57 protein-coding genes, 2 tRNA genes and 2 pseudogenes (1 of these 61 only partly in view) are annotated in these 57,671 nt (G+C 37.5%); 13 read left to right on the top strand and 48 right to left on the bottom strand.

What is annotated here, in order from left to right; translation table 11 throughout:
* Positions 1-247 precede the first annotated feature (247 nt).
* Positions 248-760 carry a hypothetical protein gene (locus AC1M9F_RS10720; protein ID WP_481597758.1) on the top strand — a complete coding sequence of 171 codons (513 nt, stop codon included), beginning with the start codon at positions 248-250 and terminating at the stop codon, positions 758-760.
* A 170-nt stretch (positions 761-930) separates the two neighbouring features.
* On the opposite strand, the gene AC1M9F_RS10715 is transcribed toward AC1M9F_RS10720, so the two are convergent.
* The 10 genes from AC1M9F_RS10715 to AC1M9F_RS10670 all read right to left on the bottom strand — a co-directional run bounded on the left by AC1M9F_RS10715 (position 931) and on the right by AC1M9F_RS10670 (position 9,132).
* A complete protein-coding gene (locus tag AC1M9F_RS10715; protein ID WP_035268205.1) occupies positions 931-1,350 on the bottom strand; it encodes a F0F1 ATP synthase subunit epsilon in 420 nt (139 codons plus the stop codon).
* Positions 1,351-1,376: 26 nt separating this feature from the next.
* Positions 1,377-2,771, bottom strand: a complete 1,395-nt coding sequence (gene atpD / locus AC1M9F_RS10710) for a F0F1 ATP synthase subunit beta (RefSeq protein WP_035268203.1) — start codon at positions 2,769-2,771, stop codon at positions 1,377-1,379.
* A gap of 26 nt (positions 2,772-2,797) precedes the next feature.
* Positions 2,798-3,667, bottom strand: coding sequence for a F0F1 ATP synthase subunit gamma (gene atpG, locus AC1M9F_RS10705; protein ID WP_481597757.1), 870 nt, complete (start codon positions 3,665-3,667; stop codon positions 2,798-2,800).
* Positions 3,668-3,756: 89 nt separating this feature from the next.
* Complete coding sequence (atpA, locus tag AC1M9F_RS10700) at positions 3,757-5,301, bottom strand: F0F1 ATP synthase subunit alpha (RefSeq protein ID WP_035268197.1); 1,545 nt, start codon at positions 5,299-5,301, stop codon at positions 3,757-3,759.
* Between the two features lie 47 nt (positions 5,302-5,348).
* The gene (locus tag AC1M9F_RS10695) at positions 5,349-5,885 is read right to left on the bottom strand and encodes a F0F1 ATP synthase subunit delta (protein ID WP_481597756.1); all 537 of its coding nucleotides are present in this window, start codon (positions 5,883-5,885) and stop codon (positions 5,349-5,351) included.
* A gap of 11 nt (positions 5,886-5,896) precedes the next feature.
* Positions 5,897-6,367: a F0F1 ATP synthase subunit B gene (locus AC1M9F_RS10690; RefSeq protein ID WP_035268191.1), complete on the bottom strand. Its 471-nt coding sequence runs from the start codon at positions 6,365-6,367 to the stop codon at positions 5,897-5,899.
* A 38-nt stretch (positions 6,368-6,405) separates the two neighbouring features.
* On the bottom strand, positions 6,406-6,660 hold the full coding sequence (gene atpE / locus AC1M9F_RS10685; RefSeq protein WP_035268188.1) for a F0F1 ATP synthase subunit C: 255 nt from the start codon (positions 6,658-6,660) through the stop codon (positions 6,406-6,408).
* Positions 6,661-6,740: 80 nt separating this feature from the next.
* Positions 6,741-7,616: a F0F1 ATP synthase subunit A gene (gene atpB / locus AC1M9F_RS10680; protein ID WP_035268181.1), complete on the bottom strand. Its 876-nt coding sequence runs from the start codon at positions 7,614-7,616 to the stop codon at positions 6,741-6,743.
* Between the two features lie 111 nt (positions 7,617-7,727).
* Positions 7,728-8,120 (bottom strand): ATP synthase subunit I, encoded by a 393-nt coding sequence (locus tag AC1M9F_RS10675; protein ID WP_035268179.1) that lies wholly within the window; start codon positions 8,118-8,120, stop codon positions 7,728-7,730.
* A 169-nt stretch (positions 8,121-8,289) separates the two neighbouring features.
* Positions 8,290-9,132, bottom strand: a complete 843-nt coding sequence (locus tag AC1M9F_RS10670; RefSeq protein ID WP_035268175.1) for a metal ABC transporter solute-binding protein, Zn/Mn family — start codon at positions 9,130-9,132, stop codon at positions 8,290-8,292.
* 139 nt (positions 9,133-9,271) lie between these two features.
* On the opposite strand from AC1M9F_RS10670, the gene AC1M9F_RS10665 reads away from it, so the two are divergent.
* The 3 genes from AC1M9F_RS10665 to znuB are packed head-to-tail and all read left to right on the top strand — an operon-like array spanning position 9,272 to position 11,334.
* The gene (locus tag AC1M9F_RS10665) at positions 9,272-9,763 is read left to right on the top strand and encodes a transcriptional repressor (RefSeq protein WP_035268172.1); all 492 of its coding nucleotides are present in this window, start codon (positions 9,272-9,274) and stop codon (positions 9,761-9,763) included.
* Positions 9,742-10,530: a zinc ABC transporter ATP-binding protein ZnuC gene (znuC, locus tag AC1M9F_RS10660; RefSeq protein WP_035268168.1), complete on the top strand. Its 789-nt coding sequence runs from the start codon at positions 9,742-9,744 to the stop codon at positions 10,528-10,530. Before AC1M9F_RS10665 ends, znuC begins: the two co-directional genes overlap by 22 nt.
* A 3-nt stretch (positions 10,531-10,533) precedes the next feature.
* Positions 10,534-11,334 (top strand): zinc ABC transporter permease subunit ZnuB, encoded by an 801-nt coding sequence (znuB, locus tag AC1M9F_RS10655; RefSeq protein WP_481597755.1) that lies wholly within the window; start codon positions 10,534-10,536, stop codon positions 11,332-11,334.
* Between the two features lie 17 nt (positions 11,335-11,351).
* On the opposite strand, the gene AC1M9F_RS10650 is transcribed toward znuB, so the two are convergent.
* Together AC1M9F_RS10650 and AC1M9F_RS10645 are read right to left on the bottom strand one after the other, a co-directional pair.
* Entirely contained in the window at positions 11,352-11,834 is a 483-nt protein-coding gene (locus AC1M9F_RS10650; protein WP_481597754.1) for a hypothetical protein, read from the bottom strand.
* A gap of 33 nt (positions 11,835-11,867) precedes the next feature.
* A complete protein-coding gene (locus tag AC1M9F_RS10645) occupies positions 11,868-12,488 on the bottom strand; it encodes a LysE family transporter (protein WP_481596429.1) in 621 nt (206 codons plus the stop codon).
* A gap of 160 nt (positions 12,489-12,648) precedes the next feature.
* Here AC1M9F_RS10645 and AC1M9F_RS10640 point away from each other — a divergent pair, with 160 nt between their 5' ends.
* Positions 12,649-13,569 carry a Dyp-type peroxidase gene (locus tag AC1M9F_RS10640; protein WP_092767896.1) on the top strand — a complete coding sequence of 307 codons (921 nt, stop codon included), beginning with the start codon at positions 12,649-12,651 and terminating at the stop codon, positions 13,567-13,569.
* 75 nt (positions 13,570-13,644) lie between these two features.
* On the opposite strand, the gene AC1M9F_RS10635 is transcribed toward AC1M9F_RS10640, so the two are convergent.
* Positions 13,645-14,535, bottom strand: a complete 891-nt coding sequence (locus AC1M9F_RS10635; RefSeq protein WP_481597753.1) for a hypothetical protein — start codon at positions 14,533-14,535, stop codon at positions 13,645-13,647.
* Positions 14,532-14,759, bottom strand: a pseudogene (locus tag AC1M9F_RS10630) (LysM peptidoglycan-binding domain-containing protein); the annotation flags it as partial. The pseudogene AC1M9F_RS10630 and the gene AC1M9F_RS10635, both read right to left, overlap by 4 nt.
* On the opposite strand from AC1M9F_RS10630, the pseudogene AC1M9F_RS10625 reads away from it, so the two are divergent.
* Positions 14,750-15,211 (top strand): annotated as a pseudogene (locus tag AC1M9F_RS10625) (Dyp-type peroxidase); the annotation flags it as partial. The pseudogenes AC1M9F_RS10630 and AC1M9F_RS10625 overlap by 10 nt on opposite strands.
* A gap of 111 nt (positions 15,212-15,322) precedes the next feature.
* Here AC1M9F_RS10625 and AC1M9F_RS10620 read toward each other — a convergent pair.
* From AC1M9F_RS10620 to AC1M9F_RS10600, 5 genes are all read right to left on the bottom strand, one after another.
* Positions 15,323-15,859 carry a hypothetical protein gene (locus AC1M9F_RS10620; protein ID WP_481597752.1) on the bottom strand — a complete coding sequence of 179 codons (537 nt, stop codon included), beginning with the start codon at positions 15,857-15,859 and terminating at the stop codon, positions 15,323-15,325.
* 3 nt (positions 15,860-15,862) lie between these two features.
* Positions 15,863-18,280 carry a hypothetical protein gene (locus tag AC1M9F_RS10615; protein WP_481597751.1) on the bottom strand — a complete coding sequence of 806 codons (2,418 nt, stop codon included), beginning with the start codon at positions 18,278-18,280 and terminating at the stop codon, positions 15,863-15,865.
* A 5-nt stretch (positions 18,281-18,285) separates the two neighbouring features.
* Positions 18,286-18,798: a hypothetical protein gene (locus AC1M9F_RS10610; RefSeq protein WP_481593730.1), complete on the bottom strand. Its 513-nt coding sequence runs from the start codon at positions 18,796-18,798 to the stop codon at positions 18,286-18,288.
* Between the two features lie 9 nt (positions 18,799-18,807).
* Complete coding sequence (locus AC1M9F_RS10605; RefSeq protein WP_481597750.1) at positions 18,808-22,197, bottom strand: type VI secretion system Vgr family protein; 3,390 nt, start codon at positions 22,195-22,197, stop codon at positions 18,808-18,810.
* Between the two features lie 157 nt (positions 22,198-22,354).
* The gene (locus AC1M9F_RS10600) at positions 22,355-24,055 is read right to left on the bottom strand and encodes an NAD-dependent malic enzyme (RefSeq protein WP_481597772.1); all 1,701 of its coding nucleotides are present in this window, start codon (positions 24,053-24,055) and stop codon (positions 22,355-22,357) included.
* A gap of 297 nt (positions 24,056-24,352) precedes the next feature.
* On the opposite strand from AC1M9F_RS10600, the gene AC1M9F_RS10595 reads away from it, so the two are divergent.
* From AC1M9F_RS10595 to AC1M9F_RS10585, 3 genes are all read left to right on the top strand, one after another.
* Complete coding sequence (locus AC1M9F_RS10595) at positions 24,353-24,955, top strand: hypothetical protein (protein WP_180028962.1); 603 nt, start codon at positions 24,353-24,355, stop codon at positions 24,953-24,955.
* Between the two features lie 269 nt (positions 24,956-25,224).
* Positions 25,225-27,015, top strand: a complete 1,791-nt coding sequence (gene argS, locus AC1M9F_RS10590; RefSeq protein WP_481597749.1) for an arginine--tRNA ligase — start codon at positions 25,225-25,227, stop codon at positions 27,013-27,015.
* A 132-nt stretch (positions 27,016-27,147) separates the two neighbouring features.
* Positions 27,148-27,756 (top strand): SPOR domain-containing protein, encoded by a 609-nt coding sequence (locus AC1M9F_RS10585; protein WP_179999966.1) that lies wholly within the window; start codon positions 27,148-27,150, stop codon positions 27,754-27,756.
* A 47-nt stretch (positions 27,757-27,803) separates the two neighbouring features.
* Here AC1M9F_RS10585 and AC1M9F_RS10580 read toward each other — a convergent pair whose 3' ends face one another.
* From AC1M9F_RS10580 to AC1M9F_RS10550, 7 genes are all read right to left on the bottom strand, one after another.
* A complete protein-coding gene (locus AC1M9F_RS10580) occupies positions 27,804-28,415 on the bottom strand; it encodes an alpha/beta fold hydrolase (protein WP_481597748.1) in 612 nt (203 codons plus the stop codon).
* Position 28,416: 1 nt separating this feature from the next.
* On the bottom strand, positions 28,417-29,058 hold the full coding sequence (locus AC1M9F_RS10575) for a glutathione S-transferase family protein (protein WP_481597747.1): 642 nt from the start codon (positions 29,056-29,058) through the stop codon (positions 28,417-28,419).
* Positions 29,059-29,194: 136 nt separating this feature from the next.
* Complete coding sequence (locus AC1M9F_RS10570; protein WP_179999970.1) at positions 29,195-29,593, bottom strand: OsmC family protein; 399 nt, start codon at positions 29,591-29,593, stop codon at positions 29,195-29,197.
* 22 nt (positions 29,594-29,615) lie between these two features.
* Positions 29,616-30,566 carry a pirin family protein gene (locus tag AC1M9F_RS10565; RefSeq protein ID WP_481597746.1) on the bottom strand — a complete coding sequence of 317 codons (951 nt, stop codon included), beginning with the start codon at positions 30,564-30,566 and terminating at the stop codon, positions 29,616-29,618.
* A 161-nt stretch (positions 30,567-30,727) separates the two neighbouring features.
* On the bottom strand, positions 30,728-31,645 hold the full coding sequence (locus tag AC1M9F_RS10560; RefSeq protein WP_481597745.1) for a restriction endonuclease: 918 nt from the start codon (positions 31,643-31,645) through the stop codon (positions 30,728-30,730).
* A gap of 142 nt (positions 31,646-31,787) precedes the next feature.
* Positions 31,788-33,356 carry a glutamine-hydrolyzing GMP synthase gene (gene guaA / locus AC1M9F_RS10555; RefSeq protein WP_481589363.1) on the bottom strand — a complete coding sequence of 523 codons (1,569 nt, stop codon included), beginning with the start codon at positions 33,354-33,356 and terminating at the stop codon, positions 31,788-31,790.
* A 233-nt stretch (positions 33,357-33,589) separates the two neighbouring features.
* Positions 33,590-34,006: a DoxX family protein gene (locus AC1M9F_RS10550; protein ID WP_481597744.1), complete on the bottom strand. Its 417-nt coding sequence runs from the start codon at positions 34,004-34,006 to the stop codon at positions 33,590-33,592.
* A 197-nt stretch (positions 34,007-34,203) separates the two neighbouring features.
* Between AC1M9F_RS10550 and AC1M9F_RS10545 the strand changes: the two genes are divergently transcribed.
* Complete coding sequence (locus tag AC1M9F_RS10545) at positions 34,204-34,851, top strand: DedA family protein (RefSeq protein ID WP_180028967.1); 648 nt, start codon at positions 34,204-34,206, stop codon at positions 34,849-34,851.
* Between the two features lie 76 nt (positions 34,852-34,927).
* Here AC1M9F_RS10545 and AC1M9F_RS10540 read toward each other — a convergent pair whose 3' ends face one another.
* The 5 genes from AC1M9F_RS10540 to AC1M9F_RS10520 form a co-directional block, all read right to left on the bottom strand.
* Positions 34,928-35,518: a LysE family translocator gene (locus AC1M9F_RS10540; protein ID WP_092767920.1), complete on the bottom strand. Its 591-nt coding sequence runs from the start codon at positions 35,516-35,518 to the stop codon at positions 34,928-34,930.
* 199 nt (positions 35,519-35,717) lie between these two features.
* Positions 35,718-36,107 (bottom strand): hypothetical protein, encoded by a 390-nt coding sequence (locus tag AC1M9F_RS10535; RefSeq protein WP_416224328.1) that lies wholly within the window; start codon positions 36,105-36,107, stop codon positions 35,718-35,720.
* Between the two features lie 35 nt (positions 36,108-36,142).
* Complete coding sequence (locus AC1M9F_RS10530) at positions 36,143-36,979, bottom strand: ParA family protein (protein WP_035268990.1); 837 nt, start codon at positions 36,977-36,979, stop codon at positions 36,143-36,145.
* Positions 36,980-37,058: 79 nt separating this feature from the next.
* Positions 37,059-37,451 carry a SirB2 family protein gene (locus AC1M9F_RS10525; protein WP_481597743.1) on the bottom strand — a complete coding sequence of 131 codons (393 nt, stop codon included), beginning with the start codon at positions 37,449-37,451 and terminating at the stop codon, positions 37,059-37,061.
* Positions 37,452-37,477: 26 nt separating this feature from the next.
* Positions 37,478-37,786 carry a BolA family protein gene (locus tag AC1M9F_RS10520; RefSeq protein WP_035268950.1) on the bottom strand — a complete coding sequence of 103 codons (309 nt, stop codon included), beginning with the start codon at positions 37,784-37,786 and terminating at the stop codon, positions 37,478-37,480.
* A gap of 226 nt (positions 37,787-38,012) precedes the next feature.
* Between AC1M9F_RS10520 and AC1M9F_RS10515 the strand changes: the two genes are divergently transcribed.
* The 3 genes from AC1M9F_RS10515 to AC1M9F_RS10505 all read left to right on the top strand — a co-directional run bounded on the left by AC1M9F_RS10515 (position 38,013) and on the right by AC1M9F_RS10505 (position 39,850).
* Positions 38,013-38,085: transfer RNA gene (locus tag AC1M9F_RS10515), tRNA-Gly, on the top strand.
* Between the two features lie 47 nt (positions 38,086-38,132).
* A tRNA-Gly gene (locus AC1M9F_RS10510) sits at positions 38,133-38,208 on the top strand.
* Between the two features lie 271 nt (positions 38,209-38,479).
* Positions 38,480-39,850, top strand: coding sequence for a phosphohexomutase domain-containing protein (locus tag AC1M9F_RS10505; RefSeq protein WP_481597742.1), 1,371 nt, complete (start codon positions 38,480-38,482; stop codon positions 39,848-39,850).
* A 39-nt stretch (positions 39,851-39,889) separates the two neighbouring features.
* Here the strand turns inward: AC1M9F_RS10505 and galE are convergent, their stop codons facing one another.
* The 17 genes from galE to AC1M9F_RS10420 form a co-directional block, all read right to left on the bottom strand.
* The gene (gene galE, locus AC1M9F_RS10500; RefSeq protein ID WP_481596442.1) at positions 39,890-40,909 is read right to left on the bottom strand and encodes a UDP-glucose 4-epimerase GalE; all 1,020 of its coding nucleotides are present in this window, start codon (positions 40,907-40,909) and stop codon (positions 39,890-39,892) included.
* Positions 40,902-42,575, bottom strand: a complete 1,674-nt coding sequence (gene pgi / locus AC1M9F_RS10495) for a glucose-6-phosphate isomerase (protein WP_481597741.1) — start codon at positions 42,573-42,575, stop codon at positions 40,902-40,904. Before pgi ends, galE begins: the two co-directional genes overlap by 8 nt.
* Entirely contained in the window at positions 42,575-43,831 is a 1,257-nt protein-coding gene (locus tag AC1M9F_RS10490) for a nucleotide sugar dehydrogenase (RefSeq protein WP_481597740.1), read from the bottom strand. Before AC1M9F_RS10490 ends, pgi begins: the two co-directional genes overlap by 1 nt.
* 12 nt (positions 43,832-43,843) lie before the next feature.
* Entirely contained in the window at positions 43,844-44,719 is an 876-nt protein-coding gene (gene galU / locus AC1M9F_RS10485) for a UTP--glucose-1-phosphate uridylyltransferase GalU (RefSeq protein ID WP_481597739.1), read from the bottom strand.
* 24 nt (positions 44,720-44,743) lie between these two features.
* Positions 44,744-45,367, bottom strand: a complete 624-nt coding sequence (locus AC1M9F_RS10480) for a sugar transferase (RefSeq protein ID WP_481597738.1) — start codon at positions 45,365-45,367, stop codon at positions 44,744-44,746.
* Between the two features lie 11 nt (positions 45,368-45,378).
* Positions 45,379-46,194 (bottom strand): glycosyltransferase, encoded by an 816-nt coding sequence (locus AC1M9F_RS10475; protein ID WP_481597737.1) that lies wholly within the window; start codon positions 46,192-46,194, stop codon positions 45,379-45,381.
* Between the two features lie 7 nt (positions 46,195-46,201).
* Positions 46,202-47,293 (bottom strand): EpsG family protein, encoded by a 1,092-nt coding sequence (locus AC1M9F_RS10470; protein ID WP_481597736.1) that lies wholly within the window; start codon positions 47,291-47,293, stop codon positions 46,202-46,204.
* Positions 47,294-47,302: 9 nt separating this feature from the next.
* A complete protein-coding gene (locus AC1M9F_RS10465) occupies positions 47,303-48,127 on the bottom strand; it encodes a glycosyltransferase family 2 protein (protein WP_481597735.1) in 825 nt (274 codons plus the stop codon).
* Positions 48,128-48,141: 14 nt separating this feature from the next.
* Complete coding sequence (gene rfbC, locus AC1M9F_RS10460; RefSeq protein WP_481597734.1) at positions 48,142-48,705, bottom strand: dTDP-4-dehydrorhamnose 3,5-epimerase; 564 nt, start codon at positions 48,703-48,705, stop codon at positions 48,142-48,144.
* Positions 48,706-48,766: 61 nt separating this feature from the next.
* Positions 48,767-49,669 carry a glucose-1-phosphate thymidylyltransferase RfbA gene (gene rfbA / locus AC1M9F_RS10455; RefSeq protein ID WP_481597733.1) on the bottom strand — a complete coding sequence of 301 codons (903 nt, stop codon included), beginning with the start codon at positions 49,667-49,669 and terminating at the stop codon, positions 48,767-48,769.
* Positions 49,666-50,577 carry a dTDP-4-dehydrorhamnose reductase gene (gene rfbD / locus AC1M9F_RS10450; RefSeq protein ID WP_481597732.1) on the bottom strand — a complete coding sequence of 304 codons (912 nt, stop codon included), beginning with the start codon at positions 50,575-50,577 and terminating at the stop codon, positions 49,666-49,668. The genes rfbA and rfbD overlap by 4 nt, the downstream gene beginning before the upstream one ends.
* Positions 50,578-50,585: 8 nt before the next feature.
* Entirely contained in the window at positions 50,586-51,662 is a 1,077-nt protein-coding gene (rfbB, locus tag AC1M9F_RS10445) for a dTDP-glucose 4,6-dehydratase (protein WP_481597731.1), read from the bottom strand.
* Positions 51,663-51,671: 9 nt separating this feature from the next.
* Complete coding sequence (locus tag AC1M9F_RS10440) at positions 51,672-52,838, bottom strand: nucleotide sugar dehydrogenase (RefSeq protein ID WP_481597730.1); 1,167 nt, start codon at positions 52,836-52,838, stop codon at positions 51,672-51,674.
* A gap of 5 nt (positions 52,839-52,843) precedes the next feature.
* Complete coding sequence (locus AC1M9F_RS10435; protein ID WP_481597729.1) at positions 52,844-53,911, bottom strand: NAD/NADP octopine/nopaline dehydrogenase family protein; 1,068 nt, start codon at positions 53,909-53,911, stop codon at positions 52,844-52,846.
* A gap of 10 nt (positions 53,912-53,921) precedes the next feature.
* On the bottom strand, positions 53,922-54,782 hold the full coding sequence (locus AC1M9F_RS10430; protein WP_481597728.1) for an ATP-grasp fold amidoligase family protein: 861 nt from the start codon (positions 54,780-54,782) through the stop codon (positions 53,922-53,924).
* On the bottom strand, positions 54,779-56,041 hold the full coding sequence (locus AC1M9F_RS10425; protein ID WP_481597727.1) for an oligosaccharide flippase family protein: 1,263 nt from the start codon (positions 56,039-56,041) through the stop codon (positions 54,779-54,781). The genes AC1M9F_RS10430 and AC1M9F_RS10425 overlap by 4 nt, the downstream gene beginning before the upstream one ends.
* A gap of 149 nt (positions 56,042-56,190) precedes the next feature.
* Positions 56,191-57,671, bottom strand: partial view of a polysaccharide biosynthesis protein gene (locus tag AC1M9F_RS10420; protein ID WP_481597726.1) — the 3' portion only. It continues 367 nt past the right edge of the window; the window shows 1,481 of its 1,848 coding nt (coding positions 368-1,848); the start codon falls outside the window, past its right edge; it ends in the stop codon at positions 56,191-56,193.

Raw genomic sequence — 57,671 nt, 5'->3', positions numbered from 1 at the left:
AACTTGCTTAAAAAAAAGCAGTTTTGAAGTAATTTCTTATTATTTTGAAACGGATTTAAACTCTACTTTACAGCGAAATAGCCATCGTATTGGTAAAGCCAATATTCTTAAAATAGGCGTTCGAGTAACTTATAAGAAGCTTGAAGTGCTAACTTTAGATGAATGTTTTGATGAGATCCTCAAGATAAAGATTTTCGGGGAATCGCGAGTTTTCTATTTATCAAGATTAATAATAAGGAATAATTACATGGATAAAATAAAAACTTTAGCTGAAACAGCGGAAAATTATTTTGATAATACAGTTCTAAAAACAACTGATACTATTTTTCAAGAAATTCTCAAAGCATTCCCTTTAGCTTCATCAGGCATGGCGATTTACCGACTTTTTAGAAGTTATAACGAGGAGCAAAAAATAAAGAATATCTTGGAGTTCATAAAAGAAGGTGAAAACCTAGAAACTGGAAGTTTATTAAAAATATTCAAAGATCAAAATAATTTAGAAATTGGTGGTGAGTTACTTAATGCTTTGGATAAAACATATTTAGTCCATCAATCTAAGATGCTTGCTCGCTTAGCTCTTCTATATGATGTCAAAGAAATAAATCGTGAGAATTTTTTAAGGTATGCTCATATCATCCCTCAATTAACATCTTTTTTATTAAAAGGGTTAGATCAAGCTTACACATTGACTGAAAAAATAAGAATAATAAAAATTATCATCTTAAAAATGAAGAATGTAATTTTTCATTATCTGAATTAGAAAGGTTTGGGTTTTTATATGTAGTTGCGACTTATGGATCTGGTAATCACTATGGAAGATCAAAAGACCTAGTTTTTTTCTTCGAAAATTTTTATCAAAACAGATATGGGAAAAATTAAACCAATAAAAAAACCACCCTTTCGGGTGGTTTTTCAATCTCAAACCGTCTCTTATTGAGCGCGGTTTTTGATTTTGCGGATGGTTTCCAACTGTGCAGCTGTTTCTGCAAGCGCAGCCAAAGCAGCAGCAGCGTCCAAATCGCTCTTTTGATTTGCTAACAAAGTTTCAGCATTTTTACGTGCTTCAACGATTGCAGCTTCATCTAAGTTTTCTGCACGGACTGCAGTATCTGCAAGAACCGTAACAACATGCGGTTGAACTTCAAGAACACCACCAGATACATAGATTAATTCTTCTGTACCATTCTCCAACTGAACGCGAATCGCGCCCGGTTGAAGTAAAGTTACTAGTGGAGCATGGCCAGGCATAATACCTAACTCACCACCAGCACCTTTAGCAATTAGCATAGTTACAGTGCCTGAGTACAAAGACTCTTTAACACTTACAACGTCACATTGCATAGTCGCCATGAGAACCTCCTAAATTAGGTAGCTAATTAAAGTTTCTCGGCTTTAGCAATAACTTCGTCAATACCACCAACCATATAGAACGCTTGTTCTGGGATGTGATCGTATTCACCAGCTAGAAGACCTTTAAAGCCACGAATAGTTTCTTTAAGCGGTACAAGTTTACCAGGAGCACCAGTAAACACTTCTGCTACGTGGAACGGTTGAGAGAAGAAACGTTGAATCTTACGTGCACGGTATACAGTAAGTTTGTCTTCTTCTGACAATTCGTCCATACCAAGAATTGCGATAATGTCTTTCAATTCTTTATAACGTTGAAGAACGTTTTGAACTGAACGAGCGATTTCGTAATGCTCAGTACCAACAACTAATGGATCTAATTGACGTGAAGTAGAGTCAAGTGGATCGATCGCAGGGTAAATACCTTGTGAAGCGATGTCACGGCTCAATACAACTGTCGCATCCAAGTGAGCGAACGTAGTCGCTGGAGATGGATCCGTTAAGTCATCGGCAGGTACGTATACAGCTTGGATAGATGTAATCGAACCAGACTTAGTAGAAGTAATACGTTCTTGAAGAACACCCATCTCTTCTGCAAGTGTCGGTTGGTAACCTACTGCAGATGGCATACGACCTAGAAGTGCTGATACTTCAGTACCTGCTAGTGTATAACGGTAGATGTTGTCTACGAACAATAATACGTCACGGCCTTTACCGTTTTCGTCTTTTTGATCACGGAAATACTCAGCCATAGTAAGACCAGTTAACGCTACGCGTAAACGGTTACCTGGTGGCTCGTTCATCTGACCGTAAACCATTGCTACTTTGTCAAGAACGTTAGAGTCTTTCATCTCGTGATAGAAGTCGTTACCTTCACGAGTACGCTCACCAACACCAGCGAATACAGATAAACCTGAGTGCGCTTTAGCGATGTTGTTGATCAACTCCATCATGTTTACAGTTTTACCAACACCGGCACCACCGAACAGACCAACTTTACCACCTTTCGCGAACGGGCAAAGTAAGTCAATGACTTTAATACCAGTTTCTAAAAGGTCAGTAGAAGCAGCTTGTTCTGCATAAGAAGGCGCTTGACGGTGAATCGGTAAACGCTCTTCAGTTGCAACAGGACCAGCTTCATCGATCGGACGACCAAGAACGTCCATGATACGACCAAGCGTCGCTGGACCAACTGGTACAGAGATCGGAGCGTTAGTGTTAGTTACGTTCAAACCACGCTTAAGACCTTCTGTAGATCCCATCGCAATTGTACGTACAACGCCGTCACCAAGTTGTTGCTGAACTTCTAATGTAGTTTCAGTGCCATCAACCTGAAGAGCGTCATAGATCTTAGGAACACTGTTGCGTTCAAACTCGACGTCGATAACCGCGCCGATGATCTGAATGATACGACCGCTACTCATTGCTGTCTCCTCAATTCAAAATAATGTTAAACGGCAGCGGCACCACCAACGATCTCAGAAATTTCCTGAGTAATCGCGGCTTGACGCAGCTTGTTATAAATAAGTTGTAGGTTCTTGATCAATTCACCCGCGTTATCCGTTGCAGCTTTCATTGCAACCATACGAGCAGATTGCTCACACGCGATGTTTTCGATCACACCTTGGTATACCACAGACTCGATATAACGAACCAATAAACCATTGAAAAGCTCTTCAGCTTCTGGTTCATAGATATAATCCCAACCGTATTGGCGGTTAAGAGTCTTGTCATCTTCAGCAGCTGCTAAAGGAACAAGTTGTTCGATTTTTTGATTTTGAGTCATGGCATTCACAAAGCCGTTAGACACTAAATAAATGCGATCTAATTCGCCTTTATCGTATGCATCCAACATGACTTGTACAGAACCAGACAACTGTTCAAGACTTGGAGTGTCACCCACTTGAGTGGTTGCACCAAGTACTTTACCGCCGTAGTTTTTAAAAAACGAAACCGCTTTTTGACCAATCAAAGCAAATTGAACTTCAATTGACTGCTCTTGTTGCTGTTGAACGTGTTTTACCACTTTCTTGAACAAGTTAATGTTCAAACCACCAGCAAGACCGCGATCTGATGACACTATGATATAGCCAACGCGCTTAACTGGGCGTTCAACCATATAACGATGTTTATATTCAGGGTTCGCTTGTACTAAATGAGCAATTACACGGTGCATATTTTCGGCATACGGACGGCCCTGAGCCATGCGCTCTTGCGCACGACGCATCTTAGAAGCTGCTACCATCTGCATCGCGCGAGTAATTTTCTGCGTGCTTTTGATACTAGCTACTTTGGCGCGAATTTCTTTTAAATTTGCCATACGCTTAACCTAGTATTCGAAGGCCCTTTCGAGCCCTCGAAGGTTGATTCCGTGAACCAAACCGACACTAAATTTCAACAGTTTGAAAATTAGTAAGTTTGAGTCGCTTTAAAGCTTTCAATACCAGCTTTGAATGCTGCTTCGATGTCTTTGTTCCAATCACCAGTTTCATCGATCTGTTGCATTAACGCAGCATGTTCAGAACGGAAGTAAGAAATTAATGCAGCATCAAAGTCTACAATTTTCTTCACTTCTACGTCAGCCATGTAGCCTTCGTTAGATGCATATACAGAAACAGCTTGGTCAGCAATTGAATATGGAGCATACTGTTTTTGCTTCATTAATTCAGTTACACGTTGACCATGCTCAAGTTGCTTACGAGTTGCTTCATCAAGGTCAGAAGCGAACTGAGCAAACGCAGCCAATTCACGATATTGTGCTAAAGCAGTACGAATACCACCAGACAATTTTTTGATGATCTTAGTTTGAGCAGAACCACCAACACGAGATACAGAGATACCCGCGTTCACAGCAGGACGAATACCTGCGTTGAATAATGATGTTTCTAAGAAGATCTGACCATCAGTAATCGAAATTACGTTCGTTGGTACGAATGCAGATACGTCACCCGCTTGAGTTTCAATAATCGGTAATGCAGTTAATGAACCAGTTTGGCCTTTAACTTCACCGTTAGTGAATTTCTCAACATAGTCAGCAGATACACGAGAAGCACGTTCAAGTAGACGACTATGAAGATAGAATACGTCACCTGGGTAAGCTTCACGACCTGGTGGACGGCGTAAAAGCAATGAAATTTGACGATACGCAACTGCTTGTTTAGATAAGTCATCATAAATGATTAACGCATCTTCACCGCGGTCACGGAAGTATTCGCCCATTGTACAGCCAGAGTACGGAGCAAGGAAAAGCATTGCTGCTGGATCCGCTGCCGCTGCTGCTACAACAGTCGTATACGCCATAGCGCCAGTTTCTTCTAACTTACGTACAACGTTTGCGATAGTTGATTGTTTTTGACCAACTGCAACGTAGATACATTTAATGCCAGAATTCTTCTGTGCGATGATCGCATCGATCGCCATTGCTGTTTTACCAGTTTGACGGTCACCGATGATTAATTCACGTTGGCCACGACCAACTGGAATCATTGTATCAACTGATTTATAACCAGTTTGTACAGGCTCATCTACCGATTGACGCCAAATTACGCCTGGTGCAACTTTTTCAACTGCATCAGATAATTTTGCATCAATTGGGCCTTTACCATCAATTGGGTTACCCAAAGCATCTACTACACGGCCTAAAAGTTCTGGACCAACCGGAACTTCTAATACACGACCTGTGCAACGCGCTTTTTGACCTTCTTGAAGGCTTAAGTAGTTACCTAAAACAACGACGCCCACTGAATCCTGTTCTAGGTTCAGTGCCATACCGTATAAGCCGCCGTCGAATTCGATCATTTCACCGTACATTGCATCAGCAAGGCCGTGAATACGCACAATACCGTCGGAAACCATAACAATGGTTCCTTCGTTCTTAGCGGTCGCGCTGGTGTCCAGATCGCCGATACGCTGTTTAATGAGCGCACTGATCTCGGATGGATTCAGTTGTTGCATTGCGCTATACCTCAATCTTTATTAAGTTCAGTCTTCTTTTTACGCAATTATGCAAGAAGACGAGTCCGCATTTTTTCAAGCTTATTAAGCGCAGAATCATCTATCACTTGGTCGCCTGCACGAATAACAACACCCGCGATTAACGCTGGGTTAACTTCTACTGAAACATTTACAGCTGCGTTGAAACGTTTCTCTAACGCAGATGCAAGTAATTGCTCTTGTTCAGCAGAAAGTGGTAATGCAGATTCAATCACAACATCTACCACATTGTTATTTTGTGATTTAAGAAGTTCGTACTCTGCTTCAATCTCAGGTAACAAAGTTAATCGATCATTTTCAGCCAAAAGTGTCAAAAAGTTAGACACTTCAGTAGTTTGATCTGCACCTAAAACCTTAGCAAATAAACTTACTTGCTCCACAGGAGTAAGCTCAGGGCGACTCAAGTAAGCGGAAAATGCTTCATCTTGCACCGCAGCACTAAGCACTTGTAACACATTTGACCAATTGTCAGTTGCACCTTGCTCAGAAGCGAAAGCAAATGCTGCTTTAGCGTACGGGCGTGCTAACGTCAAGAGTTCAGCCATAATCGCCTCGCTTAAAGTTTAGCAGCCAGCTGAGTAAGCATGGCATTGTGAGCTGCTTCATCAACTTGTTGGTTCAGAATTTTCTCTGCACCAGCAACAGCAAGAGCTGCAACTTGTTGACGTAATTCTTCACGAGCAGCATTGATCTCTGTGTCAACAGCTTCTTTCGCTTGTTGACGAATACGCTCACCTTCAGCAGATGCTTGAGTACGAGCTTCTTCAACCAATTGAGCCGCACGACGGTTCGCTTGTTCGATCAATTGAGCCGCTTGTGCTTTCGCTGCATCTAATTCAGCTTTAACTTGAGCTTGCGCATCTGCAAGATCAGCTTTCGCCTTTTCAGCTGCATTTAAGCCATCAGCAATTTTACGCTGACGCTCACTAATCGCATTGATTAGTGGAGGCCAAACGAATTTCATACAGAATGCGACAAAGATCGCAAACGCAATCGCTTGACCAAACAGAGTATAGTTAATATTCATTGCTATTCCTCAAATAGTTGATTTCGGAATTTAGCTAATTAACCTACTAGGCCGATGAACGGATTTGCAAAGATAATGAACAAACCAATACCAACACCGATCATAGGCACAGCATCAAGAAGACCCGCGATTAAGAACATACGAGTTTGAAGTTGTGGAGCCAATTCTGGTTGACGAGCAACAGCTTCAAGGAAGCGACCACCTAAAAGACCAAAACCGATCGCAGTACCTAAAGCACCGAACGCGATTAAAAGAGCAGCTGCAACAGCAGATAAGCCAACTACTAAATCCATGAAAAAATCCTCAGAGGTTGAGTTTAAATCAAACAAAAAAACTTTAGCCCAACTACATAGTGTAGTCGAGCAAATATTAATTAATGCTTCTCGCTAGCCATACTCATATACACGATCGTTAACATCATGAAGATGAATGCTTGTAACGTGATAACAAGAATATGGAAGATTGCCCAAGGCACAGACAACGCCCATTGAATCCAGAACGGTAATAATGCGATCAAAATGAAGATCAATTCACCCGCATACATGTTACCGAACAAACGGAGAGCCAATGAAATTGGACGCGCGATAAAAGTTACTAATTCAAGAAGAATATTTACTGGAATTAATAATGCTTTTAAAAATGGGTTACTTGGATTGAATGGGTTAAGCGCAAATTCTGCACCGAAACCGACAAGACCTTTTTCACGGATACTATAGAAAATAGTTAACGCAAATACTGATAACGCCATACCAAGGGTTACGTTAGGGTCAGTAGATGGAACGATCTTGAAGTAAACATGATGCGGGTCGATACCGAATAGCCCACCAATTATGTGTTGAGCTGTATAAGGAATCCAGTCAACAGGGATAAGGTCCATCAAGTTCATGAGGAAAATCCACACGAAGATGGTAAGAGCTAGAGGCGCGATTAAACGTGATTTACCATGAAAGGTATCACGAACACTTGAGTCAACAAACTCAACGATCATTTCAATTGCAGCCTGGAACTTGGTCGGAACACCAGAGTTTGCAGCTTTCGCTACTAACCAGAACAACAAACAGAAAATGACGCCAAGGCCGATTGACCAACCCATAGAATCCAAGTGAATAGCAGTGAACCCCATCTCTTTCGCTTCTTCAGCAGTCTCAGCTAACTTCCACGTACCATCTGGTGCTTTACCATAGGTCATGTTCGTTAAGTGATGCTGAATATACTCAGACGAGGTAAGGGTATGTTCTTCAGCAGCCATAAATCACACCTGGTTAATGTCAAATACAAATTAGAGTTAACGAATATCGCGTGCTGCTTGATATCTCGTTAAACATCTAAAAAACTTTTCAATTTTTCGTTGCAATTCAACTCATTTTGATAGACGCGACGCCCAAAAAGGTGCGACCCACGACATGGTCTGAACGAGTATGAAACCACAAAACAATGCGACCGCTGACAACGGTTTCACATTGATTAAAATCAAAATGAAGCCAACAATCACAATTCCAAACTTACCGAGCAACCCCCGATACATATTCGATAGAACCTGTTTCGAAGCTCTTGCACCTGCAGCTCTGAACGACTGCCATGAAAAATAACAACTGGCTAGCCAACATACGAATGCACCTAATGCTGCACTCAAAGCCGCAGTCGAGTCTTTCAAGACCCACGCTATCAAGGCTGAAACAGGTATCATACATGCTTGCAAGATGACTAAAGCTTTCGCTAATCGTCGGTCAATCAAGCGACTAGTTCGGCTCATTTATTATCCACTCACAGCAATAATGCTTGACAAGTTTAGCTGATGATTATTTTTAATCGCAGGCATTATAGAGTTACACCCCTGAACATGCAATCTTTTCCCGACCTAAGTCTGGTATTTTTAGATCGTTTATTGCTGAGCACTTATACAATTATCGGCTGTTTTTACATCACTTTTGTGCTTTTTCTACACATGCACGTACTTGTATCGCTAGAGTCTGCCATGCTGTTATAAAATTCTGGTGTTTAGCAAAACTCTCATCAACTGCGAGAAAATTCACATGACCTAGAGACTTATATTGATTCTTATTAGCTACAGTTTCAGCCAAAAGACACATCTTTTGCTGAGGGCGATGGTCTTTTAAATATTTGATTTGAGCAATTGTAGGTGCCATATGTGGGTCTTCTGTCATCGCACCAGCGAATTTTAGCAACAGCGCACGCTCCAAGTATTGGTATGCATCATGTAATGACCAATACGGCTGAACACCATGATTGAGTTTTACACTTTGTGAGGTTTTCAGCATCTCATGTGCAAAAAGTTTAGCATTACTCCAATACTTGTCTTTAAACTCAGGTTGTTGTTGTGAGCGTAATGCCGCTATAAAAAAGCCAATACGAACTGCATTATTTGGTTCTAACCATACATGAGTATCGACAGTTCCTTTTACTACGTCCCCTCGACTATTTCTAAGCGGCAATGTTTGCAATATTCCTGTATTCAATAAGGCAACTGCTTTAGAGTTTTTCGCCAAAATACTCTCTAATGGCGCTTCATGCGCTTTACCAAGCCAAATAACCAATCCTGCATCTTGAATTAATTTGCGGTGCGCAGGGGTCAGATGAACATCATGCCCTGTTTGATTTTCTAGCAACAATTTTGGTTCTTCAATACCTTGAGTGATTTCTTTTGCAATCAAATACACTGGGTGTGTCGAAACCACCAAGGGTGCTTGTGCCCAAGCCAAGGTTGTGAATAATGCTGTAAAGCATAGTGCTAGCAGACGCAACATGAAATTAATTACCACTCGAATTTTGACGTTATAATATAACAAACAGTTAAAAATGCCTATGCTGTTCGTAAGTTGCAAGGTCTCATGATACTATTTATGAGATATCCCCCTTCCCTTTTCGAAGTCTTGAGGTCAGTCCATGAGCGCATGTTCACACGAACATCATGATACTTTACACGGTGTGCATGATCACCCGAATGTTGAAGCTCGTTTATTAGAAGCTGAAGCAAGCTGCGCTGCTTCAGGCGCTAAATTGACTCCGCTTCGCAAAGAGGTTTTAGAGTTAATTTTAACGGCCTCAGGGCCTATGGGCGCTTATGACTTGTTGGCGAAATTAAAAGGTAATGCTGAACGTCCAGCAGCACCTCCAACTGTTTACCGCACCCTCGATTTTTTGCTCGAAAAAGGTTTTATTCATCGTTTAACTTCAATTAATGCCTATATTCCATGTTGCCATCCTCGTGCTGGACATCAAGCCGCTTTTCTCATTTGCTCTAAATGCAATACAGTGAAAGAGGCTTCAGCTCTTGGTTTGATTCAACAACTTGATCAATTGGCTTCCTCTGATCATTTTCAGGCTCAACATAGCATTATTGAGATTTCAGGATTATGTCAGCAGTGCTCTCAGTAAGTTCTGCATTGCCATTAATTGAACTGCAGCAAATTAATGTGCGAATTGATGAAAGAGACATTTTAAAGAATGTTGACTTTCAGATTCATGACAAAGAAATTATTACCCTCATTGGTCCCAATGGGGCGGGTAAATCTACGCTTATCAAAGTGATTCTCGGAATTGTGAAGGCCAATTCTGGTCAAATTAAACATCATAAAGCCTTAAAGCTTGCTTACGTCCCTCAAAAGTTCAATCCATCCCACAGCTTGCCACTTCGAGTGAAAGATTTACTTGATTTAGAAAAGTGTGATCTTGCGATTAAACAAGAAATTATTCGAGATACTGGGATCATAAAATTACAAGATTCGAAAGTCCAACAGCTGTCTGGTGGGGAACGCCAGCGTGTACTTTTAGCACGCGCTCTACTGCGTCAACCCAACTTATTGGTACTCGATGAACCGATGCAAGGTTTAGATATTCAATCTGAAGCTGAACTTTATGATTATGTTCGAAGTCTACCTGAGCGCTACGGTTGCTCGATCTTAATCGTCTCTCATGATTTGCAGTGGGTGATGCAAGGTACACAGCGTGTGGTATGCCTCAATAAACATATATGTTGTAGCGGTTTGCCTGAAAATATTCAACAAGACCCTGAGTATCAAGCTATTTTCGGCACTAATCGAGTGTTCTATCAACATCATCACGATCATTGTGCACATGGTGATACAGCAACGCCATGTCAACACGATCCTCGTCCCCATATTCATCCAGAACCGGAAGCTTAGATCATGATGGAATGGTTACAACTTCTATTACCCGCATGGATTATGGGAACATTATTAGTGTTTCTAACTGCACCGCTCGGTTGTCTTATGTTATGGCGCCGTATGTCATTCTTTGCAGACACAATGGCGCATGGAACTCTCTTGGGTGTGGCGATTGCTGGCTTACTCACCCTCCCCTTATGGATGGGGGTTACGTTTACCGCGTTACTCTTGGTCGCAGTCCTTTGGGTATTGCATGATCCTCGCCTGCCCAACGATGCATTACTTGCGTTATGTTCAGCAACGCTGCTTTGCTCAGGACTATTGGTCATCCAACACCTCCCTGCGCTAAGACCAGAGTTGCTCAGTTATTTATTTGGCGATCTTTTAACAATATCTTGGTCCGACTTACCGACATTTGCACTGGTGATTGTCATTGCACTCTCTGTGCTCTATAAAAGTTGGCAATATCAAATTCAAATTGCGATTGATCCTGATATTGCGGTAAGTGAAGGTGTGAATGCGAAATGGCAGCGCCTTATTTTTATGCTGCTTCTTGCCTTATTTACAGTACTAGCTTTACGTGCAGTAGGTTCATTACTCATGGGTGCTTTATTGGTTATACCTGCATTAACCGCAAGACTTTTAGCACACTCACCTAAACATATGGTGCTATGGTCTTTTATTGTGGCTCAAATTGGTGTGACTGTGGGTTTATGGTCGAGTGCGGGTTTAAATATTGCGACAGGTTTAAGCATTGTATTAACCATGGCAATCGTATTTGCTGTGATTTTTATCATTCAAAAATTTAAAAAAATAGCCTGATTTATTTGGGCTATTCATTAATCTTGCTTCTTTATAAAATATTTATGAAGACAGATAAAGATATAACAAGAGAATAAAAAAACCACCATAACCAATAAATTAATGATGCCTTTTATCCATATCACATGCCAAAAGCCAAAAAAGGTCTCAGGCATAAACCAATATTCAACAATATAGAAAGGCAACCATTCGAATAGTAAACCGATTGCAGCCGTGATAAATAAGACCACATTGATCCACATCAAATAAACCATTTGTTTGAAAAACATCTTATATTGCGAAGTATCATCCACAATCATTTTTTTTATAAGGGTGGTGATCAAAGTTAAAATCACTGTAAGACCAAATGTGGCGCATATGCCAACACCCGCGCCCCACATCACAAACTTGATCCATTCCCACACACTTTCAGGCTGTAAATAAAAATACGCCCAGATATAGGGAGTTGAAATTAAGCCGAGCCCCAATAGAATAGTCAAAATTAATATTATAATTTTCAATAAAATAACCCTCATTCGTTATTTTATTGTGTCTTATTGATGCACTAAACTCAATAAAAAAGCCGCACCTGCAAATAAACCTGCAAAGGTACGATTCATCACTTTTTGTTGACGAGGTGATTTAAGTAAACGCAATACCTTCGCTGCAAGACTTGTATATCCAGCCATAACGATAAGATCAATAGCAATCATTGTACAAGCCATGATGAGGTATTGTGGCCATTGAGGCTTTGAAAGATCCAGAAACTGTGGCAATACTGCCAATAAGAATACAATTGCTTTTGGATTACTCATATTGACAAAGAAACCGCTGATTACTAGCTTCATCGCTGACTTTTGCTTTAAATCAGACTGAATTTCTATGGACTGCACTGGGGCTTTCCACTGTAAATATGCCAAATATAATAAATACCCAACCCCAAACCATTTGACGATCAAAAATGCCAAAGGAGTCGTAGCAAAAAGTACGCCTGCTCCCGCAGCGACAACTCCAATTTGAACCAAAAGTGCAAGCTGCAGACCAATTGCATTCCAATAACCTCGTTTGAACCCATAATTCAAACCACTAGACATAGATGCAATAGCACCTGCACCAGGCGAAATACTAATAACCCAACATGCAAGCATGTAGGCAAACCACATTTGATAAGACATAACGATTTGGGAGATTTATTTTGATGAGATTATATGACAATTCGACTTTTTTAAGATTTAAAATTTGAATGTTTTTTTAAACGTCTGTCTGTTCAGCACTATGATGATCAGGCACAATGTGATCAGCAAAATTAGGATATTATAATTTCAGGAGCCATGAATGACTTCCCAATCCGTAATCTTACCATTACCCTCAGATCATGCTCGCTTTATCACTTTGCGTTTAAAAGATTTATCAATAGATCAACTAAAAGAAAAACTTGAAGATCTCTTTACGACTCGTGATCGCTTAATTACTCAACATCCTCATGCTCAAATTAAAACTGCGGTGGCTTTTGGACCAGAACTTTGGTCACAACTTTACCCTCACCAACCAGAAGGTTTTAAACAGCTTGAACCAATTCAAGGCTCTTTCACCATGCCTGTGGTCCCTGCTGATGTTTTAATCCATATCGCAGCACAGCGTACTGATATTTGCTTTGCCTTAAGCCAAGCTTTTTTTGAAGGAATTCAGGATTTGGTTGAGGTTTTAGATGAGCGCGTGTGCTTCCGAAATTTTGATGGTCGAGATTTAACTGGTTTTATTGATGGCACCGAAAACCCTCAATTTCCAGATGATCGTGCTGAAACAGCTTTACTAGGTGAAGATGCAGGAATTTTCACTGATGGCTCATTCGTTTTTGCTCAACGTTATCGTCATGATCTAGATAAATGGAAAAAACTTAAAGTTGATGCACAAGAGCAAGTGATTGGGCGCACCAAACTCGAAAGCATTGAGCTTGATGACGATGTTAAACCTGACAATGCACATGTGGCTCGAACCGTTGTTGAAGATGATGAAGGTGAGGAGCTTGAAATTCTTCGCCACTCTTTGCCATATGGGGATGGCCGCGGCGATCAAGGTTTATATTTTATCGCTTATACGAAAGATTTAACCCGTATTGATCGCATGCTGACACGTATGTTTGGAACTAGTGGCGATGGTATTCATGATCGTTTATTGCACTTTGTTGCGCCTTTAGATGGAGCTTATTATTTTGCCCCAAGTGAAGAGTTGCTAGAAAAGGTATTGGAAGATTAAACAATAGAAAGCCGACGAGAGTCGGCTTTTATAGGGGAGGTAGTAGTTACATACAAATATATGTTAACAATTCCCCTAACCACATCGCCCTCTATAAGTAGAGAAAAAAACCTTTGAATTAGACATGCAGTTTATTTTTTTAGGCTTTTTATTGTCCTTTCCATTTAATTCATTAACTAAATAATTATCTTGAATTACAACTGGTTCATTTTTAGAGTCGACTCTAAATGTTGTATATCTATGACCTAACATAGAGTTATCTGCACAAGTATTATACTCTAATGTAAAATTATTTTCACTGATTGCTATATTCTTAAACTCACTATATTGACAATTATTAAAACCATCATCAAATAAAATATTATTTTTCCATAATGTTTTATTATTAAGACCATCCCTAATAACAATTGATTTCAACGAATACTTTCCGCCTAAAACCTCAATATAGTCACCAACCCCATCTTTATTAACATCCATTTTTCTTTTTAAAAAGGCACCGCTATAAGATAAAACCCTATTTCCAACAAAATCATTCATTTGATCTAATTTAGAAACTTGACTATTCTCAACCCAACCTTTCCCAGAGTTTAAAAAAACTTTAAATTTATAGTTTGCTTTAGGTATATAATTCGAATCGGAATTATTTGTCTTAACTAAATTATCTTTTGGAATTAAAAAAATAATTTTTTCCTTAACTGCTTTTATACTCTTGTAATTTAGATCTTTTTTTTGATCAACACTTGGAATCAAAAAAACAAATGCATTCCCAAGCTTATTAGTCTTACCATTATATATACAGCCATAATCTGGCAAATAATAATAACCATCCAAATTTGTATATTCAGTATTCTCACCATAACAAGTCAATAGACTATCTAACTGAACATTATTTAAGTCTTTTTTATCAGCATTAGCAGTACAAGCTGCTAATACCATGATAGAAATAACTACTGTACTTTTTTTCATATTCTCTTTCCACTTATATTGGGTCTAAAATATCCCACCCGTCCAGCATGAGATGCCAAAGCTTTACCCGAAATCGTATAAACAGCTGTTCTACTGCACCCCTTCTACACACAACCACCATTTTCTGTATTGAATCTTTCTTCAGCACTACCAACAAAGCCTATAGCCGCTAAAATTGTTACAGTTTTATTTTCAGTATCGACTGTATAAATAATTTCCAGATGATCATACTAAAACAGCTTTATTAGTCAAAGATGCAGGAATTTTCACTGATGGCTCATTCGTTTTTGCTCAACGTTATCGTCATGATTTAGATAAATGGAAAAAACTTAAAGTTGATGCACAAGAGCAAGTGATTGGGCGCACCAAACTCGAAACCATTGAGTTTGATGACGATGTTAAACCTGACAATGCACATGTGGCTCGCACCGTGGTTGAAGATGATGAAGGTGAGGAGCTTGAAATTCTTCGCCACTCTTTGCCATATGGGGATGGCCGCGGCGATCAAGGTTTATATTTTATCGCTTATACGAAAGATTTAACCCGTATTAATCGCATGCTGACACGTATGTTTGGAACTAGTGGCGATGGTATTCATGATCGTTTATTGCACTTTGTTGCGCCTTTAGATGGAGCATACTACTTTGCTCCGATTGAAGAATTGTTAGAAGTTTAATCAATAAAGCCGACGAGAGTCGGCTTTATTAAGATTTAACTTTAAAAAAGTATTTCATTTTTAATTTCTAAAATTTAAAACTAGATTTGAAAATTTTGACTCAACTTAAAATCATTCCAAATTACAGGAAATGTGATCAAAGCTTTCAATTGAGATAGACTCAATTTTATTATTATCGATATTATATATAAAATACCCTTTACTTTCTTTCATAGGGATTTTATATAAAAATAGGTCTAGTGATTCATCCCCACTAAAAACTTTTTTTGGTTTGATATTATTATTTAATTTCGCAACATTAATTTCACCCTTACCAATACTTATATTATTAGCATCAACCGCTTTAACATCTCGAGTATGAATAGAGGTGACAATTTCATTATTATCAACATCAACACTAGTAAGAGTATTATTAACTAAAATATTTTTTCTGTTTTGACATTCTTTTAAGTCAGTAATATCACTATATTTTTGAATAATTATATCCCCCTTAAATCTACTCTTCAATGCGTCTAAATTATCTCCTATTTTAATACCGTTTAATTCATTTTCTTTACTCTTAATACTATGTAAATCAGATGAATTACTTTGACTATTTGAACAACCACAACATAATAAAATAGAAAAAATATAATATAATTTTTTCATAAATTAAATATCCTCTAGATTTGGAGACAGCCCTTGTAAATGAAGGTGATTATTGTGCCTTGGTTTAGCTAAATGATTGCAATTTGGGAAAATATAATTACTTTTGACTCCGGCCTTAGAGTTTGTGAAATACTCACTTAGCATTTTTTTTGATTTACCCCAGCCAAATTTTATAAAGTTATTAATCAAATTTAAAGTTCTTTCATGGTCATAATTAGCATCTTGTAAAATAACCGATAAAGCCTTCTTATCAGTTCTTAAATATCTCAAATCTCCTGCTTCACCATTAATATGAGATTTACTTTCACCAGGATCACCATTGACTCTGCTAAAACCATTAAAGGAAATGTCATCATACCCAGATTTGCATAGTGCTCCTAAAAATGCTGCTAACTCTATACCACCTAAATAATATCGTTGCTGTCCAGAATTCATTAACATTTTATAACCGACTACACCTGAGCGATATTTCTGAAAATGTCTTACATCGATTAAATAAACATTCCCACTGCCTAAGACGCCCTTAGAAGACCATCTTTTTGCTACAACATATTTTGATTTACCTAAATTATGAGACTTACTTGTAGAATCATAATAAATATATTCTGCGAAACCTGTAGCTGATTTGTTCTCTCTTTTAATCTTCCCATCATGATAAATGTGATAACGCGTTGTATCACTTGTAGGTGGGGACTGATTACTAACTTTAGTTAAAGGCTTACCACCGTTTTCTGTATGCGTATTTTGTTGTATTGCTTTCGGTGTTTCCTGCTTTACTTCAGCTTGTTTAGTTTGAGTTGTTGTATTATTTGGTTGTGATCCTGAATTTGTTTGTTGATTATTCGGTTTAGTTTGAGTTGTAGTATTTTGTTTAGAAAGTTTTTCAAAACCTTCATTTATTCGAAATATTCGCGATGTATTACCATATATCGCCCTTACTTTAATAAAAGACTTACTACTAGTACCAAATCCATATACAAAGCCAACTAGCATTTTTACAGAAACTTCACCTAATGCATTAGTTTTTTTAGGAATCTCCCGCCCTCTATAAAATAATGTTATTGGCAAATTCGGCACCAATCTATTGTCTTTTTTTACAATTATTTTGAAAGCTTGAACTGGTAACTTAATTTTAACTGTCTGATTAGACAAAGTTTGTTCGACTTTAAAGTGATGTATTTTTTGATTTCCTACTTCACCTGAAACTGAAACTTCTATGTCTTGTCCAACTTCAGCAATAATACCTTGCTTAATACCTTGATCATTCGCTGTATGTTTTTTCTTATTTGCTTTATATGTAAGAAAAAAATTCATATTAGAGATTGGTTTCCCTGTATCACCCTCTACAATTTGAATATTGAAACTAATATCTTTGTTATTTTCAGCAGCTCCTTCTTGCTTAGCTTCAGATTGATTTTTCTCATTTCTTACTTGTTGAGGTGTTTTATTTGGTTGAGGTTTAGGCTGAGGAGTACTATTTTGCTCTAAGGTTGCTGGAAATTTTGAAACTTCAAAATCCTTTAAAATTGCACGTTGTTTTTGGTCAGCTTTCTGAACAATAGGATTTGACTCTTTGCCATCAGCCACAATTTTAATTTCAGTTGATGGATGCCTAACAATGACAGGAAGATATCCATTTTCATCGCTTTTTATTTTAACTTTGGTCTCACCAGAAAAACTTTTTCCAGAATATTTTGAGACAATTGTAACTTCCTTATCTGGTAATACATTATCATTTTTATCCTTCAAATTTATATATATTTTCCGATTACAGCACTGCTCCAGATCAAAGCCACCAAAGTCTTGAATATATTTCTTAATATGTGTTCCATTACCATCCGTTTGTTTTTCACCAGAAAATTTTGAAAACCCTAAAAAAGCACCCAAACCTCCTATACCAACCAAATGCATCCCAGCAATTGCTCCAGACTCATTGACTTCAACGCCTTGAATCGTTCTACCAAAATGCTCATTTAAATTATTATTTCTTATTTGTTTACATAAATAACCAATCCATTCTTTGATAACCTCATACTGAACCTTAGGATTATTTAAAAAATCAGATTTGGAATTTATATTTCTTTTACCTGACCACTTACCCGACCAATTATTAGAGTCAAATTGACTCTTCCAACTATTGTGTAAAGCAGATCCTCTTCTTGCATCTTTAATATCATCATAGGAAATTCCTTTATCCCCTAAATAATACCCCAGCTCATACAGAGCAGACTCTCCCCATTGAAATAGGCCCAAATAACCTGCCTCGTTTACTTTTCTTGCACACCTTATATTGACTGGATTGCTTAATGGCAAAGACAAATCTGATGAAGATTCTTTAAAACTTACAGCTTGAATAAAACCCTCCAAATTTGTTTCAAACGTTCTAGTTGTCCCATCTTTAAAAGTTATTGTTTTTTTCATTCTTATTACTCTTTATACCAATCATTTGCTTTATATTTTTGCATACTTACAGATGTATTATTTTTTAAATAAGTATTGAGTATAAATTTCAAATTTGTGTCCGCCCCCTCTTGAGCACAACTCACCTCCACTGATTGATCTTTACTATTCACTTTTCTAAAATATGCAAAAGCATTTTTGTCATCGTAAATTAGCCAAATATTGTGCCCATATTCTTTGTACTCTGAATTGTAAATATTAAACTGTTTTTTATTGTATGATACTTTTTGACACTGCCCTGTTGACATCCATTGTGTATTAGTTGTTTTAAGATTTAAATTATTTACCACTTTGAAGCGATTCAAACTATTTTTACTTTTACCAAAATCCCAGATATGATCACATTCAACTTCTTCTAATACCGTGATCTTTTTTATTGGTTGATTCCAATAATTCATACACTCTTTCGAACTTTCAGCATATAGTGTTGGGCTACTTAAGCACACGAACATAGTCATTATTTTTTTTAGTTTTTTCATAAATCCACCTTAAAGTCCAAAACTGTTGAAATCAGCTTCTAAATCACTTTCATCGTTAAATTCTTCATCATGATAGTCATGATCATCTTCATCATGCCCTCCACAACATGCTTCATCTGAACTATCACTTTTATCTTGAGTAAATTCTTCCTCAATTAGAAGCAACTTATCTGATTCATCCTCAGATTTACCCAATAGTACTATTTCAACATTATCAGGGTTCTCACTAAAGATTCTCTCTGTGCGAGCATTTTCATCAAGAAAACCTATATATTCTGTCTTTTTATCATGATTAACGACTTTATATTTATAGCCATTCTTTAAAAGTTCTTTTGAAATTAGTTCACTAAAATCAAATCTTCTACTAAATATCCCACTCTCAGGCATCTTAGGTAATTGCGCATTTACAGTTGCCCCACCCGTAAACAAATGTTGCCCTGCCTTACTCTCAAATTTTCCACCCGTCGTGCTAAATACTCCACTAGTATTAATCTTGAGTTGCGAGCCACCTGCGGTCAATACGATTTCTTTTGGACTGGTAATTTCAATTTTATCTTCGGTTGAAATAAGCTTAATCACCTTACGTGCAATAGCTTCAATCGCATCATCTTGCGCTTGTAATTCAACTTTTCCTTTAGCTGCGAACGCTCGAAATCCTTTCTGTGCAGCAAACAAACTGATCTTGTCTTGAGCATGCCCCACAATATTTTTTTGCGCACTTAAATTAATTGAACCCTGTGCACTCTCCGCAATATCTTGTGATGCTTGAAGAATAATGTCCTCAGGCGTTGTTAATGCAATCCCATTGGGTGAAGCCAAAAGCATGAGTGCCTGTCTAAATAAACGTCCTTGCTCTTGTTTTTTTTGATCAGAACTATTTTCTAATCCTTGAGTATATCCCTCCATAAAACCTGTCAGTGTGCTTAAGGCTTTTACTGGATTAATATCATCTTTTTTGTTTGCACCACCAAAACCAGTGCATAACACCAGTTGATCTTCCACATTCAAGTCAACGCTCGAAATTGCTTTACTCACATCTTGAAGTGCTTGAAATGGGTTATCTTTAATCCCATTTTTAATACTTTCAAATTTCCTCTTTATCGCTTCAGAACCATATTCTTGTACGTTATCAATAAATTCCTTGAGATTATCAACCGCTTCTTGAGCATGCTCAAAGTAACTATTAAACTCATCCACAATTCCAGCAGTATTACCACCTAAAATACCAATATCCTTAATAAAACCACCACAATCTTTCAGTGCATTTAATGGATCCTTCGCTATTCCCTCTTTAAATAAATTCACTGTAGACTGCAAAGCTTGAGCACTACTTTTGATTTCTAATGATTGAATAAATTTAGGTAATCTACTAATTACATTTAATGCATCCGATTGTTGTTTTACTGCAATTTCACTGAGCATTTTCATACTCTGCTCACTCTGACTCAACAATGATTGAGCCTGTGCAGCTTCAAGATGGTCAGCAATTGCTTTTTCTTGTGCATAAGTCGTAATGAGCATTCCTTTCCCTGCACGAACAGCACCATAAGCATCAGTTCTCAGCTCAAATCCTTCTCCACGTCCATCACTTTTCTCCTTATCCTTAGGATGACTCAAATTACCCAGATTCAATTGAGTTGCCGCATGACTACTTTGCAACTGAGTACTAATTTGTCCTGTCGTATCATCAAATCGGAGTTGGTTAAATCCAGAGCCACCAACTTCTGCCGTGCGAATTCCGCTGAGTTTTTTTGTATCAGGTAACTGCCCCTTAACATCAAACTTAGTTTGATGACGTTCAGCCTCATGTAAACGCCCAACAACGAAAGGTCGATCAACATTTCCATCAAAGAAATCAATGACTACAATTTCACCTATACGTGGATGGAATCTTGATCCATAACCCTCCCCAGCCCAAGAAGTTAAAACATCAACCCATGCAGAGTCTGTATCATTATCATTCGACCCTGCACCACCATCATGTTGATGATCATCATTACGTGTAAATACGAAGCGAACCTTAATACGTCCCCACTGATCCACATAGATCGTTTCACCTTCAGGACCAACCACTTTTGCCCGTTGAGGATAAGCAACTGGACGATGTTTCAATGGATCATATTCTGGAACAATAGGTATAGCTCGGCGCACTAAACTCAGTTCTGTAGATAAACGCTCATCTGTTTTTGTCTTTTTCCAACGACTTAAATCAATTAATGTTTCAATTTGATTATTTAAATCTTTAGGTAAATTATTTTGATTAAAAAAATGTTTTCCTAAAATAATAAATTGGCGATCTGCCCCTTGATGTTGATCTATTTCTGGATGACCCATAAATTCAAACCAATACCCAACATTGGCATCTCGAACGCTACTCACCGCAGTAAAGTATTTAGCCTGCAAATCTTGGTATTGATTGAGTTGTGTATTCAGTTTTTGCAGTTGTGAATTGTTTGATAGAGTGGCTTGATCTTCACCTTTTAAATCAGCAATCCAAGCAGGACTCACAGTCCATGCTTGTTCTAGACTTAACGTTTCATTGTCCAACTGGTCACTATGTTGATGAGCACTGAGTTGATAATCATCTTGATCTTGCGCAAGTATATCGCCCTGCCAACGTTGCACCTGAATTGCTGTAGATTGTATTGAGCGTTGAGCAATAAAACTGGTAATCGTATCAAAACGTTCTGTTGCATGACTGCGATGGAATCTGAGCGTGCGTCGATCTAAAGGCTCATACTGGCTATTTTCATCTATTAGCCTTAATTTTTGTGATTGAATTTCTTTCGCTGAGAATGGCACAGTTTGATCTGTCTCATCAATCAACCAATTAATGCCTTCACTCCGCCATAAGCGTGTTAGAAAATCATAGTCTGATTCGTTGGCTTGCATCACAAATGGACGTATATCATATGATGCTTTTAAACCCGCCGTTGACAGACTCAAAGCGGCACTAAATAACACGCTTTTCGTCTGCCACTCTTTAAAAATAATCTCAGTGATATCAACCACGGATTTGTTCATAAATACACGGCTGTTGCGGCGTTTGTGCCAAAGTGAGGTTGCATCCTCAACGGTCAGCTTATATAAGGTCAACGCTCCATCACTTTGACCTTGGCTCACCCCTGTCACGACCCCAGTAGTCCGAGCTAATTTTCCAAGATCCGTAACTTGATCGACAGCCACTAAACAACCAATGAATTGCTTAAGTTGTAAATGCGCATTCGTCGATAAGCATAATACTTCAGCTTTTAAGCCTTGATTAATAAAGTGTTGACCCTGAATTCGTTGAATGAAAACCTGGCTATCTAATATTGGATTAGAAAATTTAATATGTAACGCGCGCTTTTGCGGGCTAAGACCCAAGCCTTCTATAATTGAATTGATATTATTGAGCATAGAATGATTAAAGCTATTATTATGATTTTTGAAAATTGTAGCGTATTCCGCTCAATCTTGCTTTTAAATATTGTAATTATTCTAAACAAAAAATAGGAACCAACGCATTGATTCCTATTTATTTCCAATGAATTTATATTGAAAATTCAAGTTTTTTTTAAAATGGAATTCGCTTATAACGGCGATATTCAGGCTTCCAGAAATTATCTTCAATACTTTTTTCGATCAGCTCATCACTCAATGGCAAAGCAACACCATCCTCAATTGCCGCTTTTGCAACCTTAAACGCGATGATTCGGGAAACTTTCTGCAAATCATTGAGATCAGGAAGTAAGTCGTCGTCAGGGTTTTGCAATTTTGGAGAGCAATCTGCTAACGCCATGCTTGATGCCATCAGCATATTGTCTGTAACACGCGTTGCCTGCACAGCAATCACCCCTAAGCCAATCCCTGGGAAAATATAAGAGTTATTACACTGAGAAATATTGTGTAGCTTATCTTGATAATTAACTGGCATAAATGGACTACCAGTTGCAATCAAAGCGCGACCGTCCGTCCACTGAATAATATCTGCTGGTACGGCTTCTACGCGTGACGTTGGATTCGACAATGGCAATACAATAGGATGCTCGCAATTGGATGCCATAGTTCGAATAATTTCTTCAGTGAATAAACCCGGTTGTCCAGAGACACCAATTAACACAGTCGGGTGTGCATTTTTTACAACATCTAGCAATGAAATGATGCCTTCCGCATCAGCCCACGCGGATACATTTTCTGAACTTTGAACCAATTTACGCTGAAAATCTAAAAGGTTTGGTTGATTATCGGTCAATAACCCAAAACGATCGACCATATAAATTCTTGATCTTGCCTCAGCATCACTCAAACCTTCAGCCACCATTTGCGCAATGATTTGCTCAGCGATACCACAGCCCGCTGAACCAGCACCCAAGAATGCCACTTTCTGGTCACGTAATTGTTTTCCTGCAGCTCGACTTGCTGCGATTAAGCTGCCGACTGCAACAGCAGCAGTGCCTTGAATATCATCATTAAAACAACAATATTGATCACGATATTTTTCCAGCAATGGCATTGCATTTTTTTGAGCAAAATCTTCAAATTGAATCAAAGCTTTTGGCCAACGGCGTTTAATCGCACGAAGTACGTCATCCACAAAGTCATAGTATTTATCGCCACTAATACGAGGCTGATTCCAACCTAAATAAATTGGATCATTTAGCAACTGTGCATTATTGGTTCCTACATCCAATGTAATGGGTAATGTATAAGCTGGGCTAATACCACCACATGCGGTATAGAGAGATAATTTTCCGATTGGAATTCCCATCCCACCAATCCCTTGGTCACCTAAACCAAGAATGCGTTCACCATCTGTGATTACAATGACTTTGACGTTATTCTTATTCACATTTTGTAAAATATCGTCAATGTTGGCACGATCAGGATATGAAATAAATACACCACGATGACGGCGGTAAATATCAGAAAATCGTTGACAAGCCTCACCTACCGTTGGGGTATAAATAATCGGCATCATTTCTGATAAATGATTTTCTATGAGGTGATAAAACAAAGTCTCATTGGTGTCTTGTATATTTCTCAGATAAATATGCTTATTAATGTCGTCATGAAATGACGTAAATTGTTGATATGAACGTTGGTGTTGCTCTTCAATCGTTTCAATCACATGAGGCAGCAAACCGTTTAGATTAAAACTCGCTCGCTCCTCCTCAGTGAACGCAGAGCCTTTATTAAGAAGAGGTAGTTCAAGCAAAGTAAAGCCAGCATAAGGGGTATAAAGAGGGTGTTTTACTTCAGTGTGTTCAGTTGTCATCTCTAATCTCATGGATCAGGCCTAAATTCAGACCTTTTTCATTTCATTTTTACCATTTATTTAAGAAATAGCTTAAGCCGAAATGAAGACAAATGTATATTTATAAAATTGATAATAATATTGGCAGTATTTTTAAATTTTATAACTTCAATCCATCATTCTATTGATAGAAAATTAGATAAAACTGTCACATTTCAAATGTATTATTCATGTTTATTAACTTTTTTTTGCAAACTAATCTGAACGATTCAGCTAATATCGGACTCAACCGTATTCTTTATTCATTATTATATCCACATGAAAATTACAGCTAAAATTGCCATTTTGCCATTAACTATTATTTCACTACTAAATGTAACGGGTTGCCAAACCATCACTGACACGACCTCAAAGGTCGGTGATAAAGCACTTTCAATGGTGGGTTTAGCACGCGCTGATAAAACCCCTGAAATTGATAAAAAAGGCATTGTTGATATTAGTAAAACCACCCTCGAGCAAATTGAGAAACTTAAACAAAATATGCCGATTGGTCAGTGGGTATATATCGAAAATGATCTTCAAGGAATTTATGACTTACAAAACAAAGCAGTTGATGGTCACATGCTGTTCCTGCGCTTAAATTGTAAGAATAGTGTCCAAAAACCAAGTCTCAGCATACAAAATGCGGAAGGATCAGAAATTTTAAATAGTCTTCAGCCTGAAGTTGGAACGATCCAAGTACTACTCGACAATAAGAATTACGGAAATCCTTTTAGTTTGGCGAATCAAAAAAAATTAGCGACATTTCAAACTGCTGCTCAAAAGGCCAAAACCATTAAAATCTTCCATGCATCTAAGTTATACACTTTCCAAAATGGTAAAGCAGAATTACTAAATAAGCCTGTCACGTGTATGGCTTAATTTCGAGTCATAAAATTGCCTGATTTCTATTTAAATTCACATTAAATGAGATAAAGACAATCAGGCTCAATTCAATCATCGATATGCATTAGATGTAAAAGATTAATTTCATCATCGTTAATTCTGCAAATAGCGCATAGTGATTAAAAAAACTGATTTTATTATTTTTTATGTCGGATAAGTTTTATTCAACGCAAATCTGCTTCGCTAATGAGCGCTAAATTTGCTATATTTGTCGTTTTTCTGCGACATTAATTTTTCGATAAATTATGAATACGGCAATACAAGCAGCTCTCGATCATGCAGTGCAATCTCTTCAAGCTGAAGGGGTCCTCCCATCTGACTTTAACAACAGCGGAAACTTAACGCGAACCAAAGACCGAAGCCATGGTGACTTCGCTTCGAATATCGCAATGATCGCGTCTAAAGCTGCAGGTATGAAGCCTCGTGATTTAGCAGAAAAAATTCTTGCTGCACTGCCAGAAGTTGCTGATATCAGTAAAGCGGAAATCGCCGGTCCTGGTTTTATCAACTTTTTCTTGAATGCAGACCAACGTTTTGCTGTTCTTGATGCTATTCAGGCACAAGCTAATGATTTTGGTCGTACACAAGTAAATGCTACGAAAAAAATCCAAGTTGAGTTTGTCTCTGCGAACCCGACATCAAGCTTACATGTGGGTCACGGTCGTGGCGCAGCATATGGCATGACGGTTGCGAATTTACTTGAAGCAACTGGTGCTACAGTCGATCGTGAATACTATGTGAATGACGCTGGTCGTCAAATGGACATTTTAGCGACGTCTACTTATCTACGTTACCTTGAGTTAACTGGTCAAACATTAGTATTCCCTAAAAATGCTTACCAAGGCGATTACGTTAAAGAAATTGCACAAAGCATTATTGATCAAGACGGCGATGCATATGTTCGCCCTGTAGCTGATGTTTATAAAGATGTGCCAGAAGATGTGCAATATGCTGAAGAACTTGATGCCGAAGGCAACAAGGTTGTACTTTCTGGCGATAAAGAAAAACATATTGATGGTCTAATTTTTAACTCGCAGACGTTAATAGGTGAAGGTTATCGCGTTTTTCATCAAGCTGCGTTAAAAGCAATTCTTGATGATATTAAAGATGATCTTGGTGAATTTGGTGTGACTTTCAACCAATGGTTCAGTGAAGCATCATTGACTGAAAAAATTGAAGAAGCATTACAAACACTTGATCAACGCGGCTTCCTCTATGAGAAAGATGGCAACATTTGGTTCAAATCAACAGAATTTGGTGATGAAAAAGACCGTGTTGTAAAACGTCGTAATGGTCAAACCACTTACTTCGCATCTGACATTGCTTACCATCTGAATAAACTTCAACGTGGTTATACTGACATTATTGATATTTGGGGTTCAGACCACCACGGTTATATCGCACGAGTAAAAGCAGCGATTGATGCGATGGGATATGACTCGAAAAAACTGACTGTGTTATTAGTACAATTCGTCAGCCTATGGCGTGGTGGTGAGATGGTTCAAATGTCATCTCGTTCAGGTCAATTTGTCACATTGCGTGATCTACGTAAAGAAGTCGGCAACGACGCTGCTCGCTTCTACTATGTCATGCGTAAGTCTGAACAGCACATCGACTTTGATCTGGATCTCGCGGTTTCTCAAAGTAAAGACAATGCGGTGTATTACATTCAATATGCTCATGCACGTATTTGTCGTATGCTAGAAAAAGCAAGCAGCTTGAACATCAACTTCGATGCGACCACTGCGCGTGGTTTTGCCGCAAAGCTTGAATTAGAAGCTGAAACTGAAATCTTAGCAAAACTTGCAGCCTACCCTGAAATTATTGCACGTGCTGCAAACAGCCATGAACCGCATCAAGTAGGTAACTACTTAAAAGAACTTGCAGCATTGTTCCATGGTTGGTACAACGAAAATAAAGTACTCGGTGATGATGCTGATCTGACCCAAGCACGTTTGTTGTTATCGGTAAATGTTCGTCAAGTTTTGAAAAATGGTTTAGAGCTTTTAGGCGTTTCTGCACCTGAAAGCATGTAAGTCATCGAAGGTGAATCTTTTTAAAAGATTCACCTCTTTAGACTTTTATTATTGAAAAAAATGAGATAATAATTCCATGTGATGGTAATCCAATTTTCCATTGCATGATCTTAAAATAAGAGAGGTTTCCAAGTGTTTGGAAAAACGCAGCGTGGTGTATCAGAAAGACCTAACAAACCTAAACAACCATTAATACCAAAATGGTTAGGTATGCTTGTTCTGATTTTAATTGTACTGAGTTTTGCCGTAGCCTTAATGCTATGGAAACCGTGGGCGCCAGTCCAACCAAAAAGCAATGATATTCAATCTGAACATTATCAAGAAGATACGAATAAAGATTATCGCTTCTACGATTTATTGCCTCAACAACAAGTGACTCCAATCCCCGATCAAGCTGTACCTGAAAATCAGCAAGTGAACACCGCACCTGTCATCGTGGAAGCACCTGTGGTTACTGATGCTACAACAACCGAGGGTGAACTGATTGAAAATGCAGAACCTCAACCCGTGGCGAGTAGCTACCTTTTACAAGTCAGAAGTTATCCAGATCCAGACAGTGCTGATGCACGTCGTGCTGAAATTATTCTCAACGGCTTATCTGCAGATGTCATTAAAACCACGGAAGGCGGTCAAACCTGGTATCGGGTTGTCTCTGGACCTTATGACTCTCAAGAAGCTGCTGTCATCGCTCAGCAAACCCTACAACACAGCGGTATTGATTCAATCGTTGTAAAACGATAATCAAAAAAAAGGATGCGATTAGCATCCTTTTTTAGTCTAGAGCAAACCTAAAATTTTGCTAAGTAGCGCTGAATAAAAGAAATACACTCTGGCGCATAAACTTTAGCTAAGTCATGTTGTCCGTTCGGGATCACATTCAGCTCTGAATACTTAAAAGCGTGATTTAAATACTCGCCTACTGCAACAGGACTAATGTCATCATCTCCGCCCCAGATTAATAGTACAGGACATTCAATTTCAGCAAGCCGTTCATCTAATTTGGTTTCACCATCAATAAACCAATGAGGCACTTCATATTCATTTTGATATTCTGAACGCCAATCTTTAACATGAAATGCTGTTAAATCAACGCCACCTGACGTAGCGACCAACACCAAACCTTGAACCAATTTTGGATACCTCAACGCCGCTTGAACAGCAATGACCCCACCCATAGATTGAGCGATCAGAATACTTGGGTGTTGAAGATGATCAAATACATAATCTTGTAAATCTGACATTGAATTTACATGTGGATGATCAGGATATTCACCAAAACTGGGATAAGCAATGATATGCGTGTCGTACTCAGATTCAAAATGTGATTGAACAGGTTTCCAAAATGCAGTACTTCCAGATGCTCCGGGCAGGAAGATTAATTTCACTGCCTGATCCGCCATCTTAATCACCCCCCTTGATAACCGCTCGCTGATAAGCAGGTCTTTGTTTTATGCGTTTTACATAGGCATGAATGTTCGGATATTTTCCATTTAAGCGTTCATCCATCGCGATCAAGGGAAAACTCATTTGGATATCTGCAAATGAAAACTGAGATGTAAAAAATTCATGTTGCGCCAAATGCTGTTCTAAAAATTCAATATGTTCAGCGAGACGCGGTTGTATAAATCCATCAGTCACCCCATCAATAATTTTATTGGCAATTGGTCGAATCACAAAAGGTACTTTAGGAGGTACAAACGAGAGAACTAAGGTCATCACTAAAAGTGGCATTAATGAGCCTTCAGCGTAATGCATCCAATACTGATATTGTGTTAAGTCCGGCTGTGACTGGGGTTTAAATTGATGCTGAGTATCATAGCGATCTGCCAGATAGTCTAAAATCACCGCAGATTCTGCGATCACTAAATTATCATCAGTAATCACTGGTGATTTCCCCAAAGGATGAACCTTCTTCAATTCTGTTGGAGCGGCGTAAGTTGGCAATCTTTTATAATGTTGAATTTGGTATTCAGCACCCAACTCTTCTAGCGCCCAAATAATTCTTGAAGAACGTGATTTTTCTAAATGATGTAATGTCAGCATAAGACCACCTAATTTTATTTCTCTCTATATAGCCATTTTGAATAAAAAAAAGACATCCTGCTTTACACAAAATGTCTTCTTTTTAGCTGTAAATTACAAAAATACAGAATGTTGATGCCTATTAAATTGTCTATATTTAAACAATTGTTGTTTTAATTTCGACGCTTCTGAGCAATGTTTTAGTGACGGGTGTTTTTTGGCACACATTTAAAACTTTTTCTTGTAGTGCTTCATCCAAGTTAGTTTTAAAACTTAAACGACGCTCAATCCATTCCTGCCCTTCTTTATTGGCTTTAAAATCTGCCTCAACACTAAATTCGCCTAAATCAAGTCCTTTATGCTCTGCATACATCCGTAATGTGATCATTGTGCAGGAAATTAATCCTGAACAAATAAAATCATACGGTGCAGGCCCACGATCTAAACCTTGGAATGATTCAGGTTTATCGGTGAGAAATGTGTGCTGACCAGATTGAATTTCACCACCCCATTTTTCAGGTAGTGTGGTGACCTTTGCATTTGCGATCGTTGCCATTTTATTTTCCTTCTTTGTCTTATTATTTAGATGGACGCATGCTATCAGGCAATATCGGAGCTTTCAAACGCTCGCCTTGGTATGATGGAATTGACCCAAAACGTGGATCTTCTGCTATCCATTGATCACGTGCAATTTTGATTTCTTCTTGCGTACGTCCAACGAAATTCCACCATAATAAAATTGGTGACTCAAATGGCTCACCGCCCAAAAGCAGTACACGACTATTGTCATGGATTTCTACTTCCACATGTTCTAGCCCTGGCTCTAAAATCACCATATTGTCTTCATCTAAATGATGACCATTAATAGTTGCTGTACCTTCAAGCGCCATGAATCCATATTCAAACTTTGGATTTAAAGGTAAACGTCCTTTAGCGGCTGTTTGCGCAAATAAATCAACACCTAAAAGCTCTGTATGTACTTTGACTGGTGATACTGTATTTAGATACTCACCGACCAATACCGTAAATTCGATACCTGACTGATTGACGACAGGTAATTCTGGATAGTGATTAAAAGCTGGATCGATGGTAAGTTTGTCATCAGGCAATGCAATCCAAAGTTGGGCAGCATGCATTTTTGTTTCATTCGCTGGCGCGACTTCAGTATGTGAAATACCTCGACCTGCTGTCATGAGGTTGACTTGCTTGGGCTGAATCAGCTGATCTGTTGTACCTAAGCTGTCGCTATGCAACATGGTCCCTTCAATCATCCAAGTAAAGGTTTGTAGACCAATATGTGGATGTGGACCAACATCTAGACCTTGTCCAGCTTCAAATGTCACAGGACCTGCATGATCTAAGAAGCACCATGCGCCAATCATACGCTTATGGCGACTTGGTAAAGCGCGTTTGATCACTGTTCCTTGACCAATTTCTGCACGGCGCAGTGGAAATTCCTGAATAAATTGGTTGGCGTGCTTTTCACAGTCTTCTGAATGAGACAATTCGGTATAAGTATTATTGGTCATGTTGTTATCCTAAAAGTTTGGCAAATGGCTATCTTTGTTATAGATATTAACAAGGTCATGCAAATTGAACCACCTTAGACTTAATACGCTGAATACTATGAGTAGGACAATTGGAGTTTTGTATGTATTAAAAATAGAATGCTTGGCAGGTCCTCGGATAATCAAAAATTATCTTCATCAAAGCGATCTTGGTCTATTTTGTAGATATGAAAACTACGCTCAACTTGCACACCTAAACCAAATTCAATCATCAATGTAGTGAGTTTATCGCCATCAATCAGTACAATGCCTGATTTCCTTGCAGATTCGACAGCTTCTTTACTAAAACTTGAGGTAGTAATAAATACACCCTTCTTTGCAACTTGATCTGCCAATGCACCTTTAAACTGCTGAATATCAGGACGACCAACTGTATTTTCCCAACGCTTGGCTTGAATATAAATCTTATCTAATCCTAAACGATCTTCACTAATCACACCATCAATTCCACCATCGTTGGTTTTACCAATGGCTTGCGCTGCATCTTGATGTGAACCACCGTAACCCATGGCAACAAGGAGGTCGACAACGAGTCTTTCAAAAAATCGTGGCGAATTATTTCTAATCAAGCTTAATAATTCATTCTTCAAATCATCTTTTAAGATTCTTGCCTGTTCTGCGATTATTTCAGGTGGTGTAAGGTCTTCCACCAACATATCTTTTTTTCTTGTCTCAATTTTAGTTTCTTTATCTGTTTTAGGGTTTAACTTTCGAAACTCATTAAATGAACCAAATTGTGAAAGATACTTAGTATTGATTGTTTTGACTTTATTTAGATCAAGACTTTTTCCTGTTTTAGATAGCTGAAAATGAGCTTTCTTAGGATACTCAAGTAAATCTGCTTTTTTTAAGTACGTCTTAGCCCATTGCAAACGATAAAAAATGATATTACGACCATCTTCCATCGTGGCATTCGCTTCTTCTTCGGAGCAGTTTAGTACCGAAATCAAGTACTGATAAGCCTCTTGCAAGCTATAAACCTTATCATTTGCTTGCATCATTTTTAGAAGTGGTAACATCAAATCGTAATGGGTATACATATTTTCAAGGCATTGTTATTTTTAAATATATTAAAACAAAAAGGACGCCAAAGCGTCCTTTTTCATTAAATTTCTTCAATTACATTACGCATAGCGCTTGGCGTAATTTAGGCAAGAAACGTTGTTTCTTGAAAGCCCTAAATTACTCCCATTCAATCGTAGCTGGTGGTTTAGACGATACGTCATAAACAACACGTGAAACTTCTGCAATCTCATTCATGATACGAGTAGAGATTTTATCAACAAGATCATAAGGAAGATGTGCGAAACGAGCCGTCATAAAGTCAACTGTTTCAACCGCACGAAGTGCAATCACCCATGCATAACGACGACCATCACCGACTACACCCACAGATTTCACAGGTTGGAATACAGCGAATGCTTGTGCAGTTTTGTCATACCAACCACTTGCACGAAGTTCTTGCATGAAGATGTCATCGGCTAAACGAAGAATGTCAGCATACTCTTTCTTCACTTCACCCAAGATACGAACACCAAGACCTGGTCCTGGGAATGGATGACGATAAAGCATCTCAAATGGTAAACCTAAAGTTGTACCCAAACGACGTACTTCATCTTTAAATAAATCACGAATTGGCTCAACCAATTCAAAAGCGAGATCTTCGGGTAAACCACCCACGTTATGGTGTGATTTAATCACATGCGCTTTACCTTGTTTGCTTGCAGCAGATTCAATCACATCAGGATAAATCGTACCTTGCGCAAGGAAGTTCACGCCATCAAGCTTACGTGCTTCTTCAGCAAATACTTCAATGAACTCACGACCAATAATTTTACGTTTTGCTTCAGGATCAACTTCACCTGCCAAAGCATCAAGGAAACGTTGTTCAGCATCAGCACGAATCACACGGATACCCATGTTTTTCGCAAACATTTCCATCACTTGATCCCCTTCATTTAAACGAAGAAGACCATTGTCAACGAATACACATGTCAATTGATCGCCAATTGCTTTGTGAAGCAATGCAGCCACAACAGATGAATCTACACCACCTGAAAGACCAAGAAGAACCTTCTGATCACCAATCTGTTCACGTAATTGTTCAACACGCAAATCAATGATGTTTTCAGAATTCCATAGGCTACGGCAACCACAGATCTTTTGTACAAAGTTCTCAAGTAACTCTTTACCTTTAGCAGTATGGGTTACTTCAGGGTGGAACTGGATACCGTAGAAACGACGAGCTTCGTCAGACACCATTGCCACTGGGCAGCTTGGTGTACTTGCAGTAATTTGGAAACCTTCTGGAATTTGAGTCACTTTATCGCCATGACTCATCCATACTTTCAATTTGTCTGCTGAATCTTCAAGATCGCCAATTAAAGCATCACGTACTTTAATATCGACTTCAGCATAGCCAAACTCATGAACTGTACCCGGTTCAACTTTACCGCCCAACTGAGCAGACATCGTTTGTAAACCGTAACAAATACCCAATACTGGTACGCCTAAGTTAAACACAACTTCTGGCGCACGTGGGCTGCCTTCAACGTGAACACTCTCAGGACCACCTGAAAGAATAATCCCTTTTGGATTAAATGCGCGGATGTCCTCTTCCGACATATCAAAAGCATACATTTCAGAATATACGCCTGATTCACGTACACGACGTGCGATCAATTGGCTATATTGAGAGCCGAAATCCAAAATCAGGATACGATCTTCGGTAATTTGAGTATTGGTAGTCATGATAACAACTATGAAAGGCTAACGAAGGATTAGCGCGCTATTCTATCATTTTTATTAAGCTTACGCACACTATTCAAATCTCTCTATATTTCAATACATTATTATTAAATATTGTCTTTTTATTCAACAATTTCAGTCGATTGCTTTGATCATACAAGCTTTGGCGTTACATTCAGATCACGATGCAGCAGGCGAATAATTCTCTCATTTCACCTGCATTGCGTATTCGTCATTTATTTTTCAAAACGCTGATCCACACTCCATTGACCTGCACCATGCAATACGAGAAAGATTAGACCACCCGCCATAGCAAAGTTTTTCATGAAATGTATCGAATCTTCAGGTGTACCATGAAAAAGAAATGCGGTAACTAAACTGAAACCAGCTAAAGCTGCTGCGAATAATCGTGCTTGCACTCCAAACAACAGTGCTAAGCCTCCACCCAGTTCAACCAAAATGGTTATTGGCAATAATGCACCTGGCACACCCATCGCTTCCATATATCCAACTGTCGCGCTATAACCTGCGAGTTTGCCCCATCCCGCCACAATAAAGATATATGCTAAAAGGACACGTGCGACGAAGGTTAAAGTTGCATGCACTGTGGGTTGAGCAACAATTTTTTGAATCACTTGATTTGGATTAAACATTGGGTGACCTATCTATGTTTTGTTTTTGGTAATGACCCTAGATTAGTAGCTTTTATTTTTAGGATAAATAATCAATACAAAGAATCAGCGTTGCATAATCAGAACAATAATTCACCTATAATTTAAATCAATTGACTACTGACATCAGCGCCGATGGCTGTTAGCATTTGAACACATTTTTGCTCAGTTCACCCCTCATGGATTTAATCGATTTTATTCTGCATGTAGATGACCATCTACTTGAATTTATTACCAATTATGGCATTTGGATTTACGGAATTTTATTCCTGATTATTTTCGTAGAAACGGGCTTGGTGGTCATGCCTTTTCTACCCGGGGACAGTTTACTGTTTGCAGCAGGTGCGTTAGCAGCCTCAACAGGTGCAATGGATCCGTGGCTCTTGGGCATGTTGTTATTCACTGCGGCAGTATTGGGTGATACCTTAAATTATCATATTGGAAAATATATTGGACCACGCGTTTTTGAGATTGAATCTCGATTTATCAATAAAAAACATTTGGTTTATACGCAAAAATTCTTCGAAAAACACGGTGGTAAAACCATTATTTTTGCGCGTTTTGTCCCATTCGCGCGTACATTTGCACCCTTCGTCGCTGGTGCAGGAAGCATGAACTACAAATACTTCATTACTTACAATGTCGTTGGTGCTTTCTTGTGGATTTCTTCGTTTATCACCTTGGGTTATTTGTTCGGTAATATGCCGATTGTGAAAGACAATTTCACCCATTTAATTTTCGGAATCATTATTCTAAGCGTATTGCCGGGGATCATTGGCTTTATTCGCCACAAGTTTTTCCCAAAGAAAAATCCCGAAATGATGTAATGATCTTAGGCTTCAAAAAAAAGCAGATTCTCCACCAAGAATCTGCTTTTTTTATCACGACAAAATATTGAATGGCTTAGAAAAATCCAATAATGACAGGTAACATACTGAGCATAAGTAACATGGCAGAACCTTTGTATAAGCGATCTGCGCTGACCACCGTCTGATTCCCTGCCAAGACTTTACGACCAAAATACATCCAAAATAAAGCACATGGAATTAAACATAAGGTGAATACACCCAAAACTAAAAAATAGTTTTGAAAAGAATCCCAAGTCCATGCTGGAAAAATACCAACTGCAAACAAAATAGATTTTGGATTTTTCAGAGTCGATTTAAAAAGATGACTGCGACTCATTCGAATGTTTTTTTGGCTCAATTGCTTAAGGTGTGAAGCTTTCCATAAATGAAAAGCCATCCAAATCACATAAACTGCACTCACCAAATGTAAGATATGAATCAGCATTGGCCAAATTGGTAGGGTTAAATGCACCAACAGTGCCCAAATGCTAATGCCGTAGATATAACCCAGTAACTCAAGAGGTACGAAATAGAATGCTTTTAATACACCATGGTGATGTGCTGCGCTAGCCAATAATGCATTGGTTGGACCGGGAATAAGTAATACCGCGAACACTGCAAAAATATAAAGCCAACTTTCTACCATAGATTAAAATCAGAGATTTAGAGGAGGCACACCTTAAACGAAAAACGAAATTAAAGACAAGTTTTTAAAGTGAAGGAATAATGAATGTCACGTCTATTTTCAGTTAATAATTTTATAAGATTTTGATTTTAATAAATTTACATTGAAACATTTTGCTAAAAAAAAGCTGCTCAAGCTCAGATTGAACAGCCCTTTTAAATTACTGAGCTTGCTGTTGACGCTTAGGAACATAAGGACAATTTTTAAATGTTGCCGCTTGTGAGATCGCATCTTGCTCACCATATAAGCGCGACAATTCAGTATTTTTGGTATTCGATGACTGTCCCATATTGACGGAAACTGAAGGACCAAAGCCCCAACCGCCACGGCCCCAACCACCACCAACACCTAGACCAACGCCAACACCTGTACGTTTAGGCGGTTGTACACCATTATTGATGTACTGCTGAATACGATTGAATTCAGCACCAAGTTGTACACAGTTCAATGCTTGATATTGCGTCGGAGAAACATAACTCGGTTTAACCGTTGTCGCACAAGCAGTCATCAATACAGCAACCGTACCGACTGCACTAAGTTGCATGACCATTTTCATCGCGCGTGAGTTCATACTTTTCTCAAATCTTATTTATTCTCGATTTCATTGAACAATGATTGGTAGGCCTGCGTCAATTTATGATCTGTATTTAAATAGATTAACGGCATATTTTTATGATGAGATTCTTTCATCAATACCGACGGTGGCAACATCGCATTGAGCACAGGTAGTTGCTCATCTCTGAGCTGCTGTACCACTTCACGAGGAAGTTTTGCTTGCGCTTGAAACTGGTTAACAATGATACCTTCAATTTCCAAGCGATCATTATGATCATCTTGAGTTTCTATAATGTTTTCGATCAAAGTTTTTAAGGCACGCTTAGAAAAGACATCACAATCGAATGGAATCAACACTCGGTCTGCTGCAATTAATGCCGACAACGTAAAAAAATTAAATGCAGGCGGTGTATCTATATAGATCCGATCATAAGTCCCTGCTAGATGCTGAATCGCGTCACGCAGCTTATAAATTTTATGTTTGGATTCGAGGCTATGTTCTAAAGCACCAAGCGAGGGACTTGCAGGCAAAACATCGAGAGATGGGAATGGTGACTGATGTATATAAGCTTCTAAGCCTTTATTTTTATTTTTGAGCAAATTTCCAATGGCTTGACCAATCAAACCTTTGCTCGACTGATTCGCCAATACATCTTCGAAAAAATTTTCAATATTGGGTTCTAGTGCAGGTTTATCGGCATTATAAGTCGCATCATCCCCCAATAGATACTGACTAGAATTGGCCTGAGGATCGAGGTCAATGACAAGCGTCTTAAAACCCTGATGTGCACTCAGTGCAGCCAAGTTTACCGTAATACTGGATTTACCAACGCCACCTTTTTGATTAAACACCACACGTGTACGCATCATTCCCTCTAGGCTCAATTCACTTTATAGATGAAGTTTAACCTAGAGGGGTGAGAGCCTAAGCGATTGTGTCTAACAATTAACCAAAAGTTGGCTTAATCATCACGATGCCAATAATGGCCATAAATGCGACACAACTAATCAGTACCCCCGCACGACGTTGAATTAACAATACAGACGCATCTTGGCGATATGCTTTAATTAATGAAGATAACATCACGATCACCAAGACCACTTTGGCATAGAACCAAGGCTGAACTTGAAAATTATTCAAAAACAATAAAATCAAGCCTGTCCCAATGATCAAAGTAAATGCCAAATGTTGAAGCGCAACATAAGCCTTACGTCCTTTCGGATTGGGTTGTTGATTTTCGACGCCAAAATATAAGGTTGTCGCACGTGCTAATACAGCAATGATCAACAAGAGCAAACTCGACATATGCACGATTTTAATGACTAAGTGTGTATCCATTGCAGCCACTCTCCTACTTTTAAAATTTAAGCTTTCGGTGCATGTGCACATTCAGGACTATTTGGCGCTTGACCAGTCCATTCAGTTGGCACATAAGCATGAATCGCCAAAGCATGAATCTTTCCTGGACTCAATAGGTCACCCGCCAGTGCATATACTTTTTGATGGCGTTGTACTAAACGTAAGCCTTGAAACACTTCACTTACAACAGTGACTTTAAAATGCGATTCTTTACCAGGGAAATAGCCACCATGACCTGATGACTCATTCACCACGTCCAAGTGCACAGGAGACAATTGTTGTAAACGTTCAATTAATTGTTGCTCTAAAGTCATGCTACATTCCACACGCATTCATTGGTTGCCAGCAGTATACCGTGAAGTTTTAGAATAAAAAGTAAATAAACCACACCGCCATTAGAGAGTTACGCTTTAATCTTGAGCTTAAGACCTATCAAAAATTAAGCGAAATACATTGAAATGCTTTAATTTTATTCAATCACACGATATTTTTTTATAAAGTTGTTGACCCTGATTTTTCATGCTGTATTATACACGGCATGCGGGAATAGCTCAGTTGGTAGAGCATAACCTTGCCAAGGTTGGGGTCGGGAGTTCGAGTCTCCTTTCCCGCTCAAAATTTTTTCATTCAGTTTTTTCAATTAAAAAATTGATAGACTCCGCGGGAATAGCTCAGTTGGTAGAGCATAACCTTGCCAAGGTTGGGGTCGGGAGTTCGAGTCTCCTTTCCCGCTCCAGATTCAAAAAAAGCCCTGATATTAATCAGGGCTTTTTTATTATTAAAATTTTTATAAATTCATTTTTTAAAACAAATAAACTTTCACTGCACTTTTTCCAAAAAAATTCATCCACTTATGAGCACTGCTTTATTTACAATCAAAAATAAGCATCATAAAGTAAATTAATTTACTGAATTTAAATGTAATTTTTCATCTCAGCCCATGCCTGACTTACATAAAATCGCTATAATTTTCGTATTCAATTTGCTCAATAGATTAGAACCTTAACATGGAAAAATTAACCTGTTTCAAAGCCTATGATATCCGCGGAAAATTGGGTACAGAACTCAATGAAGATATCGCATACCGTGTTGGACGTGCTTATGGCGAAATTTATCAACCTCAAAAAGTAGTGGTCGGATGTGATGTGCGCTTAACCAGTGAAGCACTGAAACAAGCCACCATCAATGGCCTGAATGATGCAGGCGTTGATGTTTTAGATTTAGGCATGACTGGGACTGAGGAAGTTTATTTCGGTGCATTCCATCTTGATGTGCAAGGTGGTATCGAAATTACAGCCAGTCATAACCCAATGGACTATAACGGCATGAAGCTTGTACGTGAAAATGCTCGTCCGATTGGTGCAGACTCGGGTTTAAAAGATATCCAACTTCTTGCTGAAAAAAATCAGTTTAAAGCAGTCGAAAACAAAGGTACAACTCAACAATATAATATCTTGCCTGAATTTATTGATCATTTGATGACCTATATTGACTCTACAAAAATCAAACCTTTAAAACTCGTGGTCAATGCGGGGAATGGTGCTGCAGGTCATGTGATCGATGCGATCGAAGAAAAATTTAAAACCCTGAATATTCCAGTTGAATTCATCAAAATTCACCATGAAGCAGATGGCAACTTCCCAAATGGTATTCCCAACCCCATCTTAGTCGAAAACCGTGCAAGTACCTCCAATGCTGTACTGCAATATCAGGCTGACATGGGCATCGCGTGGGATGGTGACTTTGACCGTTGTTTCCTTTTTGATGAAAAAGGTCAATTCATTGAGGGGTATTACATTGTCGGTCTCTTAGCACAAGCATTTTTACTGAAACAAAAAGGCGAAAAAATTGTGCATGATCCGCGTTTGGTGTGGAATACCTTCGATATTGTTGAACAATATCAAGGTGAAGCTGTGCAATCGAAATCAGGCCACTCCTTCATTAAAGATAAAATGCGTGAACACAATGCAGTGTATGGTGGTGAGATGTCAGCGCACCACTACTTCCGTGATTTTGCCTATTGCGACAGTGGCATGATTCCATGGTTATTGGCAATCTCGGTTGTCTCTGAAACGGCAAAACCACTCTCTGCTCTGGTTGAGGAAATGATTGAAAAATTCCCATGTTCTGGCGAGATTAACTTTAAAGTTGCGGACACAAAAGAAACCATTCAAAACATCTTTGATCATTTTGCTGACCAAAAACCCAAAATTGATGAAACGGATGGCGTCAGTTTAGATTTTGGTGCTTGGCGTTTAAATGTACGGGCTTCAAATACAGAGCCATTACTCCGTTTAAATATTGAAAGCCGTAAAGACAAAAATCCAAAGCCGATGCAAGCTTATATCGATGAGCTCACTCAACTCATTCAGGCTTAAAACCACATAAAAAAATGGAGCGTTGTAACGCTCCATTTTTTATTCACGATAGCCATTTGGATTTTGTTTTTGCCAATTCCAACTATCTGCCAACATATCTTCCAGATTCAATTTTGGCGTCCAACCCAATTCAGCAACTGCACGCGCATTATCTGCAAATGATGTTGCGACATCCCCTGCACGACGCGGTGAAAATTCGAAAGGAATCTCAATACCATTCACTTTTTCAAAGGTATTTTTAATTTCTAGCACTGAACAGCCATTGCCTGTCCCAATATTCCAAGCGCGACAACCTTGTGCATTTAAACGATTTTCCAGTGCGCATAAATGGGCATTGGCCAAATCCACCACATGGATATAATCACGTACCCCCGTGCCATCAACTGTGTCGTAATCATTACCAAAAATCGACAATTTTTCACGACGACCCACAGCCACTTGGGTCACATAAGGCATTAAGTTGTTTGGAATCCCCTGAGGATCTTCACCAATTTGACCACTTTTGTGCGCACCAACAGGGTTAAAGTAACGCAGTAATGCAATTGACCAACGTACATCGGCTTGTGCAAGTTTTTGCAATAACTGTTCAACAATCAGCTTAGTATAGCCATAGTTATTGCTTGGCATCCCTGTTGGCATCTCTTCATTGAGTGGTGAGACATTGGCTTCATCATAAACGGTTGCAGACGAGCTAAATACCAAATTAAAGACTTGGGCACGCTCCATCGCTTTAACTAAGCTAATCGAACCTGCAATGTTATTTTCAAAGTATTTCAGCGGGATTTGCTGACTTTCACCTACTGCTTTTAAGCCTGCGAAATGAATCACAGCATCAATCTGATGATCTTGAAAAATTTGATCCAAAATGGCTTGATCGAGAATATCACCTTCGACAAAGTCTAAAGATTTTGCAGTGAGTTGCTGTACTCGATTTAAGGATTCTTTTGAGCTATTGGATAAATTATCCAGTACGACAACTTCATGTCCTGCATCAAGGAGTTCCACACAGGTATGCGAACCGATATAACCTGCACCACCCGTCACTAAAACTTTAGACATTGTCTTTTCCCATTAATATCTGAATTAAACCTTGTGTCGACGCATCAAGCTTGGATAAATCTGTTTGTTCGCCACTTAAAATTGGCAACAGTTGATTGGCAATCTCTTTGCCTTTTTCAACGCCCCACTGATCAAATGGGTTGATATTCCAAAGCACGGATTGTACAAAGACTTTGTGCTCATACATCGCGATCAGCATGCCCAAACTATAGGGATTCAATTCTTGCATTAAAATGGTGGTACTCGGTTGATTGCCTGTATATTGTTTATATTCAGGTAAATCTGCAACTTCATGTTGATCCAATGCCTGATTACCAAATGCCAATAAACGTGATTGTGCTAAACAATTTGATAATGCCAAATGATGTTGTTCGATTAAAGCATCTGCATTGTCGATATAGGTAAATTGTTGCCCGTTATAACGTTTGACCGGTGCAATAAAATCACAACTGACGGACTGCGTACCTTGATGCAATAGCTGATAAAAAGCATGCTGTGCATTGGGTCCTACTTCGCCCCACACAATCGGACATGTATCTAAATCTACTTTCTTGCCATCGCGTTGAATCGACTTACCATTCGATTCCATTTCTAATTGCTGCAGATAAGAGGCAAAATATTTCAAACGGCCGTCATAAGGCAATACCGCATGGGTTTGAATATCTAGAAAATTCGTGTTCCAAGCACCCAGTAAACCCATCAGTACAGGAATATTTTTAGCAAAAGGGGCTGTTTGGAAATGCTGATCTATGGCATAAGCACCAGCTAGTAACTGTTTAAAGCCATCCACACCGACCGTTAAAGCAATCGGCAAACCAATACATGACCACAATGAATAACGACCGCCGACCCAATCCCAAAGGAGCAGTTGATTTTCAGGTGCAATTCCCCAAGCGGTCATTTTTTCAGGTTTGGTTGACACCCCAATAAAATGGTGTTTTAAAATTTTCGCTTCCTGACCTAAAGCTTTTTCCAACCATAGACGCACGGTTTGTGCATTGGATAAGGTATCAATCGTCCCAAACGATTTCGATGAAATAATAAAAAGTGTCGTTTCAGGACGGAGCTTATGTAATAAATCTGAGAGCTGACTACCATCCATCGTGGATACAAAATGCACATTGAGTGGTTTGTCTGTGATTTTCTTAAAATCAGACAGTGCATGACTGACCATAAGTGGTCCTAAGTCTGATCCCCCTACACCAATATTGACCACATCCTGAATCACTTCACCCGTTGCACCGCGGTATTGACCTGCATGAATTTTATTGACCAAGGCATACATCCGATCAAGCTGTGCATGCACTTGCTTTGCCAATTCAGGATGAGACTGATCATGTTTCGGTAAGCGTAGCGCCCAATGCATGGCCGCGCGGTTTTCTGTATAGTTGATCTGTTCTGTAGAGAATAAACGCTTGATCCAAGGCGTGAGCTCTTGCGCATTTGCCCAAGCGACCAAACGACTTAAAACCTCTGCATGAATACGATGTTTACTAAAATCAAATACTATCGGTGAAACAGCCACTGAAAATTTTTCAAAGCGTGTGGCATCTTTGGCAAATAACTCAGTTAGATGTAATTGCGCAAATTCAGCTTTCAATGTGTTTAATTGTTGTATGACTGTCGTGCGATCTTCAACAGCATAAGGTTTTGCATGACTGCTCATTAGCGACCTACCCCCATATAAGCAAATCCTTGCGCTTTCACATAACTTGGATCATAAATATTTCGCCCATCCAAAATCAGTGGATGGGACATGGTTTTTAATAATTCAGCATAGTCTGGGCTCCAATATTGCTTCCAAGCGGTCAGCAAACACAGCGCATGTGCATCCTTGACTGCGTCATATTGGTTTGTGCAGTAGATTAAATCAGGACGATGCCTATAAATTTTTTCAATTTCAGGCAAAGCTTGAGGATCATGTAACTTCACTGTGACCCCTTGCGCCCAAAGGGCTTTTAACATGGTATGAATCGGAGATTGCTGAATACGCGCGGTATTTTCTTTAAAAGAAGCCCCCCAAATCGCAACAGTTTTACCGTTTAAATCGCCATGATAATAATTCCATAATTTGCGGAATAGAATTTCTTTTTGTTGTTCGTTAATATCCCAGACTTGTGCCAGTAGTTGACTCTTTGCACCCGTACCTAATACTGTTTGAGTCAATGTCAAAATATCATGGGAGAAGTTTTCCCCACCAAAACCTGCACCTGGATATAAATAAGATGAACCGATACGACTATCCGCAGCCATGCCTTGACGTACTTGCTCGATATCAATACCCAATTTTTCCGCGACAATAGCCAAATCATTGATATAACTAATACGTGTCGCCAACATGCCAGAAATACTCAGTTTGGTAAATTCCGCATCCAACACAGGCATAAATAGATATTGCTGTGTCCGTGGGAATAATGGTCTAAGTAGCTCTTTAATTTTGGTTTGAGCATGTTCAGATGAAGTACCGACGATCAATTGCTTGGTCTGAGTCAAGCTAGTTAAAGCGTTACCTTCTTGGATAATATCAGGCAGATAAACCCAATCATCTTCCGATAAAATACGTGCAAATTTTTCAGTACCATGCAATCCTAAAGTTGAAGCATTCATCATCAGTTTAGGATGAATTATTGGTCGAGATTTTAATTCTTTTAAGATCTCTATTGCTTGAATATCTTCAGTGGGATTAAAACTAAAAAAATAAGCATCGATATCTAAAGGAATATGGGAAAAGTTGCAGTATTTTAAAAAACCATTGGCTTGCTGTTGATTAAGCAGTCGCTTAACCGCTTCATCTTGGATATAGGCTTGCTCTGATGTTGGTTTTTTTAAAACATCACACCAAAAGACCTGATGACCACTTTCAGCCATTAACCCTGCAAAAACACCTGCATACAGCGTCTGTCCAAATACTGCAACTTTCATATGTGTCTCTTTTTATAGTTTTAGATCTTTGATCAATGCCTTAAATTCCTCACCTAATTTTGGATGATCTACTCCATAATGCAGCACAGCTTTTAAATAACCCAACTTGCTACCACAGTCAAACGTTTGACCTTTCATGCGATAGGCTTCAACTTGATCTGTTTGCTGCAACATAGCAATAGCATCGGTCAGTTGGATTTCATTGCCCGCACCTTTTGGTGTTTGCTCTAAAAGTTGCATAATTTTGGCAGGTAAAATATAACGACCAACGACTGATAAATTTGACGGTGCTGAACCGACTGCTGGCTTTTCTACAATCCCTTGCATTTGGATGCTTTGACCTTCTGCAGGTGTCGATGCAACATCGACAATGCCGTATTGATCTACCATGTGATCTGGTACGGCTTCAACCATAATTTGTGATGCATGGGTTTCATCGAAACGTTGAATCATCAAACTTAAATCATTACGCTCTGCTGAATCTTTGACAAGAACATCGGGTAAGAGTACTGCAAAATCATCTTCACCAATGACAGCTTTTGCACACAATACTGCATGCCCTAAACCCAAAGGTTGTGGCTGACGTACACTAATCACACTGACATGAGATGGTAAGATTTGAGTAATTTCTTTAAGTAAATCATATTTTTTCTTAGATTCTAAAGTAGTTTCTAACTCAAAATTACGATCAAAATAATTTTCAATAGATGCTTTGGAAGAATGCGTCACTAAAATAATTTGTTCAATCCCAGCCGCTACCGCTTCTTTCACCACATATTCAATTGCAGGGCGGTCAACAACAGTCACCATTTCTTTTGGAATAGACTTACTTGCAGGTAAAAAACGAGTACCTAGACCTGCAACAGGGAGAATAGCTTTCTTAATCATTTTATTAATCACAAAACTTAGGAATTACTTAGAGCCCACTTTAACTTTAGACTCATTTTGGCTTGAAAATCGCACAGCTCCAACCTTTTGATCAGGAGCATTAATCCCTTCTTTAGCCAGGATGACCTTAACTGTTTTAAACATAATTTTAAAATCAAGCCAAATAGAGTGGGTTTCGACGTACTTTACATCAAGTTCAAATTTTTCTTCCCAAGAAAGATTATTACGTCCACTGACCTGAGCCAGACCAGTCATTCCGGGTTTTACTTCATGTCGACGCATTTGTTCAGGCGTATAGTGATCCAAAAACTCTTTCATTTGAGGACGCGGGCCCACAATACTCATGTCACCCTTCAACACATTAATAAGTTGTGGCATTTCATCCAATGTAGTAGAGCGCAGCTTTTGACCAAATGGTGTGATCCTATCTTCATCAGGCAAAGGGTTACCATTTTTATCAAAGGTATCTTTCATTGATCGAAACTTAATCATTTTAAATATTTTGGCATCTTTACCTGGACGTTCTTGCAAAAAAAATACCGGTGAACCTAGCTTTCTTCTAACCTGATAAGCAACAAAGGCAAAAATGGGTAAAAGCAGAATAATTGCGATTGTAGCAATAAGTAGATCAAAAAACCTCTTAAGCATTTTTGAAAATCCTATTGTTTATTTATCTTTAAGATACGCTGATCTAGACATTTGGCATTCAATTGATCACGACTCGGATCGAAAAACCATCCCCATTTATGAAAATATTTTATCGCACTTTCTAAGTGAGCTTTCAGTAATTTAGCATTTTTATATGAAGCTTGTTCATGATGATGTATTACTGTTGTAAGAGGATAGTAGATTGTACCAAATTTTTCAGCACATCTTCTTGATAAATCAATATCTTCCATATACATAAAGAAACGCTCATCAAAACCATCTAATTCTAATAAACATTTAGATTTAAAAAGCATAAAACAGCCGGATAAATAAGGTACAAAATAAGATTTACTAAGATCTAAATCTTTCAATAAATAATTTTGATCAAGTCTCTCCGCCAACTTAGATGAAAATCTGCGTGCAAAGAGGTTTAATGGACTCGGTAATAATCGCGCACCGAACTGATTTTCTCCACTAGGGTACACGATTTTAGGCAAGAATAAGCCTTCAGTACGGGTTTCAGCAAAATCTACAATTTTTTGAAATTCACTTTGAATAAACTGAATATCAGGATTACAAATCAAGAAATAATCACTTTCTTTTGCATACTTTCGAATGGCAAGATTATGACCATAACCAAATCCAAAATTTCCTGCTGATTTTTCGTATATGACTTTGGGATGATGAAACTTTGAAGCCCAATCACTTTCATCATTATCAATAAGTATAACTTTTTCAATGGATTCACAATCACATAGACTATCTAAAGTTACTTTTAAATCGTTATAACTATGTTTATATATGACAATTGAAGCATACGTTTTCAAAACAAATTCACCCAAAAATATTAAATTGACTATTTATTTTATATGGAAATACACCATGATATGTAGTAAAACTAAATACTAGTATAAATTGTAGAACCATAATCATAACCATAATCATCTGAACATATAATCTATGGCTGTAATTAAAAATTTTAACTATATACCCCAATACAAAAAGATAAGATACCATAAAGTATATTAAAACTCTACCTGGTCCCTCATACGGCAGACCCATAAATAATATTGAAAAATTAAACAACAAAGAAATATAAAACATTAAGTACCAAAATTTGAAATGAACTTCATCATATTTTAAATTTATCCTCTTAAAAAAAATCGAAAGAATTAAAAATATAAACACATACTCAAAAAACATTAAAGTTGAGCCAACACCTTTTTCTTCCACCTTATCCAAATAATATTCATATCTAGAAAAACCACTTATTAAAGCATAATGGCTAACTATTTCTTTATAAAAAAAAGAAAACAAAAAAACAAAAAAAGGAAGGAAAATCAACAAATGTTTAATTTTTTTATTTGACAGCTTATAAAGAAATGGGAAAATAAATAAAATAATAGCACTATTATGAAATAGAGAAGCCAAAACAACAGTTAAATAGTATTTGATATACTTCTCAGAAAACAAGTAAGGAATAGCGTGACAAAAAAACGCCAATGCTAATGCCTGCCTTAAAATATTAAATTGAATCAAATAAATAGTACTAAAGGTGAAAAAAGATATTAAAGCCAAATATCTATAATTACTCTGCTTTAATATAAAATTTATTACCAAGAAATTAAAAATCATTGAATAGAAAAAAAAATACACCCAATAGTCATTAATATTTATAGTTTGTAAAATTTTAACTGATAAGGCAAAACCCAATTCAGTACCCTGGCTTAGCCAATCCCCTAAAGATTGTCTATTACTAAACATATTTATATATGCATTAGTATCAGTACCTACTTCAATACTTCTAATGGTTGGTAAAATCGATGAAAAAAAAGATATAAAAAATGCAACCATTATCTTATTTTTATTTCTAAAAAATAGATAAAATATTGAAATAACAAATAAGATAGATAAATATAAAACCATTATTCAACCTTAGAAAATCACCTTAACAATATAAACAAATAATTTAAAAATATTAAAAAAGAAAAGTTTTATTTTATCCAAAACAAAACCCTCATCATTAATTTTAATTTTTAAATAAGCAACCTTATTATAAATACCTATATTCTTAATATGAGGAAACTTTTCAAATATCTCCCTATAGGGTTCAATCACGTTTACATTCTTTGAAATACTATCTAAATTAATATGTTGAATTGCTAGCGCCTCATTTAAATGATGAATATTCTTATCAGAAAGCCGTAGAACAAAATCCCAATCCTGCAATCTCTTTAAGTTTTCATCAAAAAGATTATTAACTGCTATATTTTTTTTAATAAAAATTGTCTGCGTGCTAATAAAGTTAGAACGTAATAGAAGGTTCTTTATTTCATCACTATTTACTTTCCTTCTAGGAACAATAATTGGTGTTTTTATTTTAGTTTCAGTTTTTAAGCTACAAAAACATAAATCAATACTTTTATCCACTTTAATAATTTCAAATTGTTTTATAAGCTTATCTTTTAACCAAATATCATCACTATCATGAAATGCAATAAACTCCCCTTTTGCCATTAATATACCTGTATTACGTGCACCATTTGCCCCTTTTTTTCTTTGGTTTTTTACATATTTGATCAAAGGAGAATTAAATGAATTAACAACCTCTTGTGTATTATCTGTAGAAAAATCATCTACAACAATGATTTCATAAGGCTGCAAAGTCTGATCAAGCACACTTTGTATCGATGCTTTAATTAAATTCGCTCTATTATACGTTGGAATAACCACACTGATAGCATCAGGTATATAACTCATTCAATTTTCTCTACTTAAAAAATTTCTGCTTTATTTAGACTTAGAGCAAGTCGATCTTTATCCGTCAAAATCACTTCTAGTTGATTTTCAAGTGGCCATTCAATAGCAATATCACGATCACTCCAAACAATTGAACGCTCACACTCTTTCGAATAATAATCCGTTGTCTTATACAAAAACTGAGTATTGTCTTCTAAGGCAATAAAACCATGTGCAAAACCTGCAGGAATCCAAAATTGTTTATGGTTTTCGCCACTTAGCTCCACACCAACCCATTGACCAAAGGTTTCAGAGTCTTTACGAATATCAACAGCAACATCCCAAGCACGCCCCTGAACAACGCGGACTAATTTACCTTGAGCGTGTGGATTTAACTGATAGTGCAAACCACGCAAGACACCTTTTTTTGAAAAAGAATGATTATCTTGAACAAATGTTGGGATATCTAATCCACGATCAGCTAAAGCTTTTTCAAACATCTGCTGATTAAAGCTTTCCATAAACCAGCCACGATCATCCCCAAACACACGCGGTTCAAAAATCAACAAATCTTTAATGTTGGTCTCTATGACATTCATAACACAAACTCTAATTTAGATAATCTTTTAAGAACAAAGTGCCCATTTGGGCACTTTGATTTTATTTCGCTTTAGTCGTATGTTCCTGGTATAGTTTAAGCAAATATTGCCCATAACTTGTTTTCTTAAAGAACTCTCCACGGGCTTTCAGCTGTGTTGCATCAATCCAACCATTGTTGAATGAAATCTCTTCAAGACTTGCAACTTTTAGACCCTGACGGTTTTCAATCGTTTGGACAAACTGACTCGCTTCAAGTAAAGAATCATGTGTACCAGTATCTAACCATGCAAATCCTCTACCCAAAACCTCGACATTCAAAGCATTCTTTTCAAGATAAATGTTATTTACATCTGTGATTTCAAGTTCACCGCGATGTGAAGGCTTAATATTCTTTGCAATCTCTACAACATCGTTATCATAGAAATATAAACCTGTTACAGCATAGTTCGATTTTGGTTGTTCTGGTTTTTCTTCAATGCTTAATGCTTTCCCTTCAGCATCAAAATCAACCACACCAAAACGCTCTGGATCATTGACATAATAACCAAACACTGTTGCACCGCTGGTTTGATGAGCTGCTCGTTTTAGCTGATCACTAAAGTGCTGACCATAGAAAATATTATCTCCTAAAATCAAGCAGACATTGTTATCGCCAATAAACTCTTCACCCAAAATAAAGGCTTGGGCTAAACCATCTGGAGATGGTTGAACTTTATAAGATAATTCAATACCTAGTTCTTCACCAGTACCTAATAATTTTTCAAAATTAGGCAAATCTTCAGGCGTAGAAATAATTAAAATTTCACGAATACCAGCTAACATTAATACGGATAAAGGATAGTAAATCATTGGCTTATCGTAAATTGGAAGCAACTGCTTAGATGTTCCCATTGTGATTGGATACAAACGCGTACCCGAACCACCAGCCAATATAATACCTTTACGCTTTATTGAAGTTGTCATGTTTTTAAAATCTCATTCATTACTTGAGCTACGCCTTGCTGCCATTCTGGTAAGTGAAGTTTAAAAGTTTTCTGCAATTTTTGCGTATTCAATCTTGAATTCAATGGCCTACAAGCAGGTGTTGGATAAGCCAAGGTCGCAATTGGATTTACTTTTTGAATAGCTAAATTCACACCACTTTGGCGAGCTTGCTCAAAAATATATTGAGCATAATCATACCATGTAGTTTCACCCGTTGGTGCCAAATGATAATGCCCATGTAATTGTAACTGTCGTTCAGATGGCTGCAATGTGTAATAGCGCAAAACTTGTGCCGTCACGTCAGCAATCAACGCTGCGCCTGTTGGTACACCCACTTGATCTTGAATAATTCCTAACTCTTCTTTGGTCTGCGCCAATTTAAGCATGGTCTTAATAAAATTATGACCATGTGTACCATACACCCAACAAGTACGGAAATTGATAAAATGCACTTGGCTATTTTCTAAAGCAATTTCACCATCACGTTTAGTACGTCCATAATAGTTTATGGGTGCTTTGACATCATCTTCAGCCCAAGCACTTGTACCCGTCCCATTGAATACATAGTCTGTTGAGTAATGTATTAACAGTGCATTCTGCTGTTTACATTGTTCTGCCAAATGTGCAATTGCAAGATGGTTAATCAGATCCGCTTGATCTTGTTCAGCTTCGGCTTTATCTACAGCTGTATAAGCAGTGGCATTTACAACAATATCAGGTTGTACTTGCTTTAATACATGCTCAATCACCGTAAAGTTTGCAATATCGCCACATAGACCATCGCCATTGATAGAACGATCTAAAGCAATCACTTCACCAAGTGGCTGTAATGCACGTTGCAATTCCCAACCGACTTGACCATTTTTACCTAGCAGCAAGATTTTCATTTTACTCATTAGGCCTTTACAGTTTGATATTGCTGTTTAATCCAGTTCTGATACTCACCACTTTGTATATGCTGAACCCATTCTTGGTTATTCAAGTACCATTCAACTGTTTTCCGTAGTCCAGTTTCGAAAGTTTCTTGTGGTACCCAACCTAAATCTTTTTTGATTTTTGACGCATCAATTGCATACCGTAAATCATGTCCTGGGCGATCTGTCACGTATGTAATAAGATCTTGGTAGTGACTAATACCTTGTGGTTTATTCGGTGCTAACTCTTCGAGTAACTCGCAAATTGCTTTTACAACATCAATATTTTTTTGCTCATTATGTCCACCAATATTATAGGTTTCACCTACACGAGCTTCAGTCACGACCTTATATAAAGCACGTGCATGATCTTCAACAAACAGCCAATCACGAATCTGATGACCATTACCATACACAGGTAATGCTTTGCCTGCTAATGCATTTTGAATAATTAAAGGAATGAGTTTTTCAGGGAAATGATAAGGTCCGTAATTGTTTGAACAATTTGTAATAACTACAGGCAAACCATAGGTACGATGCCATGCACGGACTAAATGGTCTGAACTTGCCTTACTTGCCGAATAAGGAGAGCTCGGTGCATAAGGAGTAGTTTCTAAAAATAATTCATCAGTTCCTTCGAGATCGCCATATACTTCATCGGTTGAAATATGATGGAAACGGAAAGCTTGTTTTTTTGCTTCCTCTAAAGTGTTCCAATAATGTCGAGCAGCTTCGAGTAATTGATACGTTCCAATAATATTGGTTTCAATAAAATCTGCCGGTCCAGAAATTGAACGATCTACATGTGATTCAGCAGCCAAATGCATTACAGCATCAGGCTTGAATTCAGCAAAAAGTTGATCTAATGCTGTACGATCACAAATATCAGTTTGTGAAAAACGATAACGTTCATTATATTCAATCAACGCTAAGGATTCTAAATTTCCAGCATAAGTAAGTTTATCGACATTTAATACATGATGATCTGTATTCTTTATAATATGACGTACGACAGCAGAACCAATGAAACCCGCACCTCCTGTGACAATTATATTCATAGTATTTCCTTAATTTTCCCCAAAGAGGTCGCGTGAATAAACTTTAGCTTTTGCCGAGCCTAATTCTTCGTGCATACGATTTGCTAAAATTACATCAGATTTTTTTATAAATTCAGATAGTTCATCTATAACACTATAATTTTCAAAGTGTGTACAATTCAATGTCGGTTCATAAACAATAATCTTAATATCGTAATCCTCTAATTCACGTATTATATCCTGAATAGCTGAATCACGAAAATTATCGGAACCCGCTTTCATAGTGAGCCTGTATATGCCAACTACGTCAGGGCGCTTTTTCAAAATTTCTTTAACAATAAATTGTTTACGTGTTTGATTTGAGTGAATGATCGCCTGAATTAAGTTCTGTGGCACACCTTTATAATTTGCCAAAAGCTGCTTGGTATCTTTTGGCAAACAATAGCCACCATAACCAAATGATGGGTTGTTATAATGTTGCCCAATACGTGGGTCTAAACCTACACCACGTATAATATCAAAACTATCTAAATCGTGTTTCGCACAATAAGTATCAAGCTCATTAAAATAAGCCACACGCATTGCTAAATATGTATTAGAGAACAATTTAACTGCTTCTGCTTCCGTCGAATCCATACAACGTGTTGGAGCATTTTTTTCGATGGTTGCATCTAAATAAAGCTGAGCAATCGCTGCACCACGCTCAGACTTTTCACCCACAATAATTCTAGATGGATATAAATTGTCGTAAAGTGCTTTGCCTTCACGTAAGAACTCTGGAACAAATACAATTTGATTAGTTCTAAATTTTTCCTTTAACTGTGCCGTATATCCCACTGGTATTGTCGATTTGATAATAATCGTTGCTGTAGTATTGATCGGTAAAATCTGAGCAATAACATTTTCAATCGAGGATGTATCGAAATAATTTGTCTCCGCATCATAATTTGTCGGCGTTGCAACAATAATATAATCGGCATCTTTGTATGCTTGCTCAGCATTTAAGGTTGCAGTTAAATTCAACTTTTGTTCACTTAATGCTTGTTCAATATAGTCATCTGCTATGGGTGACTTTTTTTGATTAATTAAATCAATACGTGCAGAATTAATATCCAAACTAATGACGTGATGCTGCTTCGCAAAAAGAACAGCATTTGACAATCCTACGTAGCCTGTTCCAACGACTGTAATTTTCAAAATATTTATTCCTTTACCAGAAGGTTTATTAATTCTGCTGTTAATCCCAAATTTTGAACTGTTCTACCATTTACGCGAAAATCTCTGTTCAATGAGAAATTAGCTAAATTAATTAGTGATGTAGCTAATGGTGTCTCTACGCTTAACAATTTCCCTAAAGATTCTAGTAAAACTAAGCCCTGTGATACATCTTCAGTAATATATCTAGAATTACTAATATCAGGGCCTTTTGGAGAATGATTCATTGCATAATCAAAAAAAGCTGATTTGGAGTCAATTGATAGATCATGGAAATTCCTGTATTTACATGCATCTACATAACTTAGTTTAGGAAGTCCTAAACTTAAAAGTATATTATTTTTTTCTTGATCTAAATTTTCTACTAAGTTCCAAACACTAGGGGTAAAAACTTCTTTATACATCCAATAATCCCCCTTAGAATATTCAATTCTCGGAATACTCATAATTGCACCAATAGTATGTACAATCAGATTAGGGTTATGTAAAGCAGCTTCAAAAATATTTTTGAGATAAACAAAATTAAAATTCAATTGATCAAGTTTTATTTTAGCAGTATCTAAATTTTGTTTTGGATAGATGCCTATAGGATTTCTAACATTTTTAAACAATACTTCAGCTTCACCATTACTTGTAACACGACAATCAATTGGTGAACTTTGCGCTTCTACAATTGTACATTGTATATTATTTTTTATAAAATATGCAGTAGATGCATATCCAGGTTGAATATAAACTACATCAGTATTAACAATATAAGGTTTTATTTTTTTTACTATTTCCTCATGATAATTTGTTTGAGAACATATAATAATAATATCTCTTTCTTCCAAAAATGCTTCATCATATGAATTAGTGATTTTAGATATTTTTACTTTTTTTGACTTACCGCCATCTTTAAATAATAAAGTATTATTATTTTCAATAATATATTTTGTTTTAACATCGAAATCTCTAGATGAGCTTTTAAGCAAAGATACTTTATGACCTTTCAATGTTAAATCTGCAGCATATGTAATACCACAATTCCCTGAACCTATAATCAAAATATTCATAAATATTCCATTAACCTAAATTTAATAAATCACCTAAAAGTAAATCTGTTTTTTCCAACCTATCTCGATCTAATCCAGCAGAAGGAGTGAAAGTTAACTCGCCAAAAATCACCTTTCCATTTACATGATAAAAATCAGTTCTTACGAATTTAAAGTCTGATGAAAGCTTATATGCATATTTTTTCATCTCATCAAACGCAATTGGTTTTTCTATTTTTATGTTTTGATTAATTGCATCTAAAGAGTCCTTACTTAAAGGAGCCAAATTCCAATCCATATCAAAGTAATAAAATTTAGTTTCAGCATTTTTACGGCCTTGACAAAGCATTACATATTTTGGTACTCCATCAAAACAGTAAAACTTGTAGTCATCTGGAAATTGCCCAAATTCATTAACTAAGAACTCCTCGCAAATAATTTTTCTAGGAATTTTTTTATAATGTGGTTCAGCACAAACCAAAGAAAAATCAGTTTTCATCCACTTATCAAGCTTGGACTTAATAACTTCTTTATCAATTTTATGCTTATCATCAACAATAACATTGAAACCTGCTCCATGATTGCATTTTAAAGCAAACTTTTCAGGTAATTTATCAAATTCTATGTCTTCATAGCTTTTATAAACACCAATTAAAGGATTTAAAATTTCAGAACAACCTTTTTCTATAACATATTGTCTTACTAAATATTTATCAGCACATTTAGTATAAATTTCTTTATAGTACTCATTAAACTTAAGCCACTGAATTTTTTCATTAAGGGTTTTTACTTTACTTTTAGATAAAAACAACCATTTACCAAAAAAAATTAAAAATAAAAACTTAGCATGTAGTTTTGGAGAAAATAATGATAAAAATTTTAAGTATTTCATTTAAATAGCTTACCCCATAGAATATTTGCATGCATTTTAAAAATAATTCCTTTTTTGAAAAAATAATTAGCTATTGTTAAGGAAATTAACTCCACACTAACAAAGCACATTACTGCCCCCAAAATACCGTATTCTTTTATCAAAAGATATGAAATTCCTATACTTAAAATAGCCATACTAAACATTTTAATAGCTAAATATTTATAAGCATTAAATGCAATCATATAACGGTAGCTAATTGTACCTAGTGATGACAATGCGGTACCTATAACGATATAAGGAAGTATATCTGATGATAGAAGATATTCAGCCCCATATAGCCATGCTACAACCCACTCACCTAACCACAATACACCTGAAAGTGCACAACCTGAAATTAGAAGAACAATGATATGTAATTGCTTTAAAATTTTTTGTTGAACTTCAAATTGCTTTTCTTCATAAACTTTGGAAAAAAAACTTGTAATTAAAGCTAAGTTTACAAAGCCCCAAGCTCCACCCAAAGTCATAGCAACGTTATAAATGGCTAATTCTGAAAAGGAAGCAAACTTCACCAAAAATATATTTGAAATTTGTGTATAAAGAACAATAGATAATGTTGAAAAAACTAAACTACCACCCGTAAAAAATAAATATTTATTATATTTTTTTGTATGTGCAACATAAATTCTCTTGTTTTGCTGATGGTAGTAAATTTTTCTTAGTAAATATGGAATCAATGCAATGATAATAATAGGATAGACCATGGTGTAAGGTTCTGCTTCAAAATAAACAAGCAAAAATCTTAAAATTAAAGCTACAGCTAAACCAATGGTGTTTGAAATGGCATTTACATAGGAAATTAACTGACTATTATTATAAGTTGTGTAAAAGTCACTCACTATAAAATAGCTTGCTATAAAATTGCCTAGTCCAAATATAAAGGTGAGCGGATCTGTATACAGCCATAAATATACCAGAGCGATCGCAGAAACTAACATACACAAAAATTGTCGCATTTTTTGAGTGGATATAGCTAGCTTTAATCCAGATTGAGCATTTTGGCTAAATCTTTTAAATAGAATATTTTGAGCACCAAACCATGCCAAGGTCTGTACAAATAAAAAAATAGAAGTGGTAAAAGCTAATTTACCAAAATTTTCAGGCCCTATATATTTCGCCATCAATGCATTCACAAAAATTAAACCAAAAATGGAAATCACTTTTTCAAGCATCATCCATAGGGAATTAGAAAATATCTTTTTAGAAAAAACTTGCATTTCAGACTTCTAATCCTATTACTGGCTTATTTCATCTACTTATATAATTAGTAAGAGTTCACTTACAGATTTCCACACATTATAGTAAAAACCATCTTTGTTGTCTTTGTTTTTTGACAAAACCCATGTTTTAGTGTTGTTTTTTAACATTATGAATGTACAAATCCATCTACATAAGTTCGTAATATCCTCATAAATTGAGCTTTATTTTCATCCCTCATGATTTCATTAAATTCATTATAAACATTCGATATTTCAGCATGTTTATAAAATTTCTCAAAACACTTTAAAATCCGCTCATGCCCTGTTTTTTCAACACCGTCCTGATCTATCAACAACTCCTCATACAACTTTTCACCTGGACGCAACCCAATAAATTGAATTTCAATATCCCCCACCCCATTTTCATCCATCGGTCGAAAACCACTTAAACGAATCATTTGTTTGGCTAAATCGACTATTTTTACAGGCTCCCCCATATCCAATAAAAACACATCGCCACCTGTACCCATGGCACCCGCCTGAATCACCAACTGCGCAGCTTCAGGAATGGTCATAAAGTAACGTGTCACTTCAGGATGCGTCACCGTCACAGGCCCACCTTGTGCAATTTGCTTCTTAAATAGTGGCACTACTGAACCTGACGAACCTAAAACATTACCAAAGCGGACGATACTAATTTGAGTTTTTGGATTCGTTGATGCCAAACCCTGACAATATAGCTCTGCCATACGTTTAGATGCGCCCATGACATTGGTCGGGCGCACAGCTTTGTCTGTAGAAATTAAAACAAAAGTTTCAACACCTTGTGCAACTGCAGCATCCACAGTACGTTGTGTCCCAATCGAGGTATTGTAAATCCCTTCAAAAGGATTGGCTTCAACCAATGGTACATGCTTATAGGCTGCAGCGTGATAAACCGTTTGCACACCATATTGTTGTAATATCCGTTCTAATCTGGCCTGATTTGTGACAGAACCTAAAACAGGAATGACCTTAATGCCTGAAGTCCGCAATTCTCGATCAATCGAATACAAGGCAAACTCGGACATTTCAAACAATACTAACAATTTCGGTTGATGCTTCACGATTTGACGGCACAGTTCAGAGCCGATTGAACCACCTGCCCCTGTGACCATTACTACTTTATTTTTAATATTTTTTTCTAGTAGCTTAGGCTTCGGTGGTACAGGATCACGACCGAGTAAATCAATAATATCCACTTCACGAATATCAGAAACTTTGACTTTTCCATCAACCAGTTGTGTCACACCCGGTAATTCCATAATTTTCACATCAGTGGCTTCAAAGGATTCAATAATTTCCTTTTTACGGGCACGCCCCACCGATGGCATGGCAAGTAAAACTTCTTCAATACCAAATTTGCTGATTTTCTTTTGCGCTTTTTTCGGTGAATAAATCTTTAATCCACTTAAAGACTGACCTCGCAATGATTTTTTATCATCAATAAAACAGACAGGTAAATAATCATCGGAACGATTTAAAGCGGCTGCAATTTGTTGTCCTGCGAGCCCTGCACCATAAATCGCGACACGTTTACGGCTTTGTTTTTTGGCAAAGGTTTTTAAAGTCGCATAACGAATCACCGCACGACTCCACCACATGTATG

The organism is Acinetobacter sp. ANC_7504, assembly GCF_056779995.1.
The sequence above is the reverse complement of the archived record's forward strand: the minus strand, read 5'-3'. Positions and strand labels throughout refer to the sequence as shown.

Bases quoted from the DNA above. Each gene is read 5' to 3' on its own strand.
- AC1M9F_RS10720 (WP_481597758.1), top strand. From the start codon at position 248: ATGGATAAAATAAAAACTTTAGCTGAAACAGCGGAAAATTATTTTGAT.
- AC1M9F_RS10715 (WP_035268205.1), bottom strand. From the start codon at position 1,350: ATGGCGACTATGCAATGTGACGTTGTAAGTGTTAAAGAGTCTTTGTAC.
- atpD (WP_035268203.1), bottom strand. From the start codon at position 2,771: ATGAGTAGCGGTCGTATCATTCAGATCATCGGCGCGGTTATCGACGTC.
- atpG (WP_481597757.1), bottom strand. From the start codon at position 3,667: ATGGCAAATTTAAAAGAAATTCGCGCCAAAGTAGCTAGTATCAAAAGC.
- atpA (WP_035268197.1), bottom strand. From the start codon at position 5,301: ATGCAACAACTGAATCCATCCGAGATCAGTGCGCTCATTAAACAGCGT.
- AC1M9F_RS10695 (WP_481597756.1), bottom strand. From the start codon at position 5,885: ATGGCTGAACTCTTGACGTTAGCACGCCCGTACGCTAAAGCAGCATTT.
- AC1M9F_RS10690 (WP_035268191.1), bottom strand. From the start codon at position 6,367: ATGAATATTAACTATACTCTGTTTGGTCAAGCGATTGCGTTTGCGATC.
- atpE (WP_035268188.1), bottom strand. From the start codon at position 6,660: ATGGATTTAGTAGTTGGCTTATCTGCTGTTGCAGCTGCTCTTTTAATC.
- atpB (WP_035268181.1), bottom strand. From the start codon at position 7,616: ATGGCTGCTGAAGAACATACCCTTACCTCGTCTGAGTATATTCAGCAT.
- AC1M9F_RS10675 (WP_035268179.1), bottom strand. From the start codon at position 8,120: ATGAGCCGAACTAGTCGCTTGATTGACCGACGATTAGCGAAAGCTTTA.
- AC1M9F_RS10670 (WP_035268175.1), bottom strand. From the start codon at position 9,132: ATGTTGCGTCTGCTAGCACTATGCTTTACAGCATTATTCACAACCTTG.
- AC1M9F_RS10665 (WP_035268172.1), top strand. From the start codon at position 9,272: ATGAGCGCATGTTCACACGAACATCATGATACTTTACACGGTGTGCAT.
- znuC (WP_035268168.1), top strand. From the start codon at position 9,742: ATGTCAGCAGTGCTCTCAGTAAGTTCTGCATTGCCATTAATTGAACTG.
- znuB (WP_481597755.1), top strand. From the start codon at position 10,534: ATGATGGAATGGTTACAACTTCTATTACCCGCATGGATTATGGGAACA.
- AC1M9F_RS10645 (WP_481596429.1), bottom strand. From the start codon at position 12,488: ATGTCTTATCAAATGTGGTTTGCCTACATGCTTGCATGTTGGGTTATT.
- AC1M9F_RS10640 (WP_092767896.1), top strand. From the start codon at position 12,649: ATGACTTCCCAATCCGTAATCTTACCATTACCCTCAGATCATGCTCGC.
- AC1M9F_RS10635 (WP_481597753.1), bottom strand. From the start codon at position 14,535: ATGAAAAAAAGTACAGTAGTTATTTCTATCATGGTATTAGCAGCTTGT.
- AC1M9F_RS10620 (WP_481597752.1), bottom strand. From the start codon at position 15,859: ATGAAAAAATTATATTATATTTTTTCTATTTTATTATGTTGTGGTTGT.
- AC1M9F_RS10615 (WP_481597751.1), bottom strand. From the start codon at position 18,280: ATGAAAAAAACAATAACTTTTAAAGATGGGACAACTAGAACGTTTGAA.
- AC1M9F_RS10610 (WP_481593730.1), bottom strand. From the start codon at position 18,798: ATGAAAAAACTAAAAAAAATAATGACTATGTTCGTGTGCTTAAGTAGC.
- AC1M9F_RS10605 (WP_481597750.1), bottom strand. From the start codon at position 22,197: ATGCTCAATAATATCAATTCAATTATAGAAGGCTTGGGTCTTAGCCCG.
- AC1M9F_RS10600 (WP_481597772.1), bottom strand. From the start codon at position 24,055: ATGACAACTGAACACACTGAAGTAAAACACCCTCTTTATACCCCTTAT.
- AC1M9F_RS10595 (WP_180028962.1), top strand. From the start codon at position 24,353: ATGAAAATTACAGCTAAAATTGCCATTTTGCCATTAACTATTATTTCA.
- argS (WP_481597749.1), top strand. From the start codon at position 25,225: ATGAATACGGCAATACAAGCAGCTCTCGATCATGCAGTGCAATCTCTT.
- AC1M9F_RS10580 (WP_481597748.1), bottom strand. From the start codon at position 28,415: ATGGCGGATCAGGCAGTGAAATTAATCTTCCTGCCCGGAGCATCTGGA.
- AC1M9F_RS10575 (WP_481597747.1), bottom strand. From the start codon at position 29,058: ATGCTGACATTACATCATTTAGAAAAATCACGTTCTTCAAGAATTATT.
- AC1M9F_RS10570 (WP_179999970.1), bottom strand. From the start codon at position 29,593: ATGGCAACGATCGCAAATGCAAAGGTCACCACACTACCTGAAAAATGG.
- AC1M9F_RS10565 (WP_481597746.1), bottom strand. From the start codon at position 30,566: ATGACCAATAATACTTATACCGAATTGTCTCATTCAGAAGACTGTGAA.
- AC1M9F_RS10560 (WP_481597745.1), bottom strand. From the start codon at position 31,645: ATGTATACCCATTACGATTTGATGTTACCACTTCTAAAAATGATGCAA.
- guaA (WP_481589363.1), bottom strand. From the start codon at position 33,356: ATGACTACCAATACTCAAATTACCGAAGATCGTATCCTGATTTTGGAT.
- AC1M9F_RS10550 (WP_481597744.1), bottom strand. From the start codon at position 34,006: ATGTTTAATCCAAATCAAGTGATTCAAAAAATTGTTGCTCAACCCACA.
- AC1M9F_RS10545 (WP_180028967.1), top strand. From the start codon at position 34,204: ATGGATTTAATCGATTTTATTCTGCATGTAGATGACCATCTACTTGAA.
- AC1M9F_RS10540 (WP_092767920.1), bottom strand. From the start codon at position 35,518: ATGGTAGAAAGTTGGCTTTATATTTTTGCAGTGTTCGCGGTATTACTT.
- AC1M9F_RS10535 (WP_416224328.1), bottom strand. From the start codon at position 36,107: ATGGTCATGCAACTTAGTGCAGTCGGTACGGTTGCTGTATTGATGACT.
- AC1M9F_RS10530 (WP_035268990.1), bottom strand. From the start codon at position 36,979: ATGCGTACACGTGTGGTGTTTAATCAAAAAGGTGGCGTTGGTAAATCC.
- AC1M9F_RS10525 (WP_481597743.1), bottom strand. From the start codon at position 37,451: ATGGATACACACTTAGTCATTAAAATCGTGCATATGTCGAGTTTGCTC.
- AC1M9F_RS10520 (WP_035268950.1), bottom strand. From the start codon at position 37,786: ATGACTTTAGAGCAACAATTAATTGAACGTTTACAACAATTGTCTCCT.
- AC1M9F_RS10505 (WP_481597742.1), top strand. From the start codon at position 38,480: ATGGAAAAATTAACCTGTTTCAAAGCCTATGATATCCGCGGAAAATTG.
- galE (WP_481596442.1), bottom strand. From the start codon at position 40,909: ATGTCTAAAGTTTTAGTGACGGGTGGTGCAGGTTATATCGGTTCGCAT.
- pgi (WP_481597741.1), bottom strand. From the start codon at position 42,575: ATGAGCAGTCATGCAAAACCTTATGCTGTTGAAGATCGCACGACAGTC.
- AC1M9F_RS10490 (WP_481597740.1), bottom strand. From the start codon at position 43,831: ATGAAAGTTGCAGTATTTGGACAGACGCTGTATGCAGGTGTTTTTGCA.
- galU (WP_481597739.1), bottom strand. From the start codon at position 44,719: ATGATTAAGAAAGCTATTCTCCCTGTTGCAGGTCTAGGTACTCGTTTT.
- AC1M9F_RS10480 (WP_481597738.1), bottom strand. From the start codon at position 45,367: ATGCTTAAGAGGTTTTTTGATCTACTTATTGCTACAATCGCAATTATT.
- AC1M9F_RS10470 (WP_481597736.1), bottom strand. From the start codon at position 47,293: ATGGTTTTATATTTATCTATCTTATTTGTTATTTCAATATTTTATCTA.
- AC1M9F_RS10465 (WP_481597735.1), bottom strand. From the start codon at position 48,127: ATGAGTTATATACCTGATGCTATCAGTGTGGTTATTCCAACGTATAAT.
- rfbC (WP_481597734.1), bottom strand. From the start codon at position 48,705: ATGAATGTCATAGAGACCAACATTAAAGATTTGTTGATTTTTGAACCG.
- rfbA (WP_481597733.1), bottom strand. From the start codon at position 49,669: ATGACAACTTCAATAAAGCGTAAAGGTATTATATTGGCTGGTGGTTCG.
- rfbD (WP_481597732.1), bottom strand. From the start codon at position 50,577: ATGAAAATCTTGCTGCTAGGTAAAAATGGTCAAGTCGGTTGGGAATTG.
- rfbB (WP_481597731.1), bottom strand. From the start codon at position 51,662: ATGAATATAATTGTCACAGGAGGTGCGGGTTTCATTGGTTCTGCTGTC.
- AC1M9F_RS10435 (WP_481597729.1), bottom strand. From the start codon at position 53,911: ATGAATATTTTGATTATAGGTTCAGGGAATTGTGGTATTACATATGCT.
- AC1M9F_RS10430 (WP_481597728.1), bottom strand. From the start codon at position 54,782: ATGAAATACTTAAAATTTTTATCATTATTTTCTCCAAAACTACATGCT.
- AC1M9F_RS10425 (WP_481597727.1), bottom strand. From the start codon at position 56,041: ATGCAAGTTTTTTCTAAAAAGATATTTTCTAATTCCCTATGGATGATG.